Raw genomic sequence first — 46,281 nt, 5'->3', positions numbered from 1 at the left:
TGGCATTAATGGCTATCAGACATTGACGGTGGCCAATCTGGATAATGGCAGTGTGACCTCCTTTACATTGGGTGGCGGCGGTAATCCCCCGATCAATGTGCGGCACAATGATCAGATACGTCAGTTTCAGGTGGATATGGATACCTCGGCCAAAACTGCCGGTGTGGCTTTTTCGGTAACTGTGACTGCCCAGGATGGATATGGCAACACCATGGACAACCGCAATACAGCCTCAGCCTTCCCGGCGTCGAATAATGTTAATTTAAGCTCAGGTTCAGGGACTAATACATTATACCCAACCGTGATTCAGTTGCCCAGCGGGACGTATGGCGGCGTTGGTTATCCCAGCTTGACATTGTACAAAGAATATATTGGCAACAGTATTACGGCAACATTTAGTGATACTGAGGGAACCCATGGCGGAACTTCATCCGCATCCAATGTCAATGCCAATAGTTTCGCGCGATTGATACCGGTTGTTCCTTCCATGGATATTAATGGCGGCGGTGTCTATAGCACACCGAGTCCGGGTGCCGGATTTGTCGGGTATTCCGGTTCGCCGGGAACACAAAATGCAGGAACGCCGATTGCTTCTTTCAGAGTGTATGCCTGCGATACTTATGGTAATGTCACGGAAGGGGCGGTGGACTGGGTTTATGTAAAAACCACCGATCGCTTCGCCTCTATTCCCACACCGGTACAGATAAACTGGACCAGCGGTTATGCCGAGTTCAATGGATCGCAGGCATTTGCTTTCCATCAGGCGGCTGACGCAGATATTAGCAACACACCGTTTATCATTACAGCCTATGACGTGATTGAGACTACCCAATCGCTGACCCGTGCCAATGGTTCAACATTGGATGCGTTGGGAACTACGAATGTTATTGATATTATCAAGGTGCATGATGGCAGTGCTGTCTATGTGAAAAACTGGGATTATCAGCAAAATGGTGATTCCATCGAGTGGCTGGGAAGAGATGCGCCTGCAGGTGGTGCGGGTTTTACTGCGCATTGGGTTTATTCCAATCCGGCCGGTATTTCGACCGGTACCACACCGGGTATTTATGTTAATCCGGCGTCAGTGTACGGCTTGGTCACGGTGGCACCCGGACAGATATTGGTGGAAGGCAGCGGCAATTCCCTTATGGCCAGCGGTATCGGCGGTGTTACATCAGGCGGTTGGTACAGTGGTGTAACCTTGACCGAGCCGTCCGGTGATGTGGAAAATTCTCTGCTGGCAGATCCGGAAATTTCCGGTGCCGCTTTTGGTGTGACTGTCTATCCGGTTGATCGTTTTGGCAATCAGGTAGAGAGTATTGTGGATGATTTTGAAGTGCGGACAAATTCTGAAAGTGATCCACTGGGGGTACCGAATGTTTCCTCACCCATTGTAAGCGCATTGGTGCTGGACGCTTTTAATTATGCTTCCGCATGGGTGGAAGCAACTTTGTATACTCTGGGCCAATTGACCATCTATCCCTGGGATACCACCAATGGTACATTAAATCACAATCAGGAATCCCGTTCGGATGTCCAAATTGTTTCCTATGGTCAGACCTATTTCAAAGTATGGGTCAACGGGGTTGAGCAGCCTGGGCCGGTTACGGTAGCAGCTGCGCCGGACCAGTTTACAGCTCTGGTGGAAGTACGCGATGATACTTCACATAAAGTGGTGAGGACCGCCAATGTTAATTTCCAGATTCAGGCGGTCACTAATCAATCAACCAATGCTGCGGGAAGCGGTGTTTTGAATGTTACATTCGGCCAGACCATCGGCGGTGTGCTTGAAATACCCAACCAGACCTATACAGCAGCGGAGACCATTTATCTGCGGATCAGTGAGGCCGGCGGTGCGGATCGTCCTACGTATGCGTATTCTCCTGAGGTTAGAGTAGGTGCTTCAGGTGCAGATCATATTGTTATGGATTCAAATGCCACGGTGCTCCCGCAAGAAGGCGGCATCGTTCGCTATCAAATGCAAGCCAATCAGAATGGGGCTGTGAATGCACATGTTTATGATGTGAATAACAATGCGATCGTAGGCGTCAATGTCTATTTCCGGATTATCGAGGAGACTGCCAGTGATCTGGACGGTGGCGCGGCCCAGCCGATTCTTACGACCTCGGATTCCAGCGGCACCGCAACAGTCACATTTACTGCCGGGGCGCGAAATGAACGTAATACGATTGAAGCGACAACCAATACTTCGGGGGCGGCTGTGACCGGACGCATGTATATGGACGTGACAGTCACAGAGGACGGTGGCGTTTATCCAAATCCATGCAATCCCTTACGCCCTGATCAATGGGCGAATATTGACTATCGCCTTGACCAGGATGCACCTGTAAAGATTGCCATCTATACGTTGATGGGGGATTTGGTTTGGCATGATGAATACGCTTCTGGAGCCAATGGCGGCTATGCCGGTGTCAACTCGATTCGTTGGAACGGAAAAAATGACAACGGCGTCACAATTGCCAATGGCGGATATATCTGCGTGATCAAAGCAAATGACAATGAAAAATATCGTTTTAAAATTGGTGTCTATAAAGAACAATAATTGAGTTTATTCCGAGAAAGCGGGTGAGCTACACATGAAAAAAAGTATTCTGATAGCAATGTCCCTGGTAGCCTTGACGGGATTTGGTCAAATCACATCAGCCGGTACGGGGGATCACGGATTACCGGGGGAGTACTTGACCTATGATATTGGTGCCCGTGCAGCTGGTATGGGTGGTGCCATGTCGGGGTTGGCTGATGATGTGACCGCGATTTTTTACAATCCGGCCGGTTTGGCAACCCAAAACCCCATTCAGGTGGGTGTCCAGCATGTGATCCTTTTTGAGGATACCATGTTTGATTTCCTGGGGTTTTCCATGCCGATTGTAGATGTGGGTCATATTGGTGTCGGTATTATCATGTTGCATTCATCCGGGTTTAACGTGGTCGATGAAACCTATACACCTCTGAATATTTCGGATTCCATTTCCCAAGGTTCGGTTTATCTTAGTTACGCCCGGGATATTATTCCTGGATTTTCTGCGGGTGCGAATGTTAAGGTTGCTTATGAAGATATTTTTGGCCACACCGGGACAGGCGTCGGCATTGATTTGGGTGGCTTGTACAGTCCGATACCGGAAATGCAGGTTGGTATTTACGTGAATAACGCATTAACACCTAATGTGCTCGGCGATATGTATTTCACCAATGTGGTTTTGGGTATTGCCGGGAAACTGTTTAATGATGATTTGCTGCTTGATCTGGATGTAAGCAAATCATTGGGCAACCAGGGGTTTAAGTGGGAGGTGGGCGGCGAACTGGATGTTTATGAAGATATGGCGTTTGTCCGTGCCGGTTTGAATGATGAATTAAAAGTTCATTTGGGATTGGGTGGAAAATATATAAACATCACCTTGGATTATGCCATCAGTATTGAGGATCTCGGGTTGGCGCATAAAATATCTGCAGGGTATTCCATGGGTGGATTTGAAATGAACATCAAAGCGACTCCAAAGATTTTTTCGCCTGTTGGTATCAAAAAAATTACGACTTTTGCAGTCCGCGCGGTGTCGAAATATCCAGTGATTGAGTGGGAAATGAACATTAAGGATCAAAACGGTGATATCGTTCGTTCTTATTCCGGGGAAGAAAATCCTCCGAACCAGATTGCTTGGAATGGCAAGGACGATCGTGGATTGCCGGCACCGGATGGTAATTTTAGTGCGCAATTGATTATTACAGATACAAACGGAAAAATTATTAAGTCAAATTTTGAGTCAGTCAAAATTCAAAGTGCTGTTCCACTTGGCGGCGAAGGCGGACTTGAACTTGACTAAATCAAAGGCTCCTTCCCGGGGCAATGAATCTAAATGTATACAAAGGGGTCTTACCATGTTTGGTAAAGCTAAAGGATTGTTTGTTGTCCTAGTTGGACTGATGCTGGTTTTTTTCTCCGGATTAGCGGCGGTTGCCGAGGATTTGGAAAAAGAGAAAATGGCCAAGGAGGCTTGGCAGCAAGCGTTTGATTCCACGGTGGTTGATCTGGAAGATACAGCGTTGCCTAAGATGTGGCAGGATTTTTACAAAAAATATAACCGGATGGATAATGCCGCCCGCGCCTTTTATATGGTGGCCGAGACGCAATTTCAACAACGTTTTTATGATAAGGCATTAAAATCCTATCAAGAATTTTTAAAAAAACATCCCAATGAACCTTACGCTGATTCGGCTGCCTACCGTATCGGCGAATGTGCGTATAATCAAAAAGATTATAAAATGGCCGTTTTTCACTGGGATAAATTTATGCAAAAGTATCCGCGGTCTTTTTTAAAAGCGGAGGCCTACTATGGCAAGATCCTTTGTTATATTGCGCGGAAAAAATGGCGAAATGCATCAAAGTCGATTAATGAATTAACCCGGCGTTTTCCGCATTATCGTAAAGAAAAGAAGGTTAAATTACCCCTGGGATTGGTTTATTTTCATAACCGTCAATACAATCAGGCATTGCAATACTTTAGCAGCGTTGACGGTGATATGGCGTTGTATTTTGTCGGGCGTTGTCAGGAGCATCTGGGGCGTTTTTTACCGGCGGCGGCAAATTATAAAAAAATCCTGGAAAAATATCCTGACTCCAACTATCTGCTGGATGCCGCCTATAGTAAGGCGGATTCATACTACAAAGGGAAAAATTACTCGGTTGCGGTTAAGGAATTCCGGGGTTTCTTGCGGGATTATCCGCAATCCAAATATCGTGCCTATGCACTGTATAAAATAGCGGTTTGCCAAATCCGCCAAGATGATTTCACAGCTGCTTTAAAAAATTTAAACACATTGATTTCTGAAAATGGACGGTCCACCTTGGTGGCCAATACGCTTTATATCAAGGGTGAATGCCTCCGCCAAATGGGAAATAGGCAAGAAGCAATCCAAACGTACAATCAAGTTAGTAATGATTATCCGAATATGTATGTATCCGGCAGCGCTAAATTCAAGGCGGGTTGGACACTTTTGAAAATGGACCGTTCCAAAGAGGCCTTGAAAACATTTAGAGAGTTTTTGACAACCTATCCGATTCATGAAAATGTTCAATTGGCCACTTATTTACTTGGGAATAGTTATTTTAAGCAAGAACGTTATGTGCAGGCAATTCCGATTTATCAGAGTATTTTGATGAAGTATAAATATTCCGATGTTTCCGATGCTGCGCTGGCGGCCTTACAAATGGCCTATTATATTCCCGAACAGTATGAGCAACTTATTTCCACCACGCATTATATTCTCAAAGTGCTGGCGGCAAATTTTCCGCCTTCAAAGAGCACATGGCGTTCTCTCTCGTATTTTTACCTTGGGGAGGCGTATTTTCATATGAATATGTATTCGCAGGCTGCAGGACAGTATAAAAAAATAGTGGAGAATTTTTCCGATTCACCGATATTGCATTGGTCCAAATTGGGGCTGGCATATAGTTTGTTTGAAGAGGGAAAGTTTAAAGAGTCCCGGCGTACTGCCAAGGACCTGGAAGAATCAGAGGATGCACCGGCTAAGTTAAAAACGTTTGCGACGCTGATGGTAGCGCACAATCTTTTTAATCGAAAAAAATATGAAGATGCCATTGTTAAATACGAAACGTTTGCAAAACTAAATCCCAAAATGAAAGAAGCCGGGGATGCCTATTTTTATGCCGGGCAGGCTTACTTTCAGTTGGAATATTATGCCAATGCGATTGATGCCTGGCAACGTGTTGTTACCTATTTTAGAAAAAGTGAAAAAGCGCCTGAGGCGGCATACAAAATGGCGGATACGTTTTTTAAAGCTCAAAAATATGAACAAGCCATCGCTGCATACAAAATGCTGGAAGAGTGGCCTGAAGAGAGCAATCCCCATCGTAAGGAAATGCAACTGCATATCGCCCAATGCTACTACAATGCGAAAATGGATAACAAGGCCATAGCAGCCTATAAGAAGTTCATTAATGATTATCCGGAGGATCCGAAGGTAAAAACGGCCATGGAAGGCATCCAAATGAGTTTTTACCGCAAAGGCGCCTCAGCAGATGCGGTGCCGCAGTTGATGGAGTTTGTTACCAATTTCCCCAATAGCCGTTTGGCGGTTGATGCACTTTACCGAGTGGCGGAAATTTATTATCAGGAAAAAAATCTTGAGCAAACCATTGCTACTTTTCAACAAGTGATTGCTGATTATCCGGAAAGTACCATGCTTCCCAACGCACAATATTATATTGCCATTTGTCATGAAGGGCTGGGGAAACGGGCAAAGGCCATTCGCAGTTATCAGGCATTTATCAGAAATTTTTCGACCCATGAACTTGTAGAAGATGTCCGCTTTCGTCTGGGGTCGGCCTATTTTGCCAAAGAAGATTATGAAGCCTCTATTGTTGCTTATCGGGACATTGTTGATTTGCACGGAGATTCTGAATATGCCGCCAATGCAATGTACAATATCGCCCTGGGGTATAAGCGGTTAAAAAAATGGCGGCAAGCAATTGAAACCTATACTGAATTTTATAAAAAATATCCGGAGGACCCCAAGGCCAAAGAGAGTCTGATGCAGATTGCGAGTACGTACCGGGATGAGAAACGTTTTCCGTCGGCAATCAAAATTTATGAAGAAATGGCAGGCAAAAAGGAATTTGCAGATCAAAAAGGGGAACTTTTGTACTCGATCGCTGATGCCTATTTACAAATGGAAAGCAAGGAAGAAGCTGCCAAAGCGTTTGAAAGGATGCGGGCGTTGCGGCCGAAGAGTGATGTTTATCGCTTGACGGCATTGGCCAAACTGGGTACCCTTTACGAAGACCTGCAAAAATGGGGAAATGCGTACGATATTTATAGTGATTTGGCGACTTCCGGTGGAAAACCGGAATGGACGGAAGCGGCTAAAAGTCGTGTTTCAATCATAAAACTTGAGCATAAAGCTGATGTTGATGCTTTTTTACAGCAAAACACCAATAAGAAAAAGGCACCGAAGTCGACTAAAAAATCGGGTTCTAAATCAAAAAAGAAAAAAAAGTAGTAAAAAAAAATAGTAATTAGGAGGAACATATGGATCTCGGAAATCTGGATTTTATTGAAATATTTAGGAGCAGTTTTACACTGATGATTCTTTTGGTCTGCTCAATTTTGGCCGTAGCGTTTATGATAGAAAGATTTTTATTTTATCGTCGTGCCAAAGTGGACTCGACCCGTTTTTTATCGAAAATTAAGATGTCTATGGAAAGTGACAATTTTCAGGAGGCCATTTCCACCTGTGAGCGCGATCGGAGTCCGGTTGCGGCGGTTTTGCGTGTCGGCCTGCTTAATCGTGAATTGCCGTATCACCAACTGGACGAGCTGATGATGGCAACACGCGAAGAGGAGAGAGTCAAACTGGAACGTTATCTGGGAGTGTTGGGGACGTTGGGAAATTCATCACCTTTTATTGGTTTGTTCGGGACAGTTGTCGGCATCATTAAAGCGTTTCATGATCTGGCGGCTTCCGGTTCAGGGGGACCAACGGTTGTCGCGGCTGGTATTGCGGAAGCGTTGGTTGCCACAGCGGCAGGGCTCGCAGTCGCGATTCCCTGCGTTATGGTTTTTAATGCTTATATGAGAAAAGTTAAGAATATAGCGGTTGAGATGGAATCTGTTTCGAAAAAATTCTTGATTTTACTTACGAATAAAGATATCGAAACAGCGGGAGCCAGAAAAAAATAAGTAAGCCATAAAAGGCTAGGCCAATCAATGCGGGGGTAGTGTGCCATGAGTATGGGTGGTGGCGGCGGAGATTCCATTACGGAAATTAATGTGACACCTTTGGTGGATGTGTGTTTGGTGTTGGTTATTATTTTTATGGTAACCGCACCCATGGCGATGCAGGCGGGTATTATTGTTGCCAGCAGCAAGGTAAATGCAGCTGAAGGGGAAGTTTCGCAGAATGAATCAGTCGCGGTGCGTATCACAGCGGAGAAAATATATTTGAATAAAAAAGTGGTTACATTGGAATCCTTGCCGGCATTGATGACAGCAAAGTTAAAGGTGAATAAAAAAAAGGTTGTTACCATCACCTCGGATGAAGATGTAAAACACGGTATTATCGTGCAGGTGTTGGATATATCGAAGCAAAGCGGTGCCGAGGGATTATCCATTATGCGTAAACCTGTAAAGGGTAAAGTTGATAAAAAAAAGAAAAAGCGTCGTCGTCGGCGCTAAGTGAACGGAAGGAGTAAACACCATGGGTGCTGCAGGTAGTGATGGACCGATTACAGAAATTAATGTAACGCCATTGGTGGATGTGTGTTTGGTGTTGGTTATTATTTTTATGGTAACCGCACCGCTTTTTAGTCAACCGGTCATGAAAGTGGAGTTACCAAAAGCGACAACGGATGAGGGTGAATCCACGGAAAATGTCACCATCACCATTGATCCTGATGAAAAGATTGCAGTCAATGCCAAGGAAGTTACTTTTGAAGAGTTAAAGCCGGAATTGAAGATGAAGCTGCAGGAAAGTGCCGAAAAATATGTGATTATTCGGGCAGACAATCTTACCAATCACGGTATTGTGTTAAAGGTTCTGGATATTGCCAAGGAGCTGGGTGCTAAAAAAATGGTATTTGCCACAGAGCATAAGGATTAAATAATGGGACGTATTCGAGTTATTATTGATGAGGAAGAAAAATTTGCAGCGGATTATAACATCCCTGGATTGACCAAAGGGGGGTTTGTTTCTCTGTTTTTACATGCTTCAGTCTTTTTTTTGGTTGCGATGGTATCACATCAGCAGCAAAAGGCTGAAGTTTTATTAACGGAAATATCCCTGGTTGATCAGATTATTCCGCTCCCTCCGGAAGAAGAAGCACTGTTGCCGCCGGTTCCCATGCAGCCGGAAGAAAAGAAAAATGTTTGGGATTTTCTTAAACAAGCGATCCCGATTAAGGTGGATCAGCAATTGGCAAATCAATTGCTGGTAGATCTTCCGAAGAAGGATGCGAAACCTGAAATGGCTGCCATGCCGGATGCTTTGAAACTGGGGAGTAAGAAAGACCTGGACAAACCTGCCATTGCAAATCAGCCGTTGGACCTGGTAGGTCGAAAGGCGGTTAAAGCACCGGCGGGAATGAATATTAATCCTTTGCAGATGAATAAAAAAAAGGATTCGCTGGCCAGTACGTCCAAATTGCCGTCGGGAATCAGACTTGGCAAAAAAAGCGGTTTTTTACCATCGAAGCAGGCACCGCTGGTGAATACACAACGATTTGCCAGACGAGCGAATCTGCAAGCACGCGGTGGCGGCTTGGCGGATATGCCGACAATAAAAAAACCGAAGGTAAAAAAGAAAGTTGATCTAAGTACCCAGAATTTTACGATTAAAAGGGAAAAAAACACATTTCAAATTTTTGGTGCTTTGAAGGACAGACCGCGTTTGCGGATATCCCTGCCGCGTTACCCGCGCTGGGCGGAAGAACAGGGAATTGAGTGTCAGGTTGGGTTGCATTTTTTTGTTTTGCCTGATGGGTCGGTGAAAAATAATGTGTATGTCGAGCAAAGTTCCGGGTATACTGAAATGGATCAAATATCCATGAAGGCTTTGCTGGGATTTAAATTTGCGCCACTCGGAAGCGGTGAGCGACAGGAAGAACAAGAAGGTGTTATCATTTTCTATTTCCGGTTATCGAGGTGAAAAGCATGAGTGGGCGGTTTCTAAAATTGGTTGTTATGTTTGTTATGGTAGTTGCTCTGGGGTTGGGAACAAGACTGATGGCCAAGGATGCCAAGGACGAATTGGCTGGCCCGCCTGAGAAAAAAACAGTGCAGAGTGCCGGTCAGGACCAAGATGTTGTTATCCGGGGTGTGCAGCGCTTGAAAGTGAAAGTTGAGAAGCCTGTACCGGATATTAGTTTTGATGTCGATGAAATAGCAATCCCCTATGTGAAAACAGAGGACAGTGTTTTGGATGTATCTCCGTCATCCATGGCATATCCGGCGGTTACAGTTCCGAGTCGATTAAATAGTGCTATTGCCGCTTCGCCACATATTCAGTTGTTCCGTAAACCGCCTATTTTGACGTTGAATCCCCGCTACAAAGGAAAAGTGGGTATTGCCAAATGGCGTCTGCGGATTACGGATAGTTTTGGTAATGTTTTTAAGGATTATTCGGGTAAGGGGAAGCTTCCCAAGAAGATTATTTGGGACGGCATGAGCAAGACACAACAAATGCTGGACGTAGGAACATCCTACTCGTATATTTTTTCGATTATTGATGTTGCTTCGAATCCGACGAGTCAGATGGGAAAACCCATTGTACTTGAATCCTTGATTTATGAGGAGAACACCGCGATTATCGCCAAAGTTGTTTCAGATGCCATCTTTGAAAAAAAGGGACGGAAGACGGTTATTAGCGATAAAGGGAAACTGTATTTGAAGGAAATTGGCGATCTATTAACAGTCAGACAGCGTTTTCCTCTTGTCATTGAGTCTTATTTCAAAGATGTCGATGATGCGAATTATAAAGGGGAAATCATTCAGGAGTATATTTCAAAATTATTGGTTGTACCAAAAAAACGTATTAAGATTATTGGTAAAAAATCACGTAGAAGTAAAATTGTTTTTAAACTAAAATAAATTTTATGAAGTCTTCGGGGCGGGGTGAGATTCTCCACCGGCGGTAAAGCCCGCGAATCCTGGTAACAGGATTGATCCGGTTCATTTCCGGAGCCGACCGTTAAAGTCGGGATGAGAGAAGACAATTGCGATCATTGGTCGTATTTAAACCCCGGAGTGTAATACACCGGGGTTTTTTTATGGGACTACAACAAGATTCAATATATATGCAGCAAGCCCATCAGTTGGCAACCAGGGGATTGGGGAAAACATGGCCAAATCCCTTGGTTGGCGCGGTTGTGGTTAAAAATGGCACGGTTGTAGGAAAAGGCTGGCATCGTCACTATGGTGGTCCGCATGCAGAAATTTTTGCTTTGCGGCAGGCAGGCGGCCAGGCCAAGGATGCGGTCCTGTACGTGAATTTAGAACCGTGCTCACATTATGGAAAAACACCGCCATGCGCTGAGGCGGTTATTCGATATGGCATTACACGTGTGGTATGTTCGATGAGGGATCCCCACAAAAAAGTCTCCGGCAGGGGGTTTAAAATATTGCGGCGTGCCGGAATTCGTGTGGAAATCGGTTTGATGAAAAAGGCAGCGGAAAATTTAAACCGGGTTTTTATTAAGCGGGTTACACAGCATCGCCCATTTGTCATTAATAAAATTGCCATGTCCTTGGATGGGAAAATTGCCTGTGTTAATGGTGCCTCGCGATGGGTATCCGGACGGCATTCAAGGCGTTATGCTCATCAATTGCGTGCGCTGGCAGATGTTATTGTGGTTGGCATGGGTACTGCAATCAAGGATGATCCACTTTTGACAATCCGGGATGCACTACCTAAACGGAATAAAATGCCGTTGCGCATTATTTTAGAAGGTCGGAGACGGGTGCCGCATGATTTGAGTATGTTTAAAGAAATTGGAAATCAGGATGTTATTATAGTGTCTGCGAAATCGAATCGTTCTTTACAATTGCGTGACAAGAGAATTGAACGGTGGCATATTCCCGGTTCGGATGGTCAGGTGGATTTGGATAAGCTCTTACTCAAACTGGGCGAAATGAAAATGAGTATCGTCATGGTTGAAGGCGGTGCTCAAACCCATGCAGCTTTTCTGGGATTGAAAAAACGGCGTAGTCAAATTCTTTGTGATGAAATGCATGTGATGTTGGCACCGAAAATTTTTGGTGGACATGCGGCGCCAGGTCCGGTAGGTGGTGTAGGTGTGAAATCCCCGGATAAAGCGGTTATCATGACAGAGATGATGTGGGAAAAAATGGGTGACGATATTTTAATCAAAGCATACCCGAGGAAGGAATAACGGAGATGTTTACCGGATTGATTGCTGAAAAGGGAATAATCAAACATGTGCGGAAAGAATCCGGTGTTCTGAAAATTGGAATCCAAGCACCGCAGCTTTGCGACCAAACTTTAAAAAAAGGTGATTCTGTTGCATTAAATGGTATTTGCCTGACGGTCGTTACTATCACGAAGGGGATTTTTGAAGTGCAGGCAATGCTTGAAACCATGCAAAAATCCACCCTGTCTGATTGGAAACCGGGCCGGTCGGTTAATCTTGAAAGAGCCATGTGTCTTACAGATCGGTTGGATGGACATCTGGTAAGCGGTCATGTGGATGGGGTTGGGGTGGTGGTTGATGTCAAACCGGAAGGCAGCGCAAAACGTATTCGGGTAAGCACTGAGAAAAAGTTAATAAGCTATATTGCCGAGAAAGGATCGGTAACGTTGGATGGCATTAGTTTGACGGTTGCATCAGTTGCATCAAACTGTATTTTTTCTGTTGCCGTGATTCCTCACACATTGGAGCATACTTCTTTGGGAATGATGCTGCCCGGTGGCAAAATAAATATTGAGGTGGACATTATCGCCAGGTATGTAGAACGGTTGCTGGTTTCGCGTGATTCTCGTGAAACCCTGACGATTGAGAAACTGGTTGAAAATGGATTTTTATGAAATGATGTGTAAACTGCGGAGGCAAGGATGAATATGATTAATGAAGCATTGCATGATATCAAAAAAGGAAAGATGGTTGTTGTCGTGGATGATGCATCGCGCGAAAACGAGGGTGACCTTCTCATGGCTGCTGAAAAGGTAACGGATAAGTCAGTCAATTTTATGGCAAAATATGGTCGCGGGCTCATTTGTGCTCCGATGCTCGGTGAACGTCTGGATATCCTGAATTTAGGGAGTATGGTAAGCGAAAATACGGATAGAATGCGAACGGCATTTACCGTTTCGGTTGATGCGAAGCACGGCACAACCACAGGTATTTCCGCCCATGATCGTGCCAAAACCATACAGGCTCTGATCCATAAAAAAACAACCCATGGTGATCTTGCAAAACCGGGGCATATTTTTCCACTCAGAGCACGTGATCATGGCGTTTTAGAACGTGCCGGGCATACCGAGGCAGCTGTTGATTTGGCAAGAATGGCCGGTTTGTATCCGGCAGGTGTTATTTGTGAAATTATGAATGAAGACGGCACGATGGCGCGGCTTCCTCAGCTGAAGCGATTTGTTGCAAAACACAAATTGAATATGATTACAATAGCGGATCTTATTAAATTACGGAGGAAAACCGAGCGTCTGATAACCCGTGTTGTTGAAACTAAATTGGCGACGCGCTGGGGACGATTTAAGCTTTTTGCCTATGAATCCACTGGGGAGAAGGGTCCGCATTTGGCTTTGGTCAAGGGCGACTTATTAAATCAGAAAAAGAAAATTCCATTGGTTCGTGTTCATTCGGAATGTTTAACCGGTGATGTTTTAGGGTCTTTACAGTGTGATTGCGGCGATCAGTTACATGCTGCCATGGAAATGATTGAGAAAAGTGGTTTGGGAGTTCTTTTATATATGCGTCAGGAGGGCAGAGGCATAGGCTTGGTTAACAAGCTCAAGGCATATCATTTGCAGCAGTCCCTTGGGCTCGATACAGTTGAAGCCAATGTAAGACTTGGATTTGCTCCTGATTTGCGGGATTATGGGACCGGTGCTCAAATTCTTGCGGATCTGGGATTAAAGCGATTGGCATTGCTGACAAATAATCCAAGAAAAATTGTCGGTTTGGAAGGGTATGGTTTGAAAATCACTCAACGGGTACATATTCAAGTAAAATGTACGAAAGAGAACATTAACTATATTAGAACCAAAAAAAATAAGCTAGGGCACTTTTTAGAAATTTAACATGTTAGCCGTGAATTACCCGGTTTTGACTGCGTGACATGTGCGGGGAAATTGAACAAAAAATTTCGCTTAAATTAAGGAGGAGACGATGAAAGTACATGAAGGGAAATTAATTGTAAAAGGGAAAAAATTTTTTATAATTGTGAGTCGTTTTAATGAATTTATTTCACAAAAATTGCTGGGTGGAGCAAAAGACGCCCTTACCCGTCATGGGGCGACTGAAGAAAACATTGAGATGGCCTGGGTACCTGGGGCCTTTGAAATTCCCTATTTGGCCAAAAAAGTGGCGGAAACAGGTAATTATGATGCAATTATTTGTTTGGGGGCTGTGATTCGCGGAAATACACCGCATTTTGATTTTGTGGCTTCTGAATCTGCGAAGGGAGTGGCTCAGGTTGCACTTTCAACAAACGTTCCGGTTATTTATGGTATTTTAACCACAGACACAATTGAACAGGCTGTTGAACGGGCCGGAACCAAATCCGGGAATAAGGGTTTTGATGCGGCCGTATCAGCAATTGAGATGGTGAATTTATATGAGGAGATTAAGAAGGTATAATTATGGGAAGAAGACGGCAATCACGAGAAATTGCATTTAAAATATTGTTTCAAGTCGATGTAGGACAGTTAAAGGCGGAAGATGTTATAACCTATTTTCTTGGACAACAAAAGGCGTCGGAACCGGTGAAAAGCTATGCAAAAATGATTGCCGGTGGTGTGGTAAGTGAACAAAAGGTGATTGATAAATTTATTCGTGAGAAAACACATAAGTGGGAGCTGGAGCGGATTGCCGCTGCGGATAGAAGTCTGCTTAGACTTGCGGTTTATGAGTTATTACGATGCCCGGATGTACCTAAAAATGTGGTGATTAATGAAGCCATAGAGCTTGCGAAAAAATTTAGCACACAAGAATCCAGTTCTTTTATAAACGGAATCCTTGATAAAATCATTCAGACCCGGGATTGAAAATATACTTGACAGAATGTCGGGGGAACAGTATAGTAATTTTTTAAAAATTAGGTGACGATCAAAGAAGAAGCATCCGCTTCTCGCCCGGCGACGCGCATTGTAAGGCTGTCAGCCAGGGCTTTATGCATGTTCAACAGGATAAAAATATCTTGAGCGGATGATTACTATCATCCGTTTTTTTATTATTACACAAATTGGAGGTGGAACTATTCCTGAACAGAGAATCAATGAGGAGATTAAAGCCCGAGAAGTGAGGGTTGTAAACAGCAATGGTGAGCAGTTGGGTGTTATGCCCTTGGCAGAGGCGTTAAAACTTGCAGAGGATCAGGATGAGGATTTGGTCGAGGTTTCTCCTGAAGCCAAACCACCGGTATGTAAGATATTTAACTTTGGAAAGTTCAAGTTTGAGCAGGGGAAAAAAGAGAAAGAAGCTAAAAAGCGCCAGCATACCATTCAGGTAAAAGAGATTAAATTTCGTCCAAAGATTGATTCGCATGACTATGAGACTAAAAAAGGTCATGTGCTGAGGTTTATTGAAGGGGGAAATAAAGTCAAAGTTACCATTATGTTTCGTGGTCGTGAAATGGACCATATTGATCTGGGTCGGAAAATTCTCGATCGTTTGGTGAAGGATCTTCAAGATAAGGTGGTGGTTGAATCCATGCCCAAGGTTGACGGACGTAATATGGTGATGATGGTGGCTCCCAAGCGTATTGATATACCTGCCAAGGTCGAAAAAAGAAAATCCTAGGCGAATACACGCGGACTGATGCAAGATTGAAATCTCATGCCGGTCGGGGCGTCAAGTATGGATATGATCAGATAAATTGTATATCATGTATATTAAGCCTGTGGAGTTTTAGGAAAGGAGAATGTTCAAATGCCGAAGTTGAAAACTAAGAAAAAGGCTGCGAAGCGTTTTCGTGTTACAAAAAACGGGAAAGTACTGGCAAAGGCGACCGGTCGTAGGCATCTTTTAAGTGATAAGGCACCTAAAAAGCTTCGCCAGATGCGTCAGACCATAGAAGTCAAGGGCAGGGTCGCCCAAAATATTAAGGCGGTTATGCCTTATTGTTAATGATTTGGATAATGATTGATTTATGAGAAGGGAGCTTTACGACTATGCCTAGAGTAAAAGGTGGCGTGACAACTCGCGCCCGTAAAAAGAAGGTTTTTAAGCGCGCGAAAGGGTATTGGGGTGCGAAGAAAAATCAGTTTCAGCTGGCCAATGAGCAGGTTCGTCACAGCTTAAAATATGCGACACGGGATCGTCGGACCAAGAAACGTGATTTTCGTGGTTTGTGGATCGCACGTATCAATGCAGCAGTGCGCGAATGTGGTTTGTCTTATTCACAGTTCATTAATGGGTTGAAAACCGCCGAAGTGACTATTGACCGCAAGGTTCTGGCGGAACTTGCCGTGACCGATGCCAAGGCTTTTACCGAGATTGCCGGTATCGCTAAACAGGCACTGGCAGCATAAAAATCCGCAGTACGCCGGGCCGGCAGTCTGTGGGTTTTTATCATGTATGGTGATAGTATCGCGCGCATTGATGAGTTTTCATCCGTCAATGCGCGTTTAATACGATAAGGAGCTTTTGTTCTGTCTACTTTGACTTCGATTTCAAAAAGACGTTTTGGTAAAATCCGGGCTTTGCATGTAAAAAAAGAACGTCAGGCCACAGGGTTGACTCTGTTGGAAGGTGAGCGCCTTGTCAGCGAAGCGTTGCACACCGGACTGTCTATGGAAGCGGCAGTCGGTACAGGTGATTTTTGGGCCCGACGTATGGATTTGGTGCATAAATTTTCTTCAAGTGGGATCCATACATCTTTGGTGTCTGAGAAGCAGATGGCGATGCTGACGCTTACTGAACACTCAGCTGGTGTGCTGGCTGTGGTATCATGTCCGGAAACCCCGTCTTCGCTTTTTTGGGAAAAAATCCAGCTAGATGATTTTTTTGGGTTGATGACAGTCGGCATTCAAGATCCTGGAAATCTCGGTACATTGATTCGGACGATGGCGGCTGCGGGTGGCAGCGGTGTTTGCTTAAGTCAGGGAAATACCGAAATTGGATCACCGAAAGTATTGCGTGCATCGGCAGGCGCGGTTTATCGGATACCGGTACTTGAGAAAGTTGACATGATGAATGCCATTTCACGTTTTCGTGAAGCGGGGATTCAGATAGTGGCATCGGTCGCGGATAAGGGGAAACCGTATACTGTTTTTGATTTCACCAAACCCACAGTAATCCTTGTGGGTAGTGAAGGGAAGGGTCTTCCTACAGAGGTGATTTCCGCCTGTACGGATATCGCGCAGATACCCATGCCCGGTGGGACGGAATCCCTGAATGTGTCGGCAGCAGGTGCGATATTGATTTATGAAACCGTCAGACAGCGTAGACTATCCCAGGCTATTTCACGGAGGAAATAGAAGTGAAGGTTCAACTGGAAGCTATCTATAACGAGACACACGCAGCGCTTGAGAATGAAAAAGACATAAAACAACTGGATGAAATTCGTATTCAAGTGCTGGGCCGAAAAGGACGCTTGACACAGTTGCTTCATGGGTTGAAGGATTTGTCCCCTGATCAAAGACGTGAAGCCGGCCAGGCGGCCAATGATATTAAAAATAAGCTTAACCAGTTGGTGGAAAAGAAAATTGATGAATTAAAACGCGCCGGCTGGATATCGGATACCCATCTTCGTCCTGATGCAACTTTGCCGGGACGGCCATCAGAAACGGGCCACCATCATATTCTTAATAAAACAATGGATGAAGTTATTTCAATTTTTACTCGAATGGGATTTGGGATAGCCGAAGGCCCGGAAGTTGAGACGGATTATTATAATTTTGAGGCAGTTAATTTTCCGGCAGACCATCCCTCGCGGGATGAGCATGATACTTTTTTCATCTCAGAAAAAACATTACTACGCACCCATACCACACCTGTTCAAATTCGTTATATGGAAGAACATAAACCGCCGATTCAAGTCGTGATACCAGGCAAAACATACCGTTTTGATGATGATGCATCTCACTCTCCCATGTTTCATCAAGTGGAAGGTTTGATGATTGATAAACATATTTCCTTTTGTGATTTAAAGGCTGTTCTAACGCTGTTTATTCATAGAATTTTTGAAGAAGACCTTGGTGTGCGTTTTCGACCCGGTTTTTTTCCGTTTACCGAGCCGTCGGCTGAGATTGACATCAATTGCGTAAAATGCCATGGCAAAGGGTGTTCGTTGTGTAAAGGGACGGGATGGATGGAGATTTTGGGTTCAGGCATGGTGCATCCCAGTGTGCTCCGCAACGGGGGAATTGACCCGAAAAAATATACCGGATTTGCGTTTGGGCTGGGTGTGGAAAGAATTGCCATGCTCAAGTATGGAATTGATAATATTCAAAATTTTTATGAGAATGATTTAAGATTTTTGCAGCAATTTTAAGCCTTAAAAAGCATTTTTGAAACCTCACAAAATACTATTAAGCCAAAAAAACAGAAAAAGAGCTTGCAATCCATCCGGAGTCGTTTTAAAGTTTAAAATCTTGTTGGGGATTTTATTTCATTTGTTTCCATCGCGGGAATTTTTCCAGGCCTTGTTGAATATACGGTCTGGCGGTTTTGACCAGAAAAGGTGCGAGAGTTGAATTTTTAATAACTTTCCAGTGATAATTTTTCGCCAGATTGTCAATGACTGTCATACTAATGATCAGCATACCCAGCATAAGCGTGATGGCCAGAGCGGCACCGAGCAAGTGATCGAGCCATTGCAAGCGAATGACTTCAAAAATTTTGGAAATAAGTCCAAAGGCGATGGAAAGGGTAATGGCGGCTGCAAGAAAAGCGGTTACCCAAGCCAGGGTATGCCCGACGGCAGCAGGCAGATCACGATAAAGGCCAATTAAATGAGGGTGGAAATGATTGCCGACCCAGATGCCGGCAATAAGTGAAATCACCATTCCGAATAGACTGATGGCGCGAAGCTTCCAACCGAAAAAGAAGCTGATTGCCAGACAAATGATTATAAAAATGTCGAGATAATTCATGTTTTTATCCTTGGAGTATTCTCCTGTCAAAGTGTTTGAAGGTGACAGGTGGTTATTAGATGGTGCATAACTCAAATGAACTTATAGTATCGTACAATTTGCGTAAGCGACTGTCAAGCCTGACGCGATTTCCATCTTGCATGCAAGTCGGCCTGCGCGTATACTTTTTAATAGAATTGATAGGATGACGCTTAAACCGGGTACAGTTTGTTTGAGAAACAAACTGTGGGACAGTAATATTTTTTTTACAGATTGCATCCAAGTCTCCCGGCCGGATGGGTAATTGAACTGTGGGACTTTTGTGGGTCGCCCGCTTTTTAGAGCAGGGGCATTGAATCCAAAGGATGAAGAGAGTGATTTATGGCGGATCAGGAAGAAAAACGGATTATTGTTAAGGTTGCCTATAATTATTTCCAGGAAGGTAAGTGGGATCGGGCGTTGTCTGAATATTTGAAGCTGATTGCCATCGATCCAATGGATTTTCTTGTGCATAATATGATGGCTGAAATTCATATCCGCAAAGATGACAAAAAAAAAGCGGTTAGTGAATTTCTTAAGGCGGCCAGCCTGCTCAGCGCAACCAATAATATAGAAAAAGCCATACATGCATATAAAAATATTGTGAAATTGGAACCTGACCATCAGGAATCCATTCAAAAAATTGAAACGTTGCTTCGCGCCCGCCTAATTGAAGTCGATGACTATGTTCGCCGGGGTTCTCTGAAAAATGCACTTGAGATATGCGAAAAACTTTCCATGCGATTGCCTGAAAACAATGCGGTTGAGTCTAAAATTACGGAAATAGAGGCATTGATTGAGAAACAGGAATCAGCAGCGCAAAATAGTGCATTATCCGTTGATTCCGGGGTGGTTGCTCAGCACGCCGCAGCCAAAGAGCACGACGACGCACTGAAAAATGAAGAAGTCGTGAAGAATCTTTTGGCCATGGCTGATCATTATGAGAAAAAGCAGGCTTGGGATGAGGCGGTTGAGACGTATATTACGGTTTTACGTTTTCAACCGGCCAATACGTTGGTTCAAAATAAACTTAAGCAACTCTACCGCCAGGTTACTCAAAAAGATAAATCCAATGAAGTGTGGTCGCGCATTTCCGATGAGCGTCAAAAGTCAATCGAACAAGCCAAGAGTTTGGCCAAAAATAATCCCAAGACGATGGATTCTTCGACATCTCAGTTGCTCGATCAGGCAGGAAGAAAAAATCCGGCAGCTGAAAAAGGTAAAAGTTTTGAAGAATTGGAAAAATTGCGCGTGAAAGCGGAGGAAAAACTTCGTTTGGCAGTAAAAGATCGGCGGGAACGGGATGAGCAAATAGCCTCGCGCGGCCCGGTAGTATCCGAAACACTGACTGCTAAGGATATGGAAGTTGATGCTGAGCGCGATCAAAATATTCAAGTTTTATTAACACAGGCACAAATGTATGTTCAGCAGAATATGTTAGTAGAGTCCATGCGTTTGGCGCAGAATATTTTAGAACTGGATCCGCAGAATAAAGAGGTCCGGAATGTCCTTAAAAAAATCTACGATAAGAAAGAACTCGGATAGTCCCTCTTTTTAGCATATCAGCGCGAATACGATGAGTGTCAAGTGTGGAGACAAGATGAAGACTTGGTCCCGACCGGAGTCGTATTGAACTTTTGGGACGCTTCGCGCCTGTGGATTTTCCTTTATTCGCAAAATCACTTTTTAAACATGGTAAATCTGGTATTCCAGAAGTATTTTTTAGTTTGTCTCGCTCCCGGAACACCCCGGGATTGCCCGCAGACTTCAAAAATATGACTTCTTTTTCTGGTTGGAAATAAACGTGATTTGAGCTATTTTAGAATTGCTTTTAGAATTAAGATTTGTCGGATTGTGGAGCTGTTATGTTTAAATTAAAATCTGATTACAAACCTGATGGAGACCAACCGGCGGCTATTCGGAAATTAACCGGATTTTTTAAGGAAAATCTTCCGTCAGCAACGTTGCTGGGGGTTACTGGATCCGGAAAAACGTTTACCATCGCCAATGTGGTGGAAAAGCTCCAGAAACCCACGCTGGTTATTTCCCACAACAAGACGCTGGCGGCACAATTATATGGAGAATTTAAAACATTTTTTCCGGAAAATGCTGTGCGTTATTTTGTTTCTTATTATGATTATTATCAACCTGAAGCCTACCTGCCTGGACCGGATACCTATATTGAAAAAGATTCGTCTGTCAATGAAGAATTGGATCGATTGCGTTTGGAAACAACGCATTCACTATTGGAACGTCGTGACACCATTGTGGTGGCATCGGTGTCATGTATTTTTGGTATTGGATCGCCGGAAATTTATAAAAATATGTATCAGGTTTTGGAAAAGGGAGAAACACTTTCGCGGGATGAATTTCTGCATAAACTGGTAGAGATGCTTTATACGCGAAGCGATCTGGAGTTTTTTCGCGGACGCTTCCGGGTGAAAGGTGATGTGGTGGAGGTCTATCCTTCTTATGATGAAAATGCACTGCGGTTTGATTTTTTTGGAAATGAACTTGAAAAAATATCTTTGATTGATCCGCTCAGTGGTGTGGTCAAACAAAATCTTTCAAAGGCGAAAATTTATCCGGCCCGCCACTATGTCCTGCCGTATGAACAGATTGAAAAATCAGTTTCCTCGATTCGGGCGGAACTTCAACAGTGGGTTCCGCAACTAGAAAAACAAGGCCGCTTATTGGAAGCAGAGCGTCTTAAACGACGTACGGAATATGACATTGAGATGATCCGTGAACTGGGTTTTTGTCAGGGAATTGAAAATTATTCGCGACATCTGGAAGGGCGCCAACCCAGTCAACCGCCGTTTACATTGTTGGATTATATGCCGGCTGACAGTCTGATTGTTATTGATGAGTCACATGTGACAGTCCCGCAAATACGGGGGATGCATCGCGGTGACCACTCGCGGAAAAAGACATTGGTGGAATTCGGATTTCGCATGCCCTCGGCATATGATAACCGGCCTCTCTATTTTGAAGAATTTGAGAACAGAGCCCGGCAGGTGCTGTATATGTCTGCGACCCCGGCGGACTATGAATTGGAAAAAAGTTCCGGGAGGGTGGTTGAACAGATTATCCGTCCCACAGGACTCATGGACCCGCAAGTGAGAGTCGAACCGCTCAAAGATCAGGTGGACCATTTGTTGGGTGAGATACGTAAACGGGTGGAAAAAAACGAACGTGTTTTGGTGACAACCCTGACAAAACGTATGGCCGAGGACCTCAACAGCCATTTAAATGAACTTGGCGTGAAAGCCAAATATTTGCATTCAGATATAGATACGCTGGAACGGATACAAATTATTCAAGAACTCCGTATGGGTGAGTTTGATTGTTTGGTAGGGATTAATCTCTTGCGGGAAGGATTGGATCTGCCGGAGGTTTCGTTGGTGGCGATTTTGGATGCGGACAAAGAGGGATTTCTGCGTTCGAAGACGTCGCTGGTGCAAACCATCGGGCGGGCAGCCAGACATGTCAACGGCGAGGTTGTTCTTTATGCGGACACCATGACGAAATCATTGGCCTACGCGATTTCCGAAACAAATCGCAGACGTGAAATACAAAAAGCCTATAATTTGAAACACGGAATCACGCCGGCCGGAATTCAAAAACACATTCAGAATATTTTGGGATCAATTTATGAAATGGATTATTTTACAGTGCCGGCGGCGAATGAAATGGTAGGGGAATACCTCACGCCGGAGCAAATACCCCGAAGGATCATTGCGTTGGATGCAGAGATGAAAAAAGCTGTTGTTCAACTGGATTTTGAAAAAGCAGCGGCGCTGCGCGACAAAATTATGGAATTGCGTGAGATGAATCCCGGCCGGGCATACCGGCCCGGTAAATCTAAAAGCCAGGGTAAACGAAAAAGAAAAACGCGTTTGGTACCGAAAAGCGCAGTGAAAAAGGTAACCAAACGTCTGGGACGGGATGTTTCGTGATGACGCTCGCAGACCTCAAACGCCTGCAACCGCCTGATCAACCGGGTGTCTATTTAATGCGCAATGCAAACGGGAAAATCATCTATGTGGGCAAGGCCATTTCAATAAAAAAGCGTTTGGCATCTTATTTTCGCGCGGAAGCACAGTTGGATGCCAAAACCCGGGTGCTGGTTTCTAAAATTGCGATCATTGAATGGATGGTGACCGGTTCGGAAGTTGATGCACTGGTGCTGGAAAATACGCTGATTAAAAAATATCGTCCCCGCTACAACATTGTTATGAAAGATGACAAAAGCTATCCTTACCTTAAATTGACCAGTCATGAGGAAGTGCCGAGGTTACTCTCGACGCGTAAGCCATTTGTCGATGATGCCAAATATTTCGGACCTTTTGCAGGCGGAACATTAAAAAAAATAACCCAGACAATTTCACGTCACTTTCGTTTATGTCAGATAAATCGTACGACGCATATCACTATCGGGGAAAAGCGAACATGTCTCTATTATCAAATGGAACAATGCGATGGCGTATGTATGGGGAAGATTCCCCGGGACCAATACATGAAAACAGTGGAACAAGTTCAGGAATTTTTAAATGGTGGTAAGGATGTGTTGAGCCCGCAATTGGAAGTGCAGATGCACAAAGCCGCGGCAGAACAGGCGTTTGAACTGGCGGCGGCTATTCGGGATGAACTTGTCATCATCAAGCGTATTCGCCATCAACCTTTGGTGAGTTCGCCGCGGCGTGAGGATCGAGATGTATTTGGTTTGGCGCGTTCAGGTTCGTCGGCGGCCATTGAAGTTTTTTTTGTACGGGAAGGTAATCTTGAGGGACGGCGTCACTTTTATTTGAATACCGCCGGGACGGATGCGACAGACGAGATATTAGATCAAGTGCTTATTCAGTATTACTCGCAACCGGTCACCATACCTCCGGTGATCTATTTACCGCAGGCATGCCGGGAAGAGGCGGTTATCCGGCGTTGGCTGTTAAATCGTTACGGAGTGAAGATTCAAATGCGTGTTCCTAAAAGCGGCGAAGCGCGCCGTATGGTGAAATTAGCCGAAAATAATGCCTGGCTTTATTTAAAACATCAAGTCAGGGAAAATTCAGAGGGGCTGTCGGAAAATGATAGAAAAGTTCTTTCTGAGTTGGCACAAAAACTGGAATTGTCCGGTCCGCCATTGGTGATTGAGGGGTATGATATTTCAAACATAGCCGGTCAGGACGCGGTGGGTTCTCAAGTCGTTTTTGTCAATGGCCATCCGGAAAAAACACGCTACCGCCGCTATCGCATAAAAAGTGTTGAAGGTCCCAATGATTTTGCCATGCTGCAAGAGGTGCTTTTTCGACGTTTAAAAAGAATGAAGGAAAAGCAGGAGACGCCGCCTGATTTAATTGTTGTCGACGGCGGTGCCGGTCAACTTTCTTCAGTGAAAATGGTATTGCAGGATTTAGGTTTACAACACCTGGCAGTCATTGGATTGGCGAAGAAAGAAGAGGAAATTTATTTGCCAAGCCAAAAAAAAACGTTGCGATTGCCAAAATCCAGCAAAGCATTAAAGGTACTGACGAATCTTCGGGATGAAGCGCATCGTTTTGCGGTGACGTATCATCGCAAATTGCGCGGCCGCCGGATGAAGCTATCCCACCTGGATCATATAACCGGCCTGGGCAAAGTCCGGCGGACACAATTGCTGCGTCAGTTTGGCAGTGTGGCGGCGCTCCTGGAGGTTTCCGAAACCGAATTGGCGGCGGTGGCAGGCATTGGACGGGATTTGGCCGGGAGAATTCAGCAGGTTTTAAGGAAAGTTGTATGAAACGAGTTAGTGGTATATTGTTTTCTTTCTTGGGTTTTGTTTTTTTTCTGTCCGGATGCGCAAGTTTACGACCTCAGGTACACTATTCGGTTTTATTGCCGAGTAAAATTCAGCTGGACCAAGTCAATCGTATTGCGATTTTAGATTTTGCAGTTCCCTTGGGTGATGCGGCACAGGGGCGGTGGTTTGCGCGTGCCCTGTATGATTTGTTTGAGGAGCAATCCGACTATCGAATGATTGCACCAGGCACCTCTCATATAATTATCAAAAAAATGAATATACGGTTAAGTCGGTTTCGCCGATTGGAGACTGTCCGCCGGGTCGGTGAGGCGCTGGGTGCGCATGCATTGCTTTTTGGTGATCTTACGATACCTGCGATGCAAACATTTCATAAAAAAGAAAAAATGATGCATCAGGTGGGGGTGCGCAGGGAATTGGAAACAGTGTTTGATTCCCTGGGAAATACGCGGTCTTTTTGGAGGGAAATTCCTTTGTTTGAAGAGGTGACACAGCATACGCGAAACAGGCAATTGGCGGTTTTAGCCAAAGCGCGGCTCATTCGGATAAAGGATGGTGTTGTTTTATGGGAAGGTCAGGCGGAGGGACAGGTTGATGATGAAGTGGTATTTATGGAAGGGTCGCTTAGAGTATCACAGCAGCGATCTGAAGAAAATTTGCGTTTTGCAGCGTTACACCAGACAGTTGGGGAATTGGTGCAGGATTTATTGCCGCGCCGTGTAATACGTTATCGACAGTTGGCATGCGTGAAAGAAAAAAATGCGTATGCCGATTTTGTGACACAAGGCAATGCGGCGGCGTTGAAAAATGATTGGATGTTGGCAGGTCGTTTGTGGCTCGAAGCAGTTATACTTGATCCACAACGTCCGGAAGCACATGCTAATTTAGGGATTTTACGCGAGGGTGCGCAAGAATATGCCCAGGCGCTCAAGGACTATCGCTATGCTGCGGAAAAATTGGGTGCACCTTGGACTATTTATTTGAGAGAGCTTGAAAAAGCTGTGCAGTGAAACGAATTGCCGATTTTTTCGATCAGTCCCTTCGACAGGCTCAGGTGTTGAAACAGAAGCGGTCGCTAATAGGCGGCTGAGTTTTGAAGCTATTGCCGGGATGCAGGTGAAATGAACGGTGATTCCCGACAACCCGGTTCCTGAAGTTGACAGTCATGGAAAATACCGTTAAAATAAGTAGTTTTGTAATATGTGTGGTTTCATGATGCCAAGACATCACAACAGAGAGGGGAAATTGATGATCAGGATTGTCTGTTATACCATCCTAGTGGTTGGCTTAAGCATGGGTCCTGTTTGGGCTGCGACTGTAACCCCAACCGCGAAACCAGCATTGACGCACAGTAAAAAGAAAATTGTAAAAAATACACTGTCTCAGAAGAAAAAATCCGGTCTCCCATCCAGGCAAAAGCAAGCCGGATACGAACGTAAAGCAGCGAAATATCAGGTTACAGAATTGAAAAAATCGATCCGGCGGTCATGGGATTTCCAAGATCCGAGTATTGAAAAAATTCCTCAAGTGTGGGAATCCCTGTCCGGTCAGTGGAAGATCGTGGTCGAACCGGAACATCCGGGGAATCGGGTTGTACAACAAAAAGCGATTAAAAGAAATTTTCAATATCTGATGAGCAAGCAGCAGTTTGTGAATTTTGAATTTTCTGCCCGGATGCGGACGGATATGTTTGAGCAAAAGACCCGTAATTGGCAGCTGGGTCTTATTTTCAGACAGGCGGATCCCAATTATTATTATAAATTCAGAATTACGGCCGCCAATATTGCTTTGCTGCGATGCTCTCCCCAAAAAGAGACGGTGCTTCCCGGTCAGATTGGGAATTCCCGTGCAGCCTCCGTTACCGGGCGGTTTGGAAAAAGTGATGAACACTTGCTTATGATTCTTCCTTGGAAATATACCCAAGACAGTTGGCATACCCTTACGGTGGTGTGTTATGGGGAGCGGATTATTTTAAAACTGGATGGCAGGGAAATCCGTATGATGGATGATGCCATGATTGGCAGTGGGAAAGTGGGCGTGTTTACTTACAAAACCCGGGCATTTATTGATGATCTGCGCCTTTATTATTTGCCTGTGCCTGAAGCGGCCAAGACGATGGTTTTTAGTGCCAATCCTTTTTCTTTGAAAAAAGATCGGGAGTTGTTGATTTATTATACGACACCGGTCACGGGTCTTTTGGAAATGAAAGTCCTGACGCCGAACCGGCAGTTGTTTACAAGGTTATCAAGAGGGATACATTACCAAGGGATTGGCAGTGTTGTTTGGAATGGTCAGGGTTTGGACGGCGGCCTGCCCAAACCGGGACTCTATACGGTTGTCTGGGATGCCAAGGGGATAAAGAAAAGTAAGCAAATTAAGATTATACCCTGAAGCTTGACTTTTGGTGAATTAGCTTAGTGATCACGCTAGTGTTGTGCGTTCAATATTTTTTTACATTTGATTGTTATTGCGAGGAGTGTTTTTTGCGACAAAGCAATCTGTTTTGATTGCAAAATGATGATGAAAACGGGATTGCGACCAACGGAAGTCCCATACGATCCCCCATCCGGTCGGAGCTTCGCTTCGTTCGCAATGACAACTGTAAAGTCATTTATGACGCGCGACACTAGGATGTTTTTGAAAGGAGTTATACATGTTTCGTGCTTTGAAATATAGTGTGTCCGGTATTGTACTATGTGGGGTTTTGTGGGGGATCGTTGGCAGCACAAGCGCAGTGGAACAAGATTCGATTATTAGTACATACCAACAAGCGATTGCTACTGATCCCAAAGATGTTATAGCACATTTTAATCTTGGCCTGGCGTATTATAATCTCGATCGATTTGATGATGCTCTGGAAATTCTTGAGAAATGCCGCTATGTGAATCGGGGTGATAAAGAATCGCATGGTCAGGTGGATTCACCGGCAAATCAAGTGCTGGGTATGATCTATTATTCACATGTTCAAAATGACGGCAAGGCAATTGAAGCGCTGAAAAGGAGTTTGAAAGGTTTGCCGGATGATCCCACGACCTTTTATGCAATGGGATTGGCTTATTTGCGCATGAAGCGCTATCATGATGCGGTGAAACATTTTGGACTGGCAATTGAAAAAGGCCGGGACCGGGATCCGGAAGTTCATTACCATATTGGGCGCGCTTGGCAGGCTATGAGTAAAGAAAAAGAGGCAATTGCCAGTTATGAACAAGCACTTGTGCTGCGCGATGACTATCAGCCGGTACTTGAATCGCTGGCTTTTTTATACCACAAGCAGAAGGATGACAAACATGCGGTTGCGGTTTTAAAAAAACTGGTGAAGCACGATCCGATGAATTTTAACGCCAATTATTTGTTGGGTCTCAATTATTATAAGCAAAAAAAATACTCTGAAATGGTGGCAGCTTACAATCGGGCGGTGGCGGTTAAACCGGATTTGGCGGATGCACACTACAATCTCGGCATGGCCTATTTTTATCAGACGCGTTACGATATGGCGATTGAATCTTTGAAAAAAGCGGTCACGCTTAACCCTAAAGACGTTGAGGGCTTGAATCTCTTAGGGCAGGCACAGAGCGCTGCAGTCGACCAATATCTGCAGCAGGGCGGCATGTATATTGCGAAAGAACAATACAATCAAGCGATCGCCGTTTTTCAAAAGGTGTTGCAGATAGACCGGACCCACCATAAAGCCAAAGCGCTTTTGGAAGATACGGAACGTCGGCTCAAAGAGGAATTGAGCGCGCACTTAAATCTGGCGGAAAAATTTTATCAGGATGGTCGCTTGGAGGACGCCTACAATGAGTACGAATTAATGCTTCAATTGGATTCGGGTAATCGTCTTGCGCAGGCAGGTATCCAGCGGACCCGTGTTCAGATCAGCAGTTTATTAAAATTAAAAATGAAAAACGGCAGGCGGGCTGAAGCGATAGGTGATTATACAGCCGCCCGCGAGCATTATGAAGCGACATTGATTCTAAAGAAAAATTATACTGCGGCCAAAGATGCGTTGGTATTTATGAAAGGGAAATTGCGAAAAAACATGCGCCGCTTTAACCAGCTGGCCGGGAGTGCCATGGCGAAACATGACTATAAGGCGGCCAAACGTTACTTCGAACAGATGAAGGCACAGGCGCCGGTTTTTGATGAAGTTGACTGGCTGGAGAAGGCGCATGCCGGACTCAATCGTGTAAATGACAGACGTGCCAAGCAGATACGCAATGATTTGCGGCTGGGGATTAAAGCATTTCAGACCAAAGCCAGGGGTGAGGCTAAAAAATATTTTAATCGGGTACTGAAACGGGATCCACAAAACAAAACGGCCAATGATTATATTCGTAAAATGACCGGGTCGGTTTCGGAGGCCAAGGTCAATGCGGAAAAAGTTAAGGAAATGTATTATCAAGGTGTTGACCTGTACGTGAAAGGTAAAATCGCGGAAGCGATTATCGCTTGGAAAAAAGTACGCGAATTGGATCCGGACAATGACGATGCCCGCATCAACATCGAACGCGCACAGTCGAAATTAAGGGCAATCAAAAAATTGACCGAGGGGCGGTAGCTTCAACCGGATATTATATTGAACTATGGGATGCAGGTTTACATTTGCGTTTTAATTATCACCCCGGAGTCATTTACAACAATGGAAACGAAAATTCCACGGGTATATGAATAGGTGCTGTTCGGCGAGCGGTTTTATTGGAAAATGATTGTTCCGTTCCAATGTGGTAAATGACTCCGGGATGATTCAAATAATTTAATCGGGATTGCCAATGTGCGATACCGCCAGGTAAATGCAGAAAGGGGTAACAACAGCAGTGAGTGAACAAGAAACAGTCAACAAACAAACGGATATCACGGCACAACTCTCTTCAAAATATGATCCGCATGCGGTAGAAGACAGGTGGTACAAAAAATGGGAAGCATCGGATATTTTTCGAGCTGATCCGGAATCGGACAAGCCCGCCTATTCCATTGTGATACCGCCGCCCAATGTCACCGGGTCGTTGCATATTGGACATGCTTTGAACAATACGCTCCAGGACGTTTTGAGCCGCCGGAAGAGAATGCAGGGATATGACGTGCTCTGGGTGCCGGGGTGTGATCATGCCGGGATCGCGACGCAGAATGTTGTTGAACGGCAGCTTGCCGAAGAGAAACAAAACCGGCATGATTTGGGTCGGGAGAAATTTATTGAACGTGTCTGGGGGTGGAAGGAGGAGTACGGCGGCACGATTATGCGTCAGCTTCGCCGCCTGGGTTCTTCGTTGGACTGGTCACGTGAGCGGTTCACCATGGATGCCGGTCTTTCCGAAGCAGTCAATGAAGTTTTTGTGCGTCTGTATCATGATGGCTTGATTTATCGCGGAGATTATATCATTAATTGGTGCCCGCGTTGTCATACTGCGCTTTCCGATATTGAGACGGAGCATCAGGATGTAGACGGCCATTTTTGGTCGATAGGGTACCCCTTAGTGGAAGGCGGCGAGACAATTGTTGTGGCCACAACGCGTCCGGAGACCCTGTTGGGTGATACGGCGGTTGCGGTCCATCCTGAAGATGAGCGCTACCGGCATTTGATTGGGAAACGGGTGCGCCTGCCACTGATGAATCGCGAGATTCCCATTATTGCCGATACCTATGTTGACAAATCGTTTGGCACCGGCGCGGTCAAAATTACGCCGGCACATGATCCTAATGATTTTTGGGTGGGCGAGCGGCATCATTTGGAGCGGATCAATGTCATGAATGAAGACGGTACGATGAGTGCTGCGGCCGGGAAGTATGCCGGACTCGACCGGTTTGCCTGCCGGAAACAAGTTGTAAAAGATCTGAAAACAGAACAGTTGCTCGTAAAAATTGAGGATCATGCGCATGCGGTTGGACATTGTTACCGCTGTCAGACCGTGGTGGAACCTTACTTGTCCCGGCAATGGTTTGTCAAAATGAAACCACTGGCCGAGCCGGCCATGGAAGCGGTCCGGCAGGGGAAAATTCGTTTTACACCGGATCACTGGGCAAAAAATTACCTGGAGTGGCTGGGAAATATCCGTGACTGGTGCATTTCGCGGCAGATTTGGTGGGGGCATCGTATTCCGGCTTGGTATTGTGAAAAATGCAATGCCATCCATGTTGCCAAAACCGGCCCTGGAAAATGTGAAACTTGCGGGCATGGAAAACTGCGGCAAGATTCGGATGTGCTGGATACCTGGTTTTCCAGCGGCTTGTGGCCTTTTTCAACCCTGGGATGGCCGAACACCACCCGTGACTTGAAAAAATATTATCCCACCAGCGTGTTGGTGACTTCCTGGGACATTATTTTTTTCTGGGTGGCGCGTATGGCAATGCTGGGATTGAAGTTTATGGGTGAGGTTCCTTTCCAGGAGGTATGTATTAATTCCCTGGTTGGGGATGCGGAAGGCAAGAAAATGAGCAAGTCCAAGGGCAATACCGTGGACCCGCTTGATATTATGAAGCATTCCGGGGCGGATGGATTGCGTTTTACCATGATTATGATCGAAACTCAGAGCCGCTATGTGGCGTTTACCCCGGATCGGCTTGAATCATCACGAAATTTTGCAAATAAAATTTGGAATGCCGCCAGATTTGTATTGATGAATCTTGAGGAGTATCAGATACCTGGACTGGCGCCACAGGCCTCATTTGTTGACGCTTGGATTCAATCACGCCTGGATCATACCATTGAAAAAGTGGACAAGGCCCTTCGCGGCTATCGTTTTGCTGAAGCAGGACAGGCACTCTATGATTTTATTTGGCATGAATTCTGTGATTGGTATCTTGAGCTTTCCAAGCCCAGTCTTTTCGGGAAAAGCGGGAACCAAAGTGCTGCACAGTACTATCTTTATTGTACCCTGGAGGAAACACTGCGTTTATTACATCCTTTTATGCCGTTTATTACAGAAGAAATCTGGTTTTATCTTCCCGGGAAACAGGATTTTATCATGCGTAGTTCCTGGCCGGAAACCCAACCGGCGCGCCGCAACGAGGCTGTGGAAACAGAGATGAATTTATTGATGAAAGTGATCTATGCTGTTCGTAATATCCGGGGTGAGATGAATGTACCGCCTTCTAAAAAGGTGTCTTTATGGGTCCGACCGCTGGAAGGCGCGGGATCGGTTTTGGAAAAACATGCAGCCATTGTTTGTGATCTTGCCAAAGTCGAGACGTTGCAGGTTGATCCGACCATGGAAAAACCAGAATTTTCAGCTGCGGCTGTAACGGAAGGATTTGAATTGTTTGTTCCACTTTCAGGAATTCTTGATCCGGAAAAGGAGAAGATTCGTTTGAATAAGGAAATTCAAAATCTGGATAGTCTGTTAGTTAAGCTCGAAGCAAAATTGGCCAATAGCAGTTTTGTTGAACGGGCACCGGTGCAGGTTGTCCAGGGGGAACGGGAAAAACAGTTGGAGTACCGGCAGCGCAAAAATCAGCTGGAAGAAAATCTTAAACAGATTACAGTATAATAAAGTGAGTGCAATAACGATGCTATCACCCCTTTTAAGCAGGAAAAATGTTGCGGATGCAGTCAAGACGGCCTTGAAGGAAGACGTGGGCAGCGGGGATATTACCACGCAATGGATCGCAAAGCCGGGAGATCGTATTACAGGTGTCATCGCGGCTCAGGCCGGCGGAATACTGGCGGGAATTCCGGTTGCACTGGAGGTGTTTAGGCAGCTAAGCAATAAAATCAGAGTTGCAGTATTGAAAAAAGATGGAGAAAAAGTTTACCGTCAGACTCCCCTATTGCGTATCCAGGGACCGGCAACGGCAATTTTAGCCGGTGAGAGGACGGCTCTGAATTTTCTCGGTATGCTGTCCGGGATTGCCACCCAGACATCTCAGTTTGTCAAGGCAGTCAAAGGGAGCCGTACAAAAATATTAGACACACGTAAAACCACGCCCGGGCTGCGCCACCTGGTGAAGTATGCAGTGGTTGCAGGCGGCGGCAGTAATCATCGTATGGGACTTTATGATGCCGTGCTTATCAAGGATAACCATATCGCACTTGCGAATGGTTCGATTGTTGAGGCAATTTATCGAGCACGGAAAAATATGCAGGTAAAGGTCCCCATTGAAGTTGAGGCGGAAACATTGGAACAGGTCAGGGCGGCCGTGACCGAACAGGTGGACATTGTTTTGTTGGATAATTTTAAAGGACCGGAACTTCGCCAAGCGATTAAATTGGTAAAAGGGATCACCCGAAGCGAAGTTTCAGGCGGGATTACCCTTCAAACCGCCCGGGTTATTGCGCAACTGGGTGTTGACCGTATCAGCGTAGGCGCCATCACCCATTCAGCCCCATGGCTCCCCATTCATATGGAGTTGGAGTAATCTGCCATGGATAGCGGAACGTTATTGCTTTTACTGCGCAGAAAAAACGGCTTTGTTTCCGGGGAGGAATTGTCCGAAAAATTAGGCGTATCCCGTACTGCTGTTTGGAAGCATATTCACCTTTTGGAAGCGGCCGGCTATGTCATTGAGGCGGTTCCGCATCGCGGTTACCGGATGATATCCGTTCCGGATCAGTTGTTGCCTGATGAAATTTTATTTGATCTTGCGACCCGCGTGTTTGGACGGGAAATTTATTGCTATTCGGAGACGACATCCACCAATGATCGGGCAATGGCATTGGCCCAGGATGGGTTGCCGGAAGGAACCTTGGTCGCGGCGGAGTATCAGACACAGGGGCGGGGACGCCGCGAGCATACCTGGGTTTCACAGGCAGGGAAAAATTTGTTGTTTTCCATCATTTTCAGACCACCTTGGGTTGCTGAGCAAGGTGCTTTGATGACATTGTTGATGGCAACAGCAGTTGCCCGGGCAATTCGGAGTACCTGCGGCATAGAGGTTATGATAAAATGGCCCAATGATATTCTTTGTAAAGGGAAAAAACTTGCCGGTGTCTTGACGGAGATGCAGGCGCAGACAGATAAAATTGCTTTTTTGGTTTGTGGTGTTGGTATTAATGTTAATCATAGTCCGTTTGGGACGATGCGTTATCCGACGACGTCTTTGGCCGCAGAAAATAAAGAAATGGTTTTGCGTATTCCGCTTTTGAAAAATATTTTAAGCGAAGTGGAAATGCTCTATAACACTGCGTTGGAAGGTGGTTTGTCAACCGTGGTGGATGCTTGGCAAGCACTCTCTTATTTGCAGGCAAAGCGTGTTTGTGTAGAGCAGCCGCATGGTCGGATTTGGGAAGGGGTTGTACAGGGGGTGAGTGGAAATGGCGCGCTCCGGTTAAAGTTGGATGATGGCAGGATAGAAACACTGATCACCGGGGAAGTCGCTGCGATGCATGAGCACCCGCTAGGTGGAAAGGGAAGAAAAAAATGCTGATCGCCATGGATGTCGGGAATACACATATCTGTTTGGGTGTTTTTGATCAGCAAATTTTGATCAAAGAGTTTCGGGTTAGTACCAATCGTTATGCAACCGCCGATGAAACCGGTCTGATTCTTTCAGGGTTGGTAAAGGGAATCAGTCCTGAGCCGCAGTGGGAGGGTGTTATTATTGCAAGCGTTGTACCTGAACTCGATTCTGTAATGATTCAGGCTGCGCAACATGCGTTTGGGGCACCCGTGGAAGTGGTGCAATCAACGACGCCGTTGTCTGTCACCAATAAGTACAATCCACCGGAAGTGGTGGGCGCAGACCGTCTGGTCAATGCGGTGGCGGCAGTTCAACTATTCGGCGCACCCGTGATTATTGTCGATTTTGGGACCGCGATTACCGTGGATGTGGTTTCTGAAAAAAAAGAATATCTGGGCGGCGCGATCTTGCCGGGGTTGACTTTGTCGGCGGATGCGCTCGCCCGCGGAACCTCTCTTTTGCATCGGGTGGAGCTTAAATCAGGTGCGCATGCTTTGGGGCGGAATACAGAAGAGAGCCTGAGGTCGGGAATCATTTTAGGGGCAGCCGGTGCGGTTTCCCTTTTAATTACGCAAATGAAAAAAGAAATCAGACCAGCGGTAAAAGTGGTTGCCACCGGCGGTCTGGCTTTCCTGGTAGCACCTTATTGTGAAGCGATTCAAGCAGTGCGTCCGGAGCTTACTTTGGAAGGTTTGCGGATTGCATGGGACACGATAAAGAGCCGGGGTTGATGGAATGGAAATGGGTATGCGCGTGAAAAGTACTATAGGTGTTATTCTGTTGCTGCTTGCGGGGACGGCCATTGTCGGTGTCCAAAGCACAAAGGTTCCGCCGGACACGATTTTGCCGGTGACGACACCTGCGGTGGTTATTCGCGATCCTTATTTTTCGTTTAAGCATGAAAAAGTCGTCTACGGGTTTTATAATTCCACCGGCGCCTGGCAATCTTCGGAAACGGATAAAGGCCGGATCGTTGTTCTGTATTTTTGGTCAACGTGGTGTCAGCCGTGTGAAGCCATGACTCTCTGGTTAAATCGTCTTTGGCGTCGCTATGAGCAAACGGGACTGACCATGACAGCGATTGCTTTGGATACGGAAGCGGAGACGGTTCAACGGACTGTGCGTGCTCAAAAAACCGAGTTACCCTATGCTGTGCTCCCGAAAGAAATTATTACCAATGCTCAAAAAATTAATGGTGCGCCCATGATTTTGGTGTTATCAAAAAACGGACGTATTTTGAAAAGGATTGAAGGTGTGGTTTCAGAACAAACGTTTGAAAGCGACCTGCTGACTTGGTTGCAGAAAAAATAAGAGGCAAGGACACTAAAAATGGCTTTGACGTTTGGGGTGGGAAAAGGGAAGGATAGGAATTCAAAACAAGCTGCCAGACAAGCTGCGGAGGCTTGTCAGTTTCAACTTGGCGCACAGCAACCGGACTTGTTGGTTTTGTTTTTAAATCCTTTCTACAATTCGCATGATGTGTTGGAAACGGTCCGTGAATTTTATAAAAATGTTCCTTTGATTGGCTGTAGTTCGGCCGGTGAGATTTACACTACCGGCATAGAGGATAAAACGATTGGGTTGTTGGGCATTGCCGGTATCAAGGTGAATTTGGCAGCTGGTGGTGATATTGCGGAGGATGCGTTTTTAGCCGGAAAAATGCTCGGTTCAAAACTTGGCGGCGAAGCCGGGGCGTTAATTCTTTTGTTAACTGACGGCGTGGCTGGTGATGGCGAAGCCGTTGTCAGAGGGATGCAGGCCGGCTTGGGGAATCAAATGCCCATGATCGGCGGTGCGGCGGGTGATGATGCGCAGTTTAAGCAAACATATCAATATATCAATGATGCGGTTTTAACCGGAACCCTGGTAGGGGTTAAGCTGGACAGTTCGGTCCGGTATGGAATCGGAGTCCATCATGGGTGGGAACCGGTTGGACTGCCGGTGACGGCGACCCGGACGCATGGGAATCATTTGATGGAGATTAATAATATTTCGGCCATAAAATTGTACGATGAATATTTTAGCGCGTATACCAAGCGTTTGCGTGATGAACCCTTGGCAAGGTTGGCGGTTTATTATCCATTGGGCATACCGGCACCTGAGGTGGATGGTTATTTGTTGCGCGCACCGCTTTTTGTTGAAGCCGATGGTGCTATAAAATTTACTGCTGAAATACCTGAAAATTCAGAAGTGCGTCTTATGATTGGCAGTGTGGAAGAGGCGTTGTCTGCTGCGCGCAAGGCGGCACAGGATGCATTGGATCAAATGGGCGATACCAAACCACAGGTTGCATTGGTTTTTAGCGGGGTTGCCCGCCGTCGCGTGTTGGGATTAAAGGCGAATGCTGAGATCCAAGTGATTCGTGAAATTATAGGTAAAAGCGTCCCGGTCATCGGATTTTTTGGTTATGGAGAGATTGCGCCTTTGGGTCGGGCCGGGAAGACGAACACCCGTTTTCATAATGAAACCGTGGTCATTCTAACGTTGGGATGAGGGTCAATGTCTAAAAATCCTTTTTTAACACCCCGCGGGGACATTTATCAGGCTTTTGAAGCACTTGATCACATGACGAAAATGCTTTTAAAACGTGACATCATGCTTACAGATACAAATATTGAGTTGGAACAAAAGAACAGTGATCTTGAAATGGCGCGTCAGGAATTATTGCGGATCAGCCAATATGTCACCAATTTGCTTGCCAACTCGCCGGATGCGATCTGGGTACTTGATGCCCATGATCAAGTCAATACATTCAATAAGATCGCCGAAGAGGTTACGGGTTATAAAACTCAGGAAGTCATCGGGCGTTCATTGGATTTTTTATTTGTTGAACCAAAGCATTATCTTGAATTAATCGCAAAACTTCCGATTGAAAAAAGTTATCGAAACATCCGCTCACGGATCCGTAAAAGAGATGGTGGAATTGCAGAAATTTTGATGTCTATTTCTCAGTTGCGCGATGAAAATGAAGATGGTATTCAGGGTGGCAGTATAACGATTTTCAAGGATATTTCACATGAGATTAAACTTGAAGAAGCTTTGCGGGATTCTCATGAGCGGTTGGAGGAAAAAGTTAGGCAGCGAACCAATGAACTTGAGGTGCTTTCCCAAACCCTGTTGGTGCTTAATCATGTATCCACCGTTGCCAGTCAATCACTGGAACTCGATACGTTGTTAAATAACATTTTACGGTTGGTCTTGGAATTGACCGGTTTTCATATGGGGGTTGTATTGCCTTTTGAAAATGAGGAAACGATCGTTATTCGTGCTCAGATTAATATTCCCGATTATTTATTGCACAAAATCCAGAGGGTTAAAAAAGGTGAGGGAATTATCGGTAGGGCGGCCGGCAATGGTTTTTTGCAGGTTGACGGTCCGGATATGCCGGAAATGAAGAAAGCGGATATTAAATTAGTCGTGGCAGTGCCGCTTCGGGCAAAAGGGACGATTCAGGGAGTGATGACGCTTTTTTCCAAAGTGGATCGAAAAGTTCTGGATGAGGAATGGGATATTTTTATGGCGATCGGTGTTCAGGCGGGGTGGGCCATTGAGAATGCCTGGCTTTATGAACAGGTGCGGGAAGATGTGCTTAAACTCAAAGAAGTTGACCGGATTAAAACCGAGTTTATTGCCACGATTTCACATGAATTGAGGACGCCGCTTACATCGATTATCGGGTTTCTTAGTTATGCCAATAGCGCGGTGGACAAATTTGATAAAAGCAAATTAAGCCGTTATATTAATATTGCGCTGGAAAACGGTCAGAAATTGGCACATATGATTGAGGATTTGCTGGCGATGCAGAAACTGGATTCGGGAACATTGTCGCTGCATTATGAGGAAATTAATCTTTATGATTTGTATGAAGAAATTAGTGTGGATTTAGGCCCGCAGTTACAAATGAAGGACCAGGAATTGGTTATTAAGCTTCCCAAGGGACTTCCCGGGCTGATGGCCGACCCGGAACAGGTTGAACGGGCGCTTACGAATTTGGTAGTCAATGCGATTAAATTTTCTGAAGGCCCCGGAAAAATAACCCTGTCTGCCAAACACATTCCTGAAAAGCATCAATATGAGCTGGCTGTTTCGGATACAGGTATCGGTATGTCAAATGAAGTGAAGGGGAAGATTTTTGAACGATTTTATCAAGCTGAAAAAACATTGACACGAAAAAGGGGAGGGGCAGGATTGGGCTTGACGATTGCAAAACGAATTATTGAAATGCACAAAGGAAGTATGCGGGTGGAGAGCGAACCAAACATTGGCAGCCGTTTTAATATAGTCTTGCCGGATCAACCGCCCACCCCGGAAAATGCGTGTACAGTATGAATTTAGAAATTGGTATTTTTAGTGCTTTTTTTGCAGGGGTGATCTCGTTTCTTTCTCCCTGTGTATTGCCACTGGTGCCGGCGTATTTGTCCTTTCTTGCAGGCGCGAGCCTGGAGGAAATAAAAGGTGATTCCGGGAAGGCGGTGCGGAAAAAAATACTGCTAACCGCAGTGGCTTTTGTGGCGGGTTTCACAGTTATTTTTGTTGCCATGGGCGCCTCGGCTACATTTTTGGGGAAATGGTTTTCTCAAAATGTATTTTGGCTTGGTAAACTCGCTGGTTTGTTGCTGGTTGTTTTGGGCCTTCATCTTACCGGGATTATTCGCATTCCTTTTTTAATGGTTGAGAAACGGATGCGTGTTCAATCCCAGGGGATGAATATGGGCAAGGCATTTATTGTGGGTGCGGCTTTTGCCTTTGGCTGGTCACCTTGCATAGGTCCTTTATTGGCGGGAATACTGGCGCTGGCCGGAACACAAGATACAGTGGGAAAAGGGATTTTTTTACTGATCGTATACTCTCTGGGTTTGGGTATTCCATTTATTCTTGCTGCTGCTGCGGTAGAACGTTTTTTAAGTTGGTCGCAAAAATTTCGCAGGTATATGCGTTGGATTGAAATCATTGCCGGCGGGTTGTTGATGATGATTGGTGTGGTCATGATGATGGGTGCCATGATGCGGGTTTCCTCCTGGTTTAGCATCTTTGGCCGGTTTGGATTTTAGTGCACTTTTAATTGATGGCGTGTTTGTTATTGCGGGCAGAGCGAAGCCCCGACCGGATGGGGGATCGTATGGGACTTCCGTTGGTCGCAATTTTGATTTTCCAAGCACTTTGAGTTCAAAATAGATTGTTTTGTCGTGAAAAACGCTTCTTGTAATGATATGTATAAAGGACAAACAGTGTGAGACACTACAGTAGCGTTTTTTCTGAAATGATAAATGCCGGGGAGCGGTTTTACCGGAATGATTTTGGCAAAAATGTAAGGTTTGGCGCACTCATTGAGGCTGTGAAATTTGAAAATAGGGCAGGAACTTATGCAGCGTGAGATTAATTGTCGGACAAGTAATACACTTATCCAATATTTTAAAAAATATCGTCCCCGATCGCTGACAGAATTATTGGCGGGGTTTGACATGGTGCAGTTGACCAATGAACATCACTGGATATCTGCTGATGAAATGGATATTCTCTATCTGCGGGCGGAAAAGATTTTTAAGGACGACCATATTATGTTTAAGGTAGGACAGGAAGCCGTCATACTGGAGAGTACCGGGATTGTCGATCTCTTAATTAGGCTTGATTCCAATCCGGTCCATGCCATAAAACTTTCAGTGAAATATGCTGCGTTATTTAGTTCGTTATCCAAGATTAAAATACGTGAAATGGGATCACACCACGCGGTTATTGAAAGACATCCTAAAAAGAAAATGTCGCGTGGTGCGTGTGATTATACCCAGGGACTTTACCAGTCGATGTTGGACAACCTGCGGGTTAAGAGCATGCGTATAAGTGAAACCCAGTGTTCCGTACCCCTGTGGGAAAAAGGGGTGGTTGCGGATGCGACATTTTCCCTGGAGCAAGGAAAGGTTTGGAGAACCAATCTTGGGTCAGGTGTGAAAGAAGCAATCGGTGCACCGGATAAGATGGGAGTGTTTCATTATGCGGGTATTGACTATGGGACTTCAAGTTGTATGTATCGCCTGGAGTGGAAAAGCAAACCGGGACGATGGTCGCAGCTGGTCCGTTTTTTTAGTTTTAGGAATCAGCAGATGGAAAAGATTAAAAAGGAGCTCTTTTATGAATACGAGATTGTCGAGAAGCAGAACCGGCAACTCCGTAGAAATAATAATTTGCTTGAGAAATTGTTGGAAGAGAGGATTGAGCTCAGCCAAGCGCTTGAAAAAAAAGTAACTGCGCGTACCATCGAATTGGAAGATACCATCACGCAGTTGAAGGATTTGGATGAAATGAAATCCTATTTCCTTTCCATTACATCTCATGAACTTAGGACCCCGCTTACGATCATCAAAGGGGCGCTCAATCTTTTGTTGACCGATGGTACAAAATTAAGTGCTGAGCGGTATAAAAAATATCTAAGTATGGCCAAGAGCAATGCAGACCATTTAAACCTACTTATTACCAACTTACTCGATCTTTCCAGATTGGAATCCGGGCAAATGAAGCTTGAAGTGGATCATATGGATATGGTGCGTCTGGTTCGCGAGAGCATGGAAGAATTTAGAGAAATTGCCAAAAAAAGTTTTATTCGTATTTCCGGCGAAATTGATGCGGAAACCCCCCGGGTACTGGGTGATACAGGAAGAATCAAACAAGTTTTGGATAATTTACTCTCAAATGCCATGAAATTTACACCGGCCCACGGGGAGGTTAAAGTTAAATTGAATCGTGTTGATGAAAGTCGTGTTGAAATTCAGGTATCCGATACAGGGATCGGTATTGAGGCATGGGAGAAAGAAAAGATTTTCAGAAAATTTCAGCAAGCGGAAAGGTCTTTGACGCGTGAATCGGCCGGCATCGGATTGGGCCTGACCATTGTCAGGGATCTGATTGAATTACACGAAGGGCGAATATGGGTTGAAAGCGAGAAAGGCCAGGGGGCCACTTTTTTTGTACAATTACCCATCGACGGTCCAAAAAATATTAGAAACATGGTGAAAAAAAAGAAACATGATGACCGGGATCCGTCGCGCATACTGAGGAAAATGTAATTTTAAAAATGGATATTATTTTGGAAGAAAAACAGGGAATTCGATATTGGCGTATTCCTTTTTTTGAGGCTATTGGATGCAGGGCATGTTTTTTTTTAAGGCAGGGCGGCAAGAGCGGCGGTGATTTTCGAAGTCTCAACCTGGGGTTGAATACGTCGGATGCTTTTGAAACGATTCTTAGGAATAGGAAAAAGGCACTAAACGTTTCCGGGATGGGTCCTGCACTGCCCGTTGTAGGACAGCAGGTTCATCATCACACGGTGACGGTCGTTGGCCCTGGACAGCAAGGCCGGGGGTGGTTTTCAGTTGAAACAGCGATTCCGCAAACAGACGGTTTGATGACAGCGTATAAAGGTTTACCGCTGGCAATTACGATTGCGGATTGTGTTCCGATTCTCTTGGCAGACGAGCGGCAGCGCTGTGTCGCCGCAGTGCATGCCGGGTGGCGGGGAATTGAAAAAAAGATACTTCCCGGAGCTGTACGGAGAATGATTCTTAAAAAACAATCGCATCCCGGTTCAATAAGAGCGGTTATCGGTCCGGCCATAGGATCTAAGAGGTTTGAGGTCCAGGGGGAAGCGCTGGAAAAGCTTCGAAAAGTAAATCCTGATGCACTGTATACAAACCAAAACTCCCGGAAAACATTTTTTGATTTATGGAAAGCCGCCCATGATCAGCTCATTGCGTCTGGGCTTCATCGTTCCAAAATAAAAGTTATTCGTGAGTGTACTTACAGTCATCGGAGCTATTATTTTTCCCACCGGCGGGATGGCGGCAATACCGGACGAATGCTCGCCATGATTCAAATAAATCCATAAAAGTTGATTATTTTTCTTTATAATTCCGCAACTGCGTACAGGTGGGGGTGGCCTGTTTGTGGATAGGCAGGGTACCGGGCAGGCCCCCTAGTCGTTCTGCATTCGCAGGACAGGGTTTTCAGAAGTCATCCTGGCCGGAAATAGAGTAGCATTGGGACTTCCGTTGGGCACACGATTTCTTGTTCGGTGGATCGTGTCCGGCGAATGCAGGATGCCGGATTAGAACGGGAATTGAAAAAAATAAAAAAAAATGCAAGTTGCTCTTTTTGAGGTGTGTTGGAAAATAATACTATCCAAGGATTATTTTGGTGGGAAAGGAACAAAGCGCCGGTAAGTTGTTTTGGAAAAAAAGTGCACTATAATGTAGGCGGAATAAAGTTTTTCGGTAGTTTTTCTTTTTTAAACTGATACAGAAATTGTTATTGAGAAGAAAACAGGCCCCATTTGGAGTTTTTCTCGGCTAATTCCCGGTTTTTTTACAAGAGATTTCCGGAAGGGTGAAATTCATAAAAACAATAATAAATAATCGGTATCATGAAATGGCGAGATTTGTATTCCCCTAGTTGGTGTGATATGCTTTATCCAAAACGAAAAAACAATATTTATTAATATTTTTATAAATAATTTAGTTGTTAAGGAGGGACCGGCATGGCTTCCATTCATGCGTATCCAAAAATGAATTCTTTGAGTTTAGTCTTTGGCAGGATCAATTGGCTGGGGACACTCGCACTCTTAGGCACCCTGTTGCTATTTATAGGCGTGTCCCTGTCCAATGCCGGAGTGGTAGAAGAGAAAATTCTTCCTAAGATTATAAAATTACTGGAAGATCAAGGGCAGAACATTCGCAGCACTTCGGTGTTGGATGTGAGCGATGAACCGGAAATTACGATTACATTGATGAATAATGAAGTTCGGAAGTACAATGACAAGGGCCAGCTTACTAAAGTTACCGATAAGTACGGTAAAACCACACTGTATGAAGACGGTATGCCGACGGAGGAGAGGGCTCCCGACGGTGCGCTGATTTCACACACCAAGTATTTTAAATCATCTACCGGTAAACTGCAAAAAATGGCGAAGCATTCCGCTGCCGGGGTGTTCACCAAGTTGTTTGATGACAAGGGCAATACGATACAAGTCACAGATTCTCAAGGAACTAAAATATTTTCCAACCATATAAAAAATGATAAAGGAAAAACAGTCAGTTATATCGAGACTGACCTCTCCAGCAATAAAACTATAACCAGCATCCTGAACCCGAAAAATGGTGAAGTTATTGCTAAAATTGACGGCAACAATATCCGGACCGATATCGAGAATCAATACAATGAGGATGGCGAGAAAGTCGGCGTGGTAGAACGTGATTCTGCCGGGAATGTTGTTACCAAGAAATATGAAAATGGCCAAATGGTTGAAGAACGCCGTAATGGAATTAAAACCACATTTGAAAATATTGTGAATTCAAAAGGTGTTTTAATTGAGAAAAAAGAGATTAAAATGATGCCGACTTCCAATGGTTTGATGGAAGACATTACCACGAAGAAATATGATGATCAGGGTCGAGTCAGGGAGATGGAAAATGCAAATGGACAACATACTTATACATACCAAACCAATGCAGAGGGAAAAATTCTTTCGCGGAACGAAGAAACCAAGCCCTCCGATGGTACTAAACCGACACAGAAACTAACCATTTATGATGAAACCGGCAAGGTTGTCGGAACAAGAACTGATCAGAGCGAAACCACTATTACCAATGTTGTCGATGAAAAGGGTAATTTGATATCGTCCTCTGAGATTATTACTTATAAATTTGGCGGTCAAAGTTACTCGTCCGTGGTGATCAAACAGTACGATGACAACGGTAATGTGCTTGCTGAGACTGATCAGTACGGAAAAAAAACCAAGAACATTTATGATGGCAAGGGCAACCGTATTCGCTCTGAAAATGAGGATTCGATTACAGATTATACGTATAATGATGCCAACCGTTTGGTTTTCAGCATCACAAAAGACAGAAAAAGTATGACTATGACGGATTATGTGGAAGACACCAAATTGGCTGAGCGTAAGGTTATGGTTAAAAACAGCGGTGTGGTTGAAATCACAAGCTATGGCATGACCGCCAGTGGCAAACGTGTCCAATATACATACGGTTCATTTGGCGTGACAGTTTCGGTCAATCGGGATGCAACCTCGGATCAGCCCGAGGAAACAACCTATACCAAGCACAATGGAAAAGTTATTGTCACTACGTATCAATATGCCGGAAAATATATGATTACCAGTACGGAACAGGGGCCGGATGGCATCACCAAGAGCAATTACAATGGAACCGGCCAACCCATCGAAGCTCATAATACAGATAAATGGGGAGGGGAAAAATTCACAGTCAATCAGTATGCCGAAGGAAAAATCTCGAATTCGTTGATGACGGATGATAAAGGAAAAACGATTACCAGATTTAATAAATACGGCGATTTGGAAACAATTGTCCGTGAAAATGAAATTGGTTATCCGCGCAAAACAGAAGAAGAAAGAACTTACAAAGATGCGATGCTTCACGTTTCAGTATCTTATGACGTAAAAGGCAAGACGATTACCTATTATAATGAAAATGAGCTTCCGTATAAAGTGCATCGCATTAATTATCATGGATTCCCTCGCGAGAATTGGACCTATAACTTTTATGACGATGGTGGTGATATCGAATCGAGTGTACAGCTGGATGATCGTGGTCAAACACGGAATACTTTTAATAGTGATGGTCAGATGGAAGAAAGTGTTCGTCTGGATATTCATGGGTTTCCAAAAAGAAAAACGACAACGTATACTTATGAGAAAGGGGAACTGGTAAGCAGCATTACGGATACAGATCGCTTCACAGATCATAATAAATTTGATGTTGACGGTCTTATGCGTGAAACCACCAAGGAGAAAAAAATCGGATTTCCAAGAACAGAGCATACGACCTTTGAATATGATAACAACGCTTATATGACGTATAGTCGTAGCGAAGATGTCAACGGCACTACTGAAAATTTTTATAATATTGATGAATTGGTTACGGTCTCGCATCGTGTGAATACCTATGGGCATGCCAGGAATCAATGGACGGTCAATTTATATAACAGTGTCGGCTACCTGAGCAACAGTAAAGAAACAGACATCAAGGGATGCACGATAACGGAGTTCGACATTGATGGCTTGGCCACTCACAATATTCGGTATGATCAATATGGTCTCGAATTTAGTCGGAACACGATAACAACAAACCGGTATGACAGCAATGGATTCATGACAACAGCGCTGAGTAAGAATCTTCTCACCACGATAAAAAAAGAGTTTGATAAAGATTCGTTGGTCCGGTATTCAGAACAAAATGATAATTACGGATTGTTGAACGGGAGATACAAAGTCAGTGCCGAGTATGTGTATGACGAATTTGGCCGTATTCAGAGTAATTCCACAGAAGATGATCTTGGTAAAACTGTCAGCACCTATGACATTCATGGTGACGCTATAGATACCATTCGCTATAGCAAGGTCGGACTGTATGCTTCTCGTAATACCACAACCCATTCCGAGTTTCATACGGAGACAGGCATAACCACCCGGCGGGTTTCCGCAAGTGATTTTGGGACAACCACGAGTTTGGGATTTGATGCCAGAACCGGATTGGAATCCAAAAATATTTCGATGAATAATTTTGGTCTCAAAGGTGCGCTTTATACAGAAACCATGGTTGATATGGATCCCCGGCATGGATTGCAGCGATACTCTAAAGCTGCCAACGAGTTGGGAGTCACGGAAACTTTTTTTGATACGCGGGATGGCGGGCCTTATGGTATTGCCGTAAAAAGCACGAGCAGGAATAATTATGGTTTAAAGGGTTCTTTGGTAAGCACCACGGAGATCACGGCCAGTAAGTACAATGGTATTACTCAGGAAACCATGGCTAAAAATGGTTTAGGCATCACAAAAACCGAGTATCAGGAAAACATTGGAAATGCTATCTGGTCTGAAATTAACAATTTCTTTGGTCTGAAAGGATCACGTCGCACTGAGACGACAATCACTTCCAGCGAATATCACGGCATCACAGAACACACAGACGCGGAAAATGACTTGGGGCGCACACAAACCTGGTATGTGAAGGATGTAGGCAATGCGGCGAAATCAGTAGCGGATAATAATTTTGGACTCACCGGAGCGAAGCATACGGAAACCACCATTCAGTCGAGTGATTTCCACGGCATCACGGAATACACCGATGGGACCAACGAGTTGGGGCGCACCCAAACCTGGTATGTGAAGGATGTAGGTAATGCGGCGAAATCAGTAGCGGATAATAATTTTGGACTCACCGGAGCGAAGCACA

The 46,281-nt window shown here is 45.0% G+C and carries 36 protein-coding genes, 1 riboswitch and 1 other annotated feature; of the genes, 35 read left to right on the top strand and 1 reads right to left on the bottom strand.

Features of this window, described 5'->3' with window-relative positions:
- The 18 genes from K8S19_06795 to pheS form a co-directional block, all read left to right on the top strand.
- On the top strand, positions 1 to 2,563 hold a 2,563-nt coding region (locus K8S19_06795), incomplete at its 5' end, for a DUF4815 domain-containing protein (GenBank protein MCD4813383.1).
- A 34-nt stretch (positions 2,564 to 2,597) separates the two neighbouring features.
- Positions 2,598 to 3,839 carry a UPF0164 family protein gene (locus tag K8S19_06790; protein MCD4813382.1) on the top strand — a complete coding sequence of 414 codons (1,242 nt, stop codon included), beginning with the start codon at positions 2,598 to 2,600 and terminating at the stop codon, positions 3,837 to 3,839.
- A 55-nt stretch (positions 3,840 to 3,894) separates the two neighbouring features.
- Positions 3,895 to 7,035 carry a tetratricopeptide repeat protein gene (locus K8S19_06785; protein ID MCD4813381.1) on the top strand — a complete coding sequence of 1,047 codons (3,141 nt, stop codon included), beginning with the start codon at positions 3,895 to 3,897 and terminating at the stop codon, positions 7,033 to 7,035.
- A gap of 29 nt (positions 7,036 to 7,064) precedes the next feature.
- Entirely contained in the window at positions 7,065 to 7,715 is a 651-nt protein-coding gene (locus tag K8S19_06780) for a MotA/TolQ/ExbB proton channel family protein (GenBank protein ID MCD4813380.1), read from the top strand.
- Positions 7,716 to 7,760: 45 nt separating this feature from the next.
- Complete coding sequence (locus tag K8S19_06775) at positions 7,761 to 8,210, top strand: biopolymer transporter ExbD (GenBank protein MCD4813379.1); 450 nt, start codon at positions 7,761 to 7,763, stop codon at positions 8,208 to 8,210.
- A gap of 22 nt (positions 8,211 to 8,232) precedes the next feature.
- Entirely contained in the window at positions 8,233 to 8,634 is a 402-nt protein-coding gene (locus K8S19_06770) for a biopolymer transporter ExbD (GenBank protein ID MCD4813378.1), read from the top strand.
- 3 nt (positions 8,635 to 8,637) lie between these two features.
- A complete protein-coding gene (locus K8S19_06765) occupies positions 8,638 to 9,678 on the top strand; it encodes an energy transducer TonB (GenBank protein MCD4813377.1) in 1,041 nt (346 codons plus the stop codon).
- Positions 9,679 to 9,683: 5 nt separating this feature from the next.
- Positions 9,684 to 10,619 carry a hypothetical protein gene (locus K8S19_06760; GenBank protein ID MCD4813376.1) on the top strand — a complete coding sequence of 312 codons (936 nt, stop codon included), beginning with the start codon at positions 9,684 to 9,686 and terminating at the stop codon, positions 10,617 to 10,619.
- 6 nt (positions 10,620 to 10,625) lie between these two features.
- Positions 10,626 to 10,746: riboswitch (FMN riboswitch) on the top strand.
- Between the two features lie 52 nt (positions 10,747 to 10,798).
- Positions 10,799 to 11,920: a bifunctional diaminohydroxyphosphoribosylaminopyrimidine deaminase/5-amino-6-(5-phosphoribosylamino)uracil reductase RibD gene (gene ribD / locus K8S19_06755; GenBank protein MCD4813375.1), complete on the top strand. Its 1,122-nt coding sequence runs from the start codon at positions 10,799 to 10,801 to the stop codon at positions 11,918 to 11,920.
- 5 nt (positions 11,921 to 11,925) lie between these two features.
- Entirely contained in the window at positions 11,926 to 12,573 is a 648-nt protein-coding gene (locus tag K8S19_06750; protein ID MCD4813374.1) for a riboflavin synthase, read from the top strand.
- A 27-nt stretch (positions 12,574 to 12,600) separates the two neighbouring features.
- On the top strand, positions 12,601 to 13,803 hold the full coding sequence (locus K8S19_06745; protein MCD4813373.1) for a bifunctional 3,4-dihydroxy-2-butanone-4-phosphate synthase/GTP cyclohydrolase II: 1,203 nt from the start codon (positions 12,601 to 12,603) through the stop codon (positions 13,801 to 13,803).
- A gap of 88 nt (positions 13,804 to 13,891) precedes the next feature.
- Positions 13,892 to 14,362 carry a 6,7-dimethyl-8-ribityllumazine synthase gene (gene ribE / locus K8S19_06740; GenBank protein ID MCD4813372.1) on the top strand — a complete coding sequence of 157 codons (471 nt, stop codon included), beginning with the start codon at positions 13,892 to 13,894 and terminating at the stop codon, positions 14,360 to 14,362.
- A 2-nt stretch (positions 14,363 to 14,364) separates the two neighbouring features.
- The gene (nusB, locus tag K8S19_06735) at positions 14,365 to 14,769 is read left to right on the top strand and encodes a transcription antitermination factor NusB (protein MCD4813371.1); all 405 of its coding nucleotides are present in this window, start codon (positions 14,365 to 14,367) and stop codon (positions 14,767 to 14,769) included.
- Positions 14,770 to 14,827: 58 nt separating this feature from the next.
- Positions 14,828 to 14,961: a sequence feature (ribosomal protein L20 leader region), on the top strand.
- The gene (infC, locus tag K8S19_06730; GenBank protein ID MCD4813370.1) at positions 14,930 to 15,523 is read left to right on the top strand and encodes a translation initiation factor IF-3; all 594 of its coding nucleotides are present in this window, start codon (positions 14,930 to 14,932) and stop codon (positions 15,521 to 15,523) included. It overlaps the preceding feature by 32 nt.
- Positions 15,524 to 15,652: 129 nt before the next feature.
- Entirely contained in the window at positions 15,653 to 15,850 is a 198-nt protein-coding gene (rpmI, locus tag K8S19_06725) for a 50S ribosomal protein L35 (protein MCD4813369.1), read from the top strand.
- A gap of 44 nt (positions 15,851 to 15,894) precedes the next feature.
- Positions 15,895 to 16,254, top strand: a complete 360-nt coding sequence (gene rplT, locus K8S19_06720; protein MCD4813368.1) for a 50S ribosomal protein L20 — start codon at positions 15,895 to 15,897, stop codon at positions 16,252 to 16,254.
- Positions 16,255 to 16,425: 171 nt separating this feature from the next.
- The gene (locus K8S19_06715) at positions 16,426 to 17,202 is read left to right on the top strand and encodes an RNA methyltransferase (GenBank protein ID MCD4813367.1); all 777 of its coding nucleotides are present in this window, start codon (positions 16,426 to 16,428) and stop codon (positions 17,200 to 17,202) included.
- Positions 17,203 to 17,204: 2 nt separating this feature from the next.
- Positions 17,205 to 18,218, top strand: a complete 1,014-nt coding sequence (pheS, locus tag K8S19_06710) for a phenylalanine--tRNA ligase subunit alpha (protein ID MCD4813366.1) — start codon at positions 17,205 to 17,207, stop codon at positions 18,216 to 18,218.
- A gap of 112 nt (positions 18,219 to 18,330) precedes the next feature.
- On the opposite strand, the gene K8S19_06705 is transcribed toward pheS, so the two are convergent.
- Positions 18,331 to 18,819: a CvpA family protein gene (locus K8S19_06705; protein MCD4813365.1), complete on the bottom strand. Its 489-nt coding sequence runs from the start codon at positions 18,817 to 18,819 to the stop codon at positions 18,331 to 18,333.
- A 360-nt stretch (positions 18,820 to 19,179) separates the two neighbouring features.
- Between K8S19_06705 and K8S19_06700 the strand changes: the two genes are divergently transcribed.
- The 17 genes from K8S19_06700 to K8S19_06620 all read left to right on the top strand — a co-directional run.
- Positions 19,180 to 20,382, top strand: coding sequence for a hypothetical protein (locus K8S19_06700; GenBank protein MCD4813364.1), 1,203 nt, complete (start codon positions 19,180 to 19,182; stop codon positions 20,380 to 20,382).
- Positions 20,383 to 20,702: 320 nt separating this feature from the next.
- The gene (uvrB, locus tag K8S19_06695; GenBank protein MCD4813363.1) at positions 20,703 to 22,796 is read left to right on the top strand and encodes an excinuclease ABC subunit UvrB; all 2,094 of its coding nucleotides are present in this window, start codon (positions 20,703 to 20,705) and stop codon (positions 22,794 to 22,796) included.
- Positions 22,796 to 24,616, top strand: a complete 1,821-nt coding sequence (gene uvrC, locus K8S19_06690; protein ID MCD4813362.1) for an excinuclease ABC subunit UvrC — start codon at positions 22,796 to 22,798, stop codon at positions 24,614 to 24,616. The genes uvrB and uvrC overlap by 1 nt, the downstream gene beginning before the upstream one ends.
- A complete protein-coding gene (locus tag K8S19_06685) occupies positions 24,613 to 25,644 on the top strand; it encodes a hypothetical protein (GenBank protein ID MCD4813361.1) in 1,032 nt (343 codons plus the stop codon). Before uvrC ends, K8S19_06685 begins: the two co-directional genes overlap by 4 nt.
- Before the next feature lie 238 nt (positions 25,645 to 25,882).
- A complete protein-coding gene (locus tag K8S19_06680; GenBank protein MCD4813360.1) occupies positions 25,883 to 27,025 on the top strand; it encodes a hypothetical protein in 1,143 nt (380 codons plus the stop codon).
- A gap of 262 nt (positions 27,026 to 27,287) precedes the next feature.
- Positions 27,288 to 29,192 carry a tetratricopeptide repeat protein gene (locus K8S19_06675; GenBank protein MCD4813359.1) on the top strand — a complete coding sequence of 635 codons (1,905 nt, stop codon included), beginning with the start codon at positions 27,288 to 27,290 and terminating at the stop codon, positions 29,190 to 29,192.
- 232 nt (positions 29,193 to 29,424) lie between these two features.
- Positions 29,425 to 32,115 (top strand): valine--tRNA ligase, encoded by a 2,691-nt coding sequence (locus tag K8S19_06670; protein MCD4813358.1) that lies wholly within the window; start codon positions 29,425 to 29,427, stop codon positions 32,113 to 32,115.
- Positions 32,116 to 32,134: 19 nt separating this feature from the next.
- Complete coding sequence (gene nadC, locus K8S19_06665) at positions 32,135 to 32,983, top strand: carboxylating nicotinate-nucleotide diphosphorylase (protein ID MCD4813357.1); 849 nt, start codon at positions 32,135 to 32,137, stop codon at positions 32,981 to 32,983.
- 6 nt (positions 32,984 to 32,989) lie between these two features.
- Positions 32,990 to 33,991, top strand: a complete 1,002-nt coding sequence (locus K8S19_06660; protein ID MCD4813356.1) for a biotin--[acetyl-CoA-carboxylase] ligase — start codon at positions 32,990 to 32,992, stop codon at positions 33,989 to 33,991.
- Positions 33,985 to 34,755 carry a type III pantothenate kinase gene (locus tag K8S19_06655; protein ID MCD4813355.1) on the top strand — a complete coding sequence of 257 codons (771 nt, stop codon included), beginning with the start codon at positions 33,985 to 33,987 and terminating at the stop codon, positions 34,753 to 34,755. Before K8S19_06660 ends, K8S19_06655 begins: the two co-directional genes overlap by 7 nt.
- Positions 34,756 to 34,759: 4 nt before the next feature.
- Entirely contained in the window at positions 34,760 to 35,335 is a 576-nt protein-coding gene (locus K8S19_06650; protein MCD4813354.1) for a TlpA family protein disulfide reductase, read from the top strand.
- 18 nt (positions 35,336 to 35,353) lie between these two features.
- Positions 35,354 to 36,517: an FIST C-terminal domain-containing protein gene (locus K8S19_06645; protein ID MCD4813353.1), complete on the top strand. Its 1,164-nt coding sequence runs from the start codon at positions 35,354 to 35,356 to the stop codon at positions 36,515 to 36,517.
- Between the two features lie 6 nt (positions 36,518 to 36,523).
- Positions 36,524 to 38,353 carry a PAS domain S-box protein gene (locus tag K8S19_06640; GenBank protein MCD4813352.1) on the top strand — a complete coding sequence of 610 codons (1,830 nt, stop codon included), beginning with the start codon at positions 36,524 to 36,526 and terminating at the stop codon, positions 38,351 to 38,353.
- Positions 38,350 to 39,075: a cytochrome c biogenesis protein CcdA gene (locus K8S19_06635; protein ID MCD4813351.1), complete on the top strand. Its 726-nt coding sequence runs from the start codon at positions 38,350 to 38,352 to the stop codon at positions 39,073 to 39,075. The genes K8S19_06640 and K8S19_06635 overlap by 4 nt, the downstream gene beginning before the upstream one ends.
- A gap of 312 nt (positions 39,076 to 39,387) precedes the next feature.
- The gene (locus K8S19_06630) at positions 39,388 to 41,082 is read left to right on the top strand and encodes a HAMP domain-containing histidine kinase (protein ID MCD4813350.1); all 1,695 of its coding nucleotides are present in this window, start codon (positions 39,388 to 39,390) and stop codon (positions 41,080 to 41,082) included.
- Positions 41,083 to 41,090: 8 nt separating this feature from the next.
- On the top strand, positions 41,091 to 41,900 hold the full coding sequence (gene pgeF / locus K8S19_06625) for a peptidoglycan editing factor PgeF (protein ID MCD4813349.1): 810 nt from the start codon (positions 41,091 to 41,093) through the stop codon (positions 41,898 to 41,900).
- 648 nt (positions 41,901 to 42,548) lie between these two features.
- A partial coding sequence (locus K8S19_06620) for a hypothetical protein (protein ID MCD4813348.1) occupies positions 42,549 to 46,281 on the top strand: 3,733 nt, incomplete at its 3' end.

It is taken from the genome of bacterium (assembly GCA_021108215.1).
Lineage (GTDB): Bacteria > Oederibacteriota > JAAXVQ01 > JAAXVQ01 > JAUVAV01 > JAIORK01.
Note: the sequence above shows the minus strand (reverse complement) of the source record. Positions and strands in the feature narration are given on the sequence as shown.

Bases quoted from the DNA above. Each gene is read 5' to 3' on its own strand.
- K8S19_06790 (MCD4813382.1), top strand. From the start codon at position 2,598: ATGAAAAAAAGTATTCTGATAGCAATGTCCCTGGTAGCCTTGACGGGA.
- K8S19_06785 (MCD4813381.1), top strand. From the start codon at position 3,895: ATGTTTGGTAAAGCTAAAGGATTGTTTGTTGTCCTAGTTGGACTGATG.
- K8S19_06780 (MCD4813380.1), top strand. From the start codon at position 7,065: ATGGATCTCGGAAATCTGGATTTTATTGAAATATTTAGGAGCAGTTTT.
- K8S19_06775 (MCD4813379.1), top strand. From the start codon at position 7,761: ATGAGTATGGGTGGTGGCGGCGGAGATTCCATTACGGAAATTAATGTG.
- K8S19_06770 (MCD4813378.1), top strand. From the start codon at position 8,233: ATGGGTGCTGCAGGTAGTGATGGACCGATTACAGAAATTAATGTAACG.
- K8S19_06765 (MCD4813377.1), top strand. From the start codon at position 8,638: ATGGGACGTATTCGAGTTATTATTGATGAGGAAGAAAAATTTGCAGCG.
- K8S19_06760 (MCD4813376.1), top strand. From the start codon at position 9,684: ATGAGTGGGCGGTTTCTAAAATTGGTTGTTATGTTTGTTATGGTAGTT.
- ribD (MCD4813375.1), top strand. From the start codon at position 10,799: ATGGGACTACAACAAGATTCAATATATATGCAGCAAGCCCATCAGTTG.
- K8S19_06750 (MCD4813374.1), top strand. From the start codon at position 11,926: ATGTTTACCGGATTGATTGCTGAAAAGGGAATAATCAAACATGTGCGG.
- K8S19_06745 (MCD4813373.1), top strand. From the start codon at position 12,601: ATGAATATGATTAATGAAGCATTGCATGATATCAAAAAAGGAAAGATG.
- ribE (MCD4813372.1), top strand. From the start codon at position 13,892: ATGAAAGTACATGAAGGGAAATTAATTGTAAAAGGGAAAAAATTTTTT.
- nusB (MCD4813371.1), top strand. From the start codon at position 14,365: ATGGGAAGAAGACGGCAATCACGAGAAATTGCATTTAAAATATTGTTT.
- infC (MCD4813370.1), top strand. From the start codon at position 14,930: ATGATTACTATCATCCGTTTTTTTATTATTACACAAATTGGAGGTGGA.
- rpmI (MCD4813369.1), top strand. From the start codon at position 15,653: ATGCCGAAGTTGAAAACTAAGAAAAAGGCTGCGAAGCGTTTTCGTGTT.
- rplT (MCD4813368.1), top strand. From the start codon at position 15,895: ATGCCTAGAGTAAAAGGTGGCGTGACAACTCGCGCCCGTAAAAAGAAG.
- K8S19_06705 (MCD4813365.1), bottom strand. From the start codon at position 18,819: ATGAATTATCTCGACATTTTTATAATCATTTGTCTGGCAATCAGCTTC.
- K8S19_06700 (MCD4813364.1), top strand. From the start codon at position 19,180: ATGGCGGATCAGGAAGAAAAACGGATTATTGTTAAGGTTGCCTATAAT.
- uvrB (MCD4813363.1), top strand. From the start codon at position 20,703: ATGTTTAAATTAAAATCTGATTACAAACCTGATGGAGACCAACCGGCG.
- uvrC (MCD4813362.1), top strand. From the start codon at position 22,796: ATGACGCTCGCAGACCTCAAACGCCTGCAACCGCCTGATCAACCGGGT.
- K8S19_06685 (MCD4813361.1), top strand. From the start codon at position 24,613: ATGAAACGAGTTAGTGGTATATTGTTTTCTTTCTTGGGTTTTGTTTTT.
- K8S19_06680 (MCD4813360.1), top strand. From the start codon at position 25,883: ATGATCAGGATTGTCTGTTATACCATCCTAGTGGTTGGCTTAAGCATG.
- K8S19_06675 (MCD4813359.1), top strand. From the start codon at position 27,288: ATGTTTCGTGCTTTGAAATATAGTGTGTCCGGTATTGTACTATGTGGG.
- K8S19_06670 (MCD4813358.1), top strand. From the start codon at position 29,425: ATGCAGAAAGGGGTAACAACAGCAGTGAGTGAACAAGAAACAGTCAAC.
- nadC (MCD4813357.1), top strand. From the start codon at position 32,135: ATGCTATCACCCCTTTTAAGCAGGAAAAATGTTGCGGATGCAGTCAAG.
- K8S19_06660 (MCD4813356.1), top strand. From the start codon at position 32,990: ATGGATAGCGGAACGTTATTGCTTTTACTGCGCAGAAAAAACGGCTTT.
- K8S19_06655 (MCD4813355.1), top strand. From the start codon at position 33,985: ATGCTGATCGCCATGGATGTCGGGAATACACATATCTGTTTGGGTGTT.
- K8S19_06650 (MCD4813354.1), top strand. From the start codon at position 34,760: ATGGAAATGGGTATGCGCGTGAAAAGTACTATAGGTGTTATTCTGTTG.
- K8S19_06645 (MCD4813353.1), top strand. From the start codon at position 35,354: ATGGCTTTGACGTTTGGGGTGGGAAAAGGGAAGGATAGGAATTCAAAA.
- K8S19_06640 (MCD4813352.1), top strand. From the start codon at position 36,524: ATGTCTAAAAATCCTTTTTTAACACCCCGCGGGGACATTTATCAGGCT.
- K8S19_06635 (MCD4813351.1), top strand. From the start codon at position 38,350: ATGAATTTAGAAATTGGTATTTTTAGTGCTTTTTTTGCAGGGGTGATC.
- K8S19_06630 (MCD4813350.1), top strand. From the start codon at position 39,388: ATGCAGCGTGAGATTAATTGTCGGACAAGTAATACACTTATCCAATAT.
- pgeF (MCD4813349.1), top strand. From the start codon at position 41,091: ATGGATATTATTTTGGAAGAAAAACAGGGAATTCGATATTGGCGTATT.